Annotated in this window: 30 protein-coding genes; 25 read left to right on the plus strand and 5 right to left on the minus strand. The window is 42.1% G+C overall.

Features of this window, described 5'->3' with window-relative positions; genetic code table 11:
• Window positions 1–79 precede the first annotated feature (79 nt).
• The 5 genes from rpoB to AC5590_RS20405 form a co-directional block, all read right to left on the minus strand.
• A complete protein-coding gene (rpoB, locus tag AC5590_RS20385) occupies window positions 80–3,460 on the minus strand; it encodes a DNA-directed RNA polymerase subunit beta (protein WP_169265271.1) in 3,381 nt (1,126 codons plus the stop codon).
• A gap of 697 nt (window positions 3,461–4,157) precedes the next feature.
• Window positions 4,158–4,943, minus strand: coding sequence for a TatD family hydrolase (locus AC5590_RS20390; protein WP_169265272.1), 786 nt, complete (start codon window positions 4,941–4,943; stop codon window positions 4,158–4,160).
• Window positions 4,944–5,186: 243 nt separating this feature from the next.
• Window positions 5,187–5,492: a 30S ribosomal protein S20 gene (gene rpsT / locus AC5590_RS20395; RefSeq protein WP_169265273.1), complete on the minus strand. Its 306-nt coding sequence runs from the start codon at window positions 5,490–5,492 to the stop codon at window positions 5,187–5,189.
• A gap of 270 nt (window positions 5,493–5,762) precedes the next feature.
• Window positions 5,763–7,157 (minus strand): lamin tail domain-containing protein, encoded by a 1,395-nt coding sequence (locus AC5590_RS20400; RefSeq protein ID WP_169265274.1) that lies wholly within the window; start codon window positions 7,155–7,157, stop codon window positions 5,763–5,765.
• 474 nt (window positions 7,158–7,631) lie between these two features.
• Complete coding sequence (locus AC5590_RS20405; RefSeq protein WP_246163263.1) at window positions 7,632–8,306, minus strand: hypothetical protein; 675 nt, start codon at window positions 8,304–8,306, stop codon at window positions 7,632–7,634.
• A 295-nt stretch (window positions 8,307–8,601) separates the two neighbouring features.
• On the opposite strand from AC5590_RS20405, the gene AC5590_RS20410 reads away from it, so the two are divergent.
• The 25 genes from AC5590_RS20410 (at window position 8,602) to AC5590_RS20530 (ending at window position 50,132) form a co-directional block, all read left to right on the plus strand.
• Window positions 8,602–10,776 (plus strand): carbohydrate porin, encoded by a 2,175-nt coding sequence (locus AC5590_RS20410; RefSeq protein ID WP_169265276.1) that lies wholly within the window; start codon window positions 8,602–8,604, stop codon window positions 10,774–10,776.
• Window positions 10,773–13,154 carry a tetratricopeptide repeat protein gene (locus AC5590_RS20415; RefSeq protein ID WP_169265277.1) on the plus strand — a complete coding sequence of 794 codons (2,382 nt, stop codon included), beginning with the start codon at window positions 10,773–10,775 and terminating at the stop codon, window positions 13,152–13,154. Before AC5590_RS20410 ends, AC5590_RS20415 begins: the two co-directional genes overlap by 4 nt.
• Window positions 13,155–13,242: 88 nt before the next feature.
• Window positions 13,243–14,511, plus strand: a complete 1,269-nt coding sequence (locus tag AC5590_RS20420) for a family 8 glycosyl hydrolase (RefSeq protein WP_169265278.1) — start codon at window positions 13,243–13,245, stop codon at window positions 14,509–14,511.
• Between the two features lie 191 nt (window positions 14,512–14,702).
• A complete protein-coding gene (locus AC5590_RS20425) occupies window positions 14,703–17,129 on the plus strand; it encodes a cellulose biosynthesis cyclic di-GMP-binding regulatory protein BcsB (protein WP_169265279.1) in 2,427 nt (808 codons plus the stop codon).
• Between the two features lie 96 nt (window positions 17,130–17,225).
• Window positions 17,226–19,823 carry a glycosyltransferase family 2 protein gene (locus AC5590_RS20430; RefSeq protein WP_169265280.1) on the plus strand — a complete coding sequence of 866 codons (2,598 nt, stop codon included), beginning with the start codon at window positions 17,226–17,228 and terminating at the stop codon, window positions 19,821–19,823.
• Between the two features lie 302 nt (window positions 19,824–20,125).
• Window positions 20,126–20,671 (plus strand): GIY-YIG nuclease family protein, encoded by a 546-nt coding sequence (locus AC5590_RS20435; RefSeq protein ID WP_169265281.1) that lies wholly within the window; start codon window positions 20,126–20,128, stop codon window positions 20,669–20,671.
• 397 nt (window positions 20,672–21,068) lie between these two features.
• Window positions 21,069–21,476, plus strand: coding sequence for a hypothetical protein (locus AC5590_RS20440; RefSeq protein ID WP_169265282.1), 408 nt, complete (start codon window positions 21,069–21,071; stop codon window positions 21,474–21,476).
• 854 nt (window positions 21,477–22,330) lie between these two features.
• Window positions 22,331–22,528, plus strand: coding sequence for a hypothetical protein (locus AC5590_RS20445; protein WP_169265283.1), 198 nt, complete (start codon window positions 22,331–22,333; stop codon window positions 22,526–22,528).
• A 60-nt stretch (window positions 22,529–22,588) separates the two neighbouring features.
• Window positions 22,589–25,108 (plus strand): GH116 family glycosyl hydrolase, encoded by a 2,520-nt coding sequence (locus tag AC5590_RS20450; RefSeq protein WP_169265298.1) that lies wholly within the window; start codon window positions 22,589–22,591, stop codon window positions 25,106–25,108.
• A 1,983-nt stretch (window positions 25,109–27,091) separates the two neighbouring features.
• A complete protein-coding gene (locus tag AC5590_RS20455; protein ID WP_169265284.1) occupies window positions 27,092–27,904 on the plus strand; it encodes an HlyD family secretion protein in 813 nt (270 codons plus the stop codon).
• A 195-nt stretch (window positions 27,905–28,099) separates the two neighbouring features.
• A complete protein-coding gene (locus tag AC5590_RS20460; protein WP_169265285.1) occupies window positions 28,100–28,441 on the plus strand; it encodes a HetP family heterocyst commitment protein in 342 nt (113 codons plus the stop codon).
• Between the two features lie 2,928 nt (window positions 28,442–31,369).
• Window positions 31,370–31,591, plus strand: a complete 222-nt coding sequence (locus AC5590_RS20465; protein WP_169265286.1) for a hypothetical protein — start codon at window positions 31,370–31,372, stop codon at window positions 31,589–31,591.
• Between the two features lie 23 nt (window positions 31,592–31,614).
• Window positions 31,615–34,695 carry a peptidase domain-containing ABC transporter gene (locus AC5590_RS20470; protein ID WP_169265287.1) on the plus strand — a complete coding sequence of 1,027 codons (3,081 nt, stop codon included), beginning with the start codon at window positions 31,615–31,617 and terminating at the stop codon, window positions 34,693–34,695.
• 296 nt (window positions 34,696–34,991) lie between these two features.
• A complete protein-coding gene (locus tag AC5590_RS20475) occupies window positions 34,992–36,551 on the plus strand; it encodes a beta-barrel domain-containing protein (protein WP_169265288.1) in 1,560 nt (519 codons plus the stop codon).
• Window positions 36,552–36,678: 127 nt separating this feature from the next.
• Window positions 36,679–37,455, plus strand: coding sequence for a peptidylprolyl isomerase (locus AC5590_RS20480; RefSeq protein WP_169265289.1), 777 nt, complete (start codon window positions 36,679–36,681; stop codon window positions 37,453–37,455).
• Between the two features lie 478 nt (window positions 37,456–37,933).
• Window positions 37,934–38,251 carry a hypothetical protein gene (locus tag AC5590_RS20485; RefSeq protein WP_169265290.1) on the plus strand — a complete coding sequence of 106 codons (318 nt, stop codon included), beginning with the start codon at window positions 37,934–37,936 and terminating at the stop codon, window positions 38,249–38,251.
• A gap of 182 nt (window positions 38,252–38,433) precedes the next feature.
• Window positions 38,434–38,706, plus strand: coding sequence for a hypothetical protein (locus tag AC5590_RS20490; RefSeq protein WP_169265291.1), 273 nt, complete (start codon window positions 38,434–38,436; stop codon window positions 38,704–38,706).
• 66 nt (window positions 38,707–38,772) lie between these two features.
• Window positions 38,773–39,078 carry a hypothetical protein gene (locus AC5590_RS20495; protein WP_169265292.1) on the plus strand — a complete coding sequence of 102 codons (306 nt, stop codon included), beginning with the start codon at window positions 38,773–38,775 and terminating at the stop codon, window positions 39,076–39,078.
• A 96-nt stretch (window positions 39,079–39,174) separates the two neighbouring features.
• A complete protein-coding gene (locus AC5590_RS20500; protein ID WP_169265293.1) occupies window positions 39,175–39,375 on the plus strand; it encodes a hypothetical protein in 201 nt (66 codons plus the stop codon).
• A gap of 151 nt (window positions 39,376–39,526) precedes the next feature.
• Complete coding sequence (locus tag AC5590_RS20505; RefSeq protein WP_169265294.1) at window positions 39,527–40,906, plus strand: calcium-binding protein; 1,380 nt, start codon at window positions 39,527–39,529, stop codon at window positions 40,904–40,906.
• A gap of 472 nt (window positions 40,907–41,378) precedes the next feature.
• Window positions 41,379–43,565, plus strand: a complete 2,187-nt coding sequence (locus tag AC5590_RS20510; protein ID WP_169265295.1) for an O-linked N-acetylglucosamine transferase, SPINDLY family protein — start codon at window positions 41,379–41,381, stop codon at window positions 43,563–43,565.
• 35 nt (window positions 43,566–43,600) lie between these two features.
• Complete coding sequence (locus tag AC5590_RS20515; protein ID WP_248277235.1) at window positions 43,601–45,871, plus strand: tetratricopeptide repeat protein; 2,271 nt, start codon at window positions 43,601–43,603, stop codon at window positions 45,869–45,871.
• Between the two features lie 148 nt (window positions 45,872–46,019).
• Complete coding sequence (locus AC5590_RS20520) at window positions 46,020–48,785, plus strand: SDR family NAD(P)-dependent oxidoreductase (protein WP_169265296.1); 2,766 nt, start codon at window positions 46,020–46,022, stop codon at window positions 48,783–48,785.
• Window positions 48,786–49,473: 688 nt separating this feature from the next.
• On the plus strand, window positions 49,474–49,821 hold the full coding sequence (locus AC5590_RS20525; RefSeq protein ID WP_169265297.1) for a microviridin/marinostatin family tricyclic proteinase inhibitor: 348 nt from the start codon (window positions 49,474–49,476) through the stop codon (window positions 49,819–49,821).
• A 149-nt stretch (window positions 49,822–49,970) separates the two neighbouring features.
• Window positions 49,971–50,132, plus strand: coding sequence for an MvdC/MvdD family ATP grasp protein (locus AC5590_RS20530; protein WP_348982706.1), 162 nt, complete (start codon window positions 49,971–49,973; stop codon window positions 50,130–50,132).
• Window positions 50,133–50,316: the final 184 nt, after the last annotated feature.

Below are 50,316 nucleotides of genomic sequence, written 5' to 3' on the forward strand. Positions count from 1 at the left end.
CAGATGCCTGGCTGTCGGGAAACAAGGACCGCAGCCGGTTGTCGTCACCTCCTGCTGCACTGGACTCACTGTTCACTATTTATTCCTCATCTTCCATCGACTCGCGCGACAAGGATTCATAGGTTGGACGTGGAGGTGTACGGCGATTTCCTTGGTCCGTCATCAAATCGACTTCGACATCCAAAGAACTACCGTCTGTCTGCGTCTCTACCTTGTGTACGGCAATATCCAAGCCTAGTGATTGCAGTTCTCGCATCAACACTTTAAAGGATTCTGGTGTTCCAGGTCGAGGAATTGACTTCCCTTTGACGATCGCATTGAGGGCTTCATTTCGTCCTTGCATATCGTCTGATTTGACGGTGAGCAACTCCTGCAAGGTGTAAGCAGCACCGAAGGCTTCCAGTGCCCACACTTCCATTTCACCGAACCGCTGACCACCTTGTTGTGCTTTACCACCCAAGGGTTGCTGGGTCACGAGCGAGTATGGACCTGTTGAACGGGCGTGGATCTTGTCGTCCACCAAGTGAACCAGCTTCAACATATAAGCGACACCTACAGTCACTGCTCTGTCGAAGGGTTCACCGGTACGACCGTCATATACCAAGATTTTTCCAGGGTCATCTGGGTTAAAGACCCAGTTTCTGCCTGTTTCGTCCCGTGCTTCTTGCAATTTGCCATGTACTATGGTTCGAGATGATTCTTCGCCATACATTTCGTCAAAGGGGGTGAGTTTAAACCGCACTCCCAGGTTTTGACCAGCCCAACCCAACAGACATTCAAACACTTGTCCAACGTTCATCCGGCTTGGTACGCCCAAAGGATTAAGGACAATGTCTACTGGTGAGCCATCTGGCAAGTACGGCATGTCTTCGAGGGGCAAGATTTTGGAAATAATTCCTTTGTTACCGTGACGTCCTGCCATTTTGTCGCCGACTTGGATTTTACGCTTCTGCGCCACATAAACCCGAACGACCATGTTTGCCCCTGGTGGCAGTTCATCGCCTTGTTCGCGTGTAAACAAGCGTACGTCTACAACGCGTCCTTTTTCACCGTTGGGGACTCGCAGGGAATTGTCTCTGACATCCCGTGCTTTTTCACCGAAAATTGCCCGCAACAGTTTTTCTTCTGGTGGCTGGTCAGATTCACCTTTTGGTGTCACTTTTCCTACCAGAATGTCCCCGGATTCTACCCATGCCCCAATGCGAATGATCCCCTGTTCATCCAATTGACGCAAAGCATCTTCACCTACGTTGGGAATTTCTCTAGTTATTTCTTCTGGTCCCAACTTGGTTTGTCTTGCCTCAATTTCATATTTTTCAATGTGAATTGAGGTGTAGATATCATCCTGCACCAGACGTTCCGAAATCAAAATCGCGTCTTCGTAGTTATACCCTTCCCAAGGCATATAGGCGACGACAATATTTTGTCCTAGCGCCAGTTCGCCTCCTTCGGTAGAAGAACCATCCGCCAAAACTTGACCTGCTACAACGCGTTCACCCATGTAAACTAACGGTTTTTGGTTGAGACAGGTATCTTGGTTGGAGCGATGATATTTGGAAATGTGGTATCTAAGGTCTGAGGTATTAGATTTGGAAGAATGCTCGCGTGCGGATGAGCCAGTGCCCTGCTGACTCAGCGCGGCAGTTGGCTTTCCATCAGTTGAGGCAACCCGTGGACGCACACGAATTTCTGTTGCGTCTACATAGACTACTTCTCCGTCGGTACGCGATACAATCACCATACCAGAGTCTCTTGCTGCTTGAGCTTCTAAGCCTGTTCCTACTAAAGGACGCTCTGGTTTAAGTAGGGGGACTGCTTGCCGTTGCATATTCGATCCCATCAGGGCGCGGTTAGCGTCGTCATGCTCCAAAAATGGAATCATGCTAGTAGCAACAGACACGATTTGTACAGGCGATATTGCTACGTAGTCCACTTGCTCTGGCGTGGTTGAGGAGAATTCCTGACGATAACGTACTGTGACTTGCGGTCCGATGATGTCAGCATTTTCATCCACTGGCAAGTCGCCTGCAGCAACGCGCAGGTCGTCTTCTTCATCTGCAGTCATGTAAACAGGTGGTAAATCAAACCGCACCCGTCCATTTTCTACTGCTCGATAGGGTGTTTCTAGAAAACCATACTGGTTAACGCGAGCATGAGTTGCCAAGGAACCAATCAGACCTGCGTTGGGACCTTCTGGAGTTTCCACTGGGCAAATGCGTCCGTAGTGGGATGGGTGAATATCCCGTACCGCAAAACCTGCACGTTCGCGGGTTAGACCTCCAGGGCCTAGTGCGGATAAACGGCGTTTGTGGGTCAGTTCTGCCAGAGGATTTGTCTGATCCATGAACTGCGACAATTGGCTAGACCCAAAGAATTCTTTAATGGCTGCAACCAAGGGTTTCGGGTTCACTAAGGAAGCTGGAGTCAGTACTTCAGCATCAGATACGGTCATTCTTTCGCGAATGATACGTTCTAAGCGGTTTAAACCGACTCTTACCTGGTTTTGCAGCAATTCGCCCACGCTTCTGACTCGGCGGTTACCCAAGTGGTCAATATCGTCAGTGTTACCAATATCAAACTCAAGGTTGATCAGGTAATCCACTGCTGCCAAGATATCTTGGGGAGTTAAGACCCGCATCGGTTCTGGCACTTGCAAGCGCAGTTTCTTGTTCAGCTTGTAACGTCCAACGCGGCCAAGGTCGTAGCGTTTGGGATCAAAGAAGCGCGAGTCGAGAAGTTGTTGTCCTCCTAACACTGTGGGCGGTTCACCGGGACGCAGTTTACGATACAACTCCATCAGGGCTTCTTCTTCAGAGAATTGCCCTTCTTTCTCAATGGTTTTTTGGAAGTATTCTGGGTGGCGTAAGGCGTCGAAGATTTCGTTATCTGACAACCCAAGTGCCTTCAGAAGCACTTGCGCTGACAGTTTGCGAGTTTTGTCAATACGTACCCAGACTAAGTCGTTACGGTCTGTTTCAAATTTCAGCCAAGCTCCTCGGTTTGGGATTAAACTAGCTGAATAGGTACGCCGCCCGTTTTTGTCAATTTCTGATTTGTAGTACACTCCTGGCGATCGCACTATCTGGTTGACAATCACCCGCTCAGCACCGTTAATGATAAACGTGCCTCGGTCAGTCATCAGAGGCAGATCCCCAATAAAAACTTCTTGTTCTTTTATTTCTCCGGTTTCTTTATTGATCAAACGAGTCGGGACATACATTTGTACCGCGTAGGTACTATCCCGCCGTTTTGCCTCGTCTACACTGTATTTTGGCTGTTTTAGTCTGTAGTTTTGACCCAAAAAATGCAGTTCCAGTTTGCCAGTGTAGTCTGTGATCGGACTAAAGGAGTTGAGTTCTTCTATTAGCCCTTCTTCTAGAAACCAGCGGAAGCTGGAACGCTGAATTTCTATTAAGTCGGGCAACAAAAAGGCGGGTTCCATAATTGTTTCGTTTGTCATGCCTCTACCTTTGTCAACCTAAGTTTTTTTTAATGGTGTGTGGTAACTTCTCCTGACACCGCCTACTCACGAGCAGGTGTGGGCAAACGGAGCAATTAAAGCCGCGAATAGGAATTTTGGCAAGGGGATAATTACCCATTTTGCAGCCATTAGTTGCCAATTTCCATTAGCTATCAACTTTTTTACTGAATTCAAATGGTATAACTTTTTGTTACTTTGTCTTGTTTTCTTCACTTCCCCCCTCCAGAAAGCGCATTCTACCTAAGCAGCGTCACATTGTTTTAGCTTGTACGTAACTACCTGGGTTTCAACCCAGAGGGATAATATCCTTATGCTCAGAGGACAATATTCCCCTGAGCCTACTTTGTCTATGGATAGCTTGCCTTGGCGGGTGGTGGCCACACGGTAATTTGTTTAACAATTTTCTATAGGAAAAATATGGAACTACTGTTTAGAGAGCAGGTCTAGATGACCAATAATTGAAAGTTATAGTCGTCATGGAATTTGAGCATCCAGTTGTAGAGATTAAAAGGATGGTTAATAAGCTTAGCTTGACTTAAGTGTCAGATTCAATAGTTGCTTCCTTAACCATTATGGCTTATGCAAGTCTATTTTGGAGGAAATCATAATACCATATTTTAGTCCTCCTAAAGTTTGAGTTTTCCATTTTCTAACTTTCTGCACTATGGGAGATGTTCTATATTGTTAAGCCAAACAATTCACAGGCATTTCGGGTAGTCAGAGTTGCGATCGCATCAACAGTTTCTCCCCGCACTGCTGCGACTTGTTCTGCAACATAGCGGACGTACGCTGGTTCATTGCGCCGTTCACCTCGTTTTGGGACGGGTGAGAGAAAAGGACAATCTGTTTCTATCAACAGGCGATCGCTCCTAACCATAGCTGCTGATTGTTGAATTTGTTTGGCGTTTTTAAATGTCACTGTTCCGCTAAAGCTGATGTAGAAGTCCAAGTCAACAAACCATTGGGTTTCTTCTGGGCTTCCACCCCAGCAGTGCATGACACCCCGCACACTTTTTCCTTTGAGGTTTATCCATTTTTGCAGTATTTGCCTTACCTGTGCCGCTGCATCACGACAGTGGATAATGACGGGTTTATTGAGTTGGGCGGCGATCGCTAACTGTGTCTCAAAAACCTTCTGCTGTTGCTCTTCGTTATCTGCTTTATAGAAATCCAGCCCCGTTTCCCCAATTGCTACGACTTTAGAGTCAGAATTAGCAAAACTTATGATTTCATCTGCTGTTTGTTCCTTCCATTTTGCTGCATCTAAAGGATGTAACCCTACAGCAAAGCTCATTTCTGGAAAACGGTGAGCCAGATCTTGAATGCCTTGAAACTCAGAGGGTTCTACACAGGAGTGTACCAGATGTACGACGCCTGCTTGTTGCCATCGCGATCGCACTGCTTCTAAATCCGGCTGGAAAACGTCAAAGTTTATGTGAACGTGAGTGTCTATCAGCTGCATTGCTTATCCTTCGTCTTTTGCCTTTAGTCCTTGATACCGACTCCTACCACTTTGCACTCATTCTAATTTCAAAAAGCTTGCATCATAAGCTTTTCATTCATTATGTATAAGCGCTGCGCGCTCGCTTGTCCTGCGAACAGGTTCCCCAGCAGAAAGGAACTAGCGCTCTATGGCTTAGCCATAGGGTATAGGTGCTTTCTTTTCGCATTCCAAAACTCGGGACTCAAGACTACAGATTATTGACTACTGTGCGCTTGCTGCTGCTTGTGTGTGCACTTTTAGCCTCTGAGCCAATTGTGACTTTTTCCTGGCTCCATTGTTAGGATGAAGTACACCTTTTTTCACCGCTCTATCGATTTTGCTGTAAGCTTCCGACATTCGGGTCATGGCTTCTTGTTTTGATTCCGGGCTTTGATTTGTCCCATAGGCATCTACAGCAGCGAAGTATTTTTTCATCAGGGTTTTCACTGCCGATTTATATGCTTTGTTACGCAGTCGGTTACGTTCTGCGATTTGGGCGCGCTTGAGAGCAGACTTTGTATTCGCCACAGTCAGTTCCAGAAAGACTATTGATGTATAAACACACTACTAGGCTTACTAGTTTAACATTCTTTTTGCAACTTTTAGGGTAACAGAGAAAATTTTCATCAACAAATAATTCACAACTCAAAAACCAAGAGCCAGAATACGTCTGGTGCGACTGGTTGATTCATTCTTCGTTGGTCGGAGAACTTGTTCCAATTCTATTGCCCCTGCTTTATTAACCGCAGCGAAATCGAGCGATTTCTTCGGTTGCTCTGCTTTGTGAATGCCTATTTTTCAGGACAATTTACGACCGTAGTTGTACACTTCTTCTTCGCCCTCGCGGTCGATAATCGCCCAATGTACTGTGTTGAGTTCAGGAATTTGTAACATAAATATCCAGTTAGCTTCTATGCTTTCGCCTTCTGTTGGGAGCATCGGTGTCTGTTGCGTACACAGGGTAATTTTAGTGGTGGGTTTTTGCATATAGTGGTAAGACGAGGGTTCATGATCGCCATTAAAATAAGCGTATGGGACACCCACAGCAGCAGCATTAGCAGCAATCACCTCTGTAACCGAGCCTTCTTTTGTGTCGTCACCTGCAAAGCCTACAAAGCTATAGTATGCTTCGTGCAATGCTTCCTCAAAAGTTACCTGACCGCCTAAAGCTTTCTGTGTCTTAATCGCTTCTGGGTCTGCTTCTAGGATCAGATTGTCTAAGCCAAGGGATTTTGTCAGATCGGATAACTTCTGACTTTGCTCAGTATAAGCATAGCTAGACATCAAATTTCCCTTTTCATCATACAGTCGTCCTTCATCTGAAGAGTTATTCCAAACAGAGCGTTTGCTACCGAAAGAGAAGCCGCCTGACTCAGGATGTACCTCGTTAGTGTAAACTCGACACTCAGTTCCTCTTTTTAATACTGCCCCAGTCGGAAAACAGAATTCTTGATTGCGATTTATGCTTTGAATTTTCCAGCCCGATATATCTATATCAACCAGCCCCTCGTTGACAATAGCAATATATTCGTCCGCTTCAGTAGATTTAACACTTTCGTCCGAAAAAATCCTCGAAATCCTGACATGGGGTGTCGCATTTGAGAGATCGAGTATTGCATACAGCCCTTCTCCATCAGGACTTCTGACGAGAATTTGATTTGCCTGCTCGTCTGGTTGAAAATCTATAATCGAACTGCCATTGCGTTGATAGAGAGATTTAACTCCAGCAAAAATCGGATGATCGCTATTAATTGGTTGATTTCCTGAAATCCCGTTATAACGCTCATGAAACTGTAAACCAACTTCCCAAAGAAACCAGTTAAAGTTATATGCTTCAGCATAGTCTTCATTTTCCGTCTCAGCAGCTAAGTAAACGTTCCCTCCGGCTTCAAACAAATCTGTGAGTCTATCCCAAATACAAGTGTCATGTGAAAAAATCCCATCCACATCTTCTGGGATATCGTATCCAACAGTCCATCTATGACCAGCTTTAGTCATTGTCTGTGCTAAAGCCGATTCAGATTCGGCTAAATCCGGATCCAAGTAAGAATGAAACTTGCCTGGACGACCGCCCGTGAACCAATTAGCAATATTTGTTGCAAAAATTGCCGCGTCAGGAGATTTTTCAAATCCAAGGTTACTTAAAGTTGAAGCATCATTAGCGAGAAGTATTTTGCCTAATTTTTTGTTCATTTGAGCGGCTCCTAAGTTTCAAGTAATAAAGATTGACAAATGAACTGTTCTGTTGTTACGGAAAATATATGCTTTGAACCTCCCCTGCTTCCGAATTATCGTTTCCCGTCAGTTTCTTTATCTTAGCGATCGCATGATTGCGGGGACCTCGCGTCTTTCATCAAATTTCTCTTAAAAACTATATTGTGAGCATTTTGTCAATGCGTAATTTTTATGGTCTTGAGTCATCATTGTAATACTCAAGAAATAAGCATATTCATTGAGTATTATAAGTAAAAAAAGTACATATATTCCGAAATTTTGTAATCTCTACAAAACAATAATTGCTGAAGAAAAAGCGCCAGATAAATTTAGGATATACTATGGCTCTCAAAACACTTATAAATTCAAGTGAGTGAGAAACTGAGGCGCTTTTTTTCAGCATCGAACATGAGCAGGTTTCAAAGGTGCTTTGGTTTGTCTGAGTGTCGTTGGTTAGCGTAAAAATTCAGAAGATTTCAAGGGAGCGTTAGTTTGTCTGAATTTCGCTGATCGCAGAAAAGAAGCGTTTGAACTCAAAGTAGACGCTTGGAGGATTTCAGGTGGATTTCCCAAGGTATTATTCAAATCTTCTGGTTGTTCGAGAGGAGGTGTTGTTTTGCCTACAGGTAGAGATATCGGTAAAGTTTGATGTGCTTGTAAGTAGGGTTCGCCTTCGTTTGTAAAGCGAACCTGTTGAGCATCAAGTTGCAACTTTGATTTTTTTAACTGATCAGCAGGCTCAAAAGTCGCAACAAAGGTGACGTTGCTATCTGGACGTAATTTCATTTGTGTTTGATAAATTTGCCAAGGTTCCTGGAAACGACCGTCCGCTGCAACTTGCCAAAGATTAAGGTTTGTTTGCCACTGTCCCTGCTTAACTTCAACAACTTGGCGAGCGAGAATTGAACGATTATTGTTCGCATCATCATTCAAAACTCCTGCTTGTTGTCCTGCTATTGGAACTAAGTTGCGAACTGCGACGATTGCAATTTTGCTCGACTCAGGTAGATTTGTACTACCTGCCAGGTTGTATATCCCATTACTTCCTGCGGGTTCCACACTTTTGATTTCTAGTTGCACTTGTTCTTGTGCTTTTTTACTACAGCTAGAAATGCTCGTTAGTAACACCAAAAAAATACTTATTAGGGTGATATTCAACGATAAATTGGAATTATTTGGCGAATATACGCGTAAATGTGAATTTTGCATAGATAAATGAGGCTTTTTCCCAATTAAAAACAACATAGATTATATTTTCCCTTATTTTTTATACAAAAACTAAAACAAGTAAAGCTTTTACCACTTTTTTATCAAGTTAATTAACAGTTAAAAACTTGTAGAATTTCGTTAAAATACTCACACTTTCTGATAAAGTGGCGACATCTTGTAACAAATGAATCTTAGTTGTTTATCAGCTAGACCAATGAGACCCACAGTATTCGATTGTCATAAATGTACTCGACCAAAACAGTGGAATAGAGCTTATTTTCTGCTTCTGAGTGCCTCAATCTCCATTTTTTGGATAATGGCAGTGAAAGATGCGTGTTTGGCTCAACAAAATCCACACAATCAACAGTCGAGCAATGTCCAGTTTGGGGAATTATTACAAGTACCCAAACCACCTGTATCTAGCAAACGACAAAAATTAAAGCCCCAGACAGTGCCTCCACCACCTGGTATATCAAGCCAAGCAACGGACGTAGCTGTTGCATCAAGAGGAAAACCTTCGTCTGAAAGTGTAAAGACACCTACAGATGACATTAAGCAGTTGGAGAGTGGCTTTATCCAACAGCAAAGGCCTGTAAAAGTCCCAAAAGCACCAGTGAAGCCAGTTCCACCTCTCAAGAATGTAGTGGCACAAAATGCCCAAGAACAAATTCGTCAAATTTCTGGAGCTACCAGTCTAGGACAACCAAACATCCAAACTGCACCACTCCCACCACCCTTTGGTACAACAGTTACGCAAGAGTTCACTGCACCATCGGCACCATCGGCACCCACTTTCAACCAGGTACTACTCAACTCTCAACCACAACAAGCTCCTCTACCACCACTTCCAGGTACTCCGACACCTACGTTCAATCAACCCATAAATTCTCAAACAGCAACACCGTTTACTCCTGGTCTAACTCCTCAACTCCTCAACCCTTCGGCTCCGCTCAGGGTAAACCCTCAAGCAATAACACAGTCATCAGTTTCAACGACTCCTACAACACAAACTTCCAACCAACTTCTCAACTGCCAAGTCGTATCGTCACCAACAGTTTCAGGTACCGGTGCACCTACCTTTAATCAACTCTTAAACTGCCAAGCGACAACACAGTCAGCGATTCCTAACACTCCTGCATCTACCTTCAATCAACTCTTAAACTGCCAAGTCGCAACACCTTCATCAGGAATTTCTACATCAACTAATCAGTACTTGAATTGTCAAGTTGTCTCCTCGTTACCAGTTACCGAAACGGTACCACCGCCACAAACTCAAGCACAGACAACTCCCACAGTTCCAACACCGCCATCGATATTACCGCCATCTCCAACACCGCCATCTGCAACACCAAATACTCCACAACCAGTGGATAGAAGTCGCCCCTTACTAAGAAGTACAGCTTTGCAGGAACCTTCTTTACAGGTTCAAGGAGTGTACATAACTCAAGGAAGTGATTCTGCAGCACGGGGGCGACTCTCAGGAGTGTATCCAGTCACCCCTCAACTGTTGGTTGGGGCTACTTTGGATTTGGTGACTGGAGAAAACCTTCTTGTTGACTCCCGTGGAGAAGGGTTGAACATCAACGAGCTTTTTATTGCCACTTCCGTAGGAGGAGCGCCCAATCTACGTTTCGTCTTGGGACAGTTAGATTTAACGTCTTATTTTGACCGGAACAGCTTTGCTAAAGATGGGGCAAGTCAATTCTTTAATCCGATTTTCCAGACAAACCCGGCGTTGTCAGCAACGGGAATTGCTTCTCGGACTGGGTTACTTGTGAACTGGAGTGTGACTGATAATATCGAAGCCAAAGCAGCAGTTTTCTCGTCATCAAATAAAATAAGTGACTTTGCTTTGGATGGATTTGCTGGAGAAGTCGCAGTCCGTTACGGTAATGCGATTATTCGCGGGACTTATTCCACCGATCGCGATGCTGGTATTCGTGATACTTTCCCTGAAAGCTTTGGGCTTGCCAGGGATACACAACGCACAATATTTGGACCTCAAAAAAATGACCGCGAAGAAGCATACGGTTTGAATGCTGAAGTTTTTGTACCTGAGTTGAAACTAGGTATTTTTGGACGTTATGGGCGTTACGAAAACCGTGATTTGGGCAAAGGGGCAGATACTTACTCATTTGGACTCAGTGTTTTGGATTTGTTTACCCCAGATGACCGTTTGGGTTTGGCTTACGGACGTGCTTTATCAAACGACAGCTTACGCCGTGGAGATTATCCAGACGTGTTAGAGCTTTTCTACGATTTTGAATTGCTTCCTAGTCTGCGGTTAGGTTTTACACTTCAAGGACGAGATGGTTTTGAGGATACAGTGCTCGGTGTTAGGGTGCGTACAGAATTTGATGTGACTCCAAGAGGGAGAAAATCTCAATGAGTCAAAAACACAAACGCAAAACTAATCCCTGCTCAAATGTGGGAACGAGTGTCCAAGACATCAGAACAAAAAGTCTTTCTGGTTTGATCGTGATCACTGCTTCATTGTCTATTTTGAGCTATGTCTTCAATGTTCCATTGTTAAATAACATTGCTCCTGCTCAAGCGCAGAAGTCCTCGTCAGCAGTGCAACGAGGTTACAATCTGCTTAAAAAAGGGTGGGTTAATGATGCCATCAAAGCTTTTGGGCAAGCTATAAAGCAAAATCCACAATCTTCACAAGCCAAGATCGGGTTAGCAATTTCTTATAACCGCGCTGGACGTATTACTGAAGCTTGGGATGCTTATCAACAGGTGCTAGCGCAAGATCCGAACAACCAAAGTGCGCTCAAAATTGTTGGGATCATGGGCACTTATCGCCCAGAGTGGCAAGTACGAGGGATTGAAGCTCTCAATACTTTGTTAAATACCAATCCTAACGATGCACAAGCCCGTTCTTACCGCGCCTTGTTGTACACCTACCAAGGAAAGGTCAACGAGTCGCTGGCAGATTATCAAATAGTATTGGAAAAGAATCCCACCTCAGAAACTATCCTTGGTGCTGCTCAAGCTTACAGTTATAGCCGCAACTACCAAAAAGCTTTGGAGTTGTTAAACCGCTATCGAGTGGCTGGCAAACCGATCACTGGATTTGCTGCGGTAGCCTACGCTAGTACCTTGCGAGAAACTGGCAATCCAAAAGCAGCAGTACAAGTTTTGGAAGGACAGTTACAGAGTTCCAAAAGTCTCGACAAATTAGCGATTGAAACGCGTTCAGAACTTGCCAAGGCGTATGTTGCTAATCAACAGTCACAGCAAGCTTTTGCGGTATTGGAGCCAATAAAAAATAGACCAGAGGCGATTTTACCTTTAGCACGTTCTCTCAATGAGATTCGTTCCTCAAGCAATAACCCTGCCATAGCACAGCAAGTTGCAACTTTGTACCGTCAGGCGATCGCCAACTCTCCCAACCCCTCGCCCGCCTTGTTGCGAGAAACCGCTGATGTTTTCACCGGCTTACCTCAAGGAGAGCAAACAGCACTACAACTTTATCGCCAAGTGGCTCCACAGTTCCCGAATGATAAAAGTTTAGTGGTGCGGCAGTTAGTCCTAGAGAATAAATTGGGACAACTTGGCAAAAGTGACTTAAAAAGGCGTTTGGTCGCTGAAGTTAACCCCCTACCCTCAGATCCGGCGCAATTGCAACAGATCGCTCTTGCTCTATCAGACGTTGATGCCCCTGATCCAGAACTGTTGCCTTTATACCAAACTCTTTCACCAAGGGTAAACGTACCATTTTTAAATTTCCGCATCGCTCAGATTTATCTACAACAGAATGACACAAGTAACGCAAGACAAGCTTTGGCAGCTTATACAGCAACACCAGAAGGAGCCAAAAGCCTTGCACCCCAATTGCTAGCAGCAGAAATTGAGCGACGGGAGGGCAACTTAGAAGCCAGTGCTCAACGTTTCCAAGCTGTATTGACAACTAAGTCAGGAGGTGATGACATTACTGATGGAGCTTTACGTGGACTCGCAGGTGTACGAATACAACAAAAACGGTTTGATGAAGCTTTGACAGCTTATGACCAATTGATCATCCGTCAACCACAAAATTTGACAACTCAGTTTGGACGAACCAGTATCGCCTATCAAGCCAAGAAGATTTCTGAACAGGAGGCGAATGCTTTCCTCAATAATTGGTTAGCGACACAACCTGCAACGAATGCACCTCCAGAACTTTTTAGTTTAGTAGGAACATTGCCAGCTCAACCACAGCGTGAACCTCTGTATAATTATTTAGCTCAAGTTGACCCAAGTTACTTGCCAGTGCAACTGCGTCTGGTACAAGTTATAGCAAAACGCAATCCCACTCAAGCGCAAGCACGGGTGAAACAGTTGATTGCTCGTCTCCCTAAAGACGCGAACACGTATCAGTTACAAGGAGATTTGGCACGAGCGATTGGTGATTTGGATTTGGCTGGCAAGGCGTACGAAAATATCTTGGCACAGCAACCAGATAATATAGATGCCCTTGCTGCTTTAGGAGGAATTCGTTTTGAACAACGGCGCTTTGATTCTGCACGGCAAATTTACTCTCAAGTTGTAGCACAGAAGCCACAAGATAAGGATGCACGTCGCGCCCTTGCTGGCTTAAGTGCTATTGCTGATCAGCCCTTAACAGCGCTGACACAGCTTGAGCAACTCGAAGTAGAACAAATTTCCCAAGGCGCAAGCGATGCTGAAGTTTCTCGTCAAAGGCAGCAAATACAAGAAGATTTCTTGCAACGACGTGGCTTTCAACCCTCTTGGGAGAACTATGAGCGCAGAGGGAAATGAGAGAGGGTAAAACACGGAGATTTGCCCTTATTTCTACATCTGTTTGTGTTCCCTAAGTCTCCGTGTCCCCTTTGTTCTCTGTTAAAGAATGCGATACCTAGCAAATTCAGCAGTTATTGTTAGCATGATTGTTCTCAACTCCTGTAATTTAGGTTACTCAGTGATAAAGACGAAAGTATCGGATGACAAGACTCCGGTAGAGACAGTTCTGCCATTGAATGGTAGCGAAAGCGAAAGTAGCTCTAAGTATGTCGCTGCTTTACCGAAATCCATTCCTAACCGGGACTTACTGGCTCAAAGCTGGGAAGTCTATCGCCGGAGATTTATTCAGGGTGATGGTAGAGTTATCGATTATGAAGCGGGCGATCGCTCTACAAGTGAAGGTCAGGCATATGCCATGCTACGAGCAGTCCTGATTGATGATCCTGCCACTTTTGCTACTACCTTGAACTGGGGAGAAAATAACCTCCAACGACAAACGAATGGCAAACGGACAGACAACTTGTGGGCTTGGCAATGGGGACGAAATGCAGATGGAAAGTGGGGTGCGATCGATGGTAACTTTGCCAGTGATGGCGATATTGATGCGATTACCGCTTTGATTCTTGCCTCCAGGCGTTGGAATCGTCCTGAATATCTCAATTTGGCAAAAGCAAAACTGCAAGATTTGTGGAATCTTTCCATTGTAGTAGGACACCAAGGAAAGCTCTATTTGCTGCCTGGTCCTGCACCAGCATTTGTTCCGAATGCTTCTACCCTTTATCTCAACCCCTCTTATTTCGCTTCCTATGCTTTTCGGCTATTTGCTCAAGTTGATCCAGAACACGATTGGTTGAGTTTAGTCAATACAAGTTACGAAGTTTTAGAAAAATCAGCGCCACTTTCTGCTGTCGGGTTACCGAGTGATTGGGTGGCTCAATATACCAAAATAGGAAAATACCAACCCTTGCCGCAGACAAGCCAACTTCAGAGTTTGTATGGCTTTGATGCTTATCGAATTTGGTGGCGCTTGTCGCTGGATGTGGCATGGTTCAATTCACCCCAAGCGCGGCGTTATCTCCAGACAAATAGTAAGTATCTGCAACAGCAGTGGCGTGAGCGATCGCGTTTACCAGCACGCATCGATCTACAAGGCAAAGGATTGGTGGATTATGAAGCGACAGCACAATACGCGATGCTTTACGCAGCTTGGCAGTTCGTAGAACCACAACTAGCGAAGGAGTTACTTGAGAAAAAAGTGCTACTTCAATACAAACAAGGCATTTGGGATGATAAATCCGCTTACTATACGCAGAATTTGGCTTGGTTAGGTCTGTTGTCTCCTTCTGTAGTTCCCCAGCAACTACTCAAGAAGTAGCAAAAGATTTTTCTTGATTGATTTTCTTATTAAAAATAGTGTTCCCTTTTATAGTGTTCTTTTTTATAGTGTTCCCTTTTGAGTTCAATAAATAACAAGTTTTAAGTGGGTACATCTCGCCAACCAAACTCACACAAATCACAACCACAAAACCAGAAAAAATCCTACTATCCCTGAAGTGACACCGTCATATGAAGTCGTTGTTTCATCCTTCCAAAATCAGCACAAAAGCAATTATTTTGACTTTTTGCTTGTTACTGTTTCCTACTTCATTACCAAACGCTCAAGCTCGTAGCGAAGAAGGTTTACTAGAGGATAACTCACAAAAAAATAGTGAAATTTATCAGCGGCAAAAGTCTTCTGAAAAAAAGCAAACTATTTTGTTGGCTCAAGCAAAAAAACCCAAAGTCGATAGCCTAGAAGAAGAAGAAAAAGAAGACACAAGCGAAAACAAAAAAGAGGCTGATGATCCAAAGAATTTGATAACGTACAACCTGGAATTTAACCGCAGTCCGATTGTCGGCAACCGTATGCGTCTACGAGGACTGAATGCGGAAGCCCGCCTTGGCTTTAACCGTCCTCGTGGCTGGAAAATCGGAAAGCTTCAAGCTTTAATTAAATTCCAGCACTCACCATCACTGTATGCCAACCGTTCTAATCTAACGGTATTTATCAATGACACTGCCGTAGGCAGCATATCGCTCAACCGTAAACAGTCCCAAGTTGGTCAGGTGCTGATCAATAATATTGATCCTAAGCTGCTTCAGGACTACAACGAAATCAAGTTTGTTGCTCAGCAAAATACATCACAACAATGTACTGACCCTCATGATCCTAATTTGTGGACGGATATTCTGCCAGATTCCAAATTAATTTTCGGTTTCAAAAGGCAGCCAATTCCTCTCAACTTTACCCGCTATCCCTATCCTTTCTTTGATCAACTCGGCTTAGAAACTAACAATATTGTTTACGTCCAACCAAATCAAGTCAATCAATATTGGTTGACAACAAGCGCTCGTTTGCAAGCGGCATTTGGTAGATTTGCAGATTTTCGCCCCATAAAAACGAGCTTGGTATCTGATATAAAGAGTGTAAAACCTGAACAGCGGTTAGTGATCATTGGCACTCCGAGTGAGCAGCCAGCTTTAACCTCTTTGAAATTACCTCTTTCTATAGCTGGTACTCAAATTCTCGATATCAATCAAAAACCTATACCAGAAGATACAGGAGTGCTGATCGCAGCGACGACAAAAGAAAAAGATGGTACACCTATCTTAATTGCGACTGGTAATGGACCAAAGGGTGTGGCAAACGCAGTACAGTTTTTGGTGCAGCCAGACTTGCGAAAAACGGGAACAGGTTCAATCATTTTTGTCAATAAAGTTAAAGAAGCGACAACACCTGAACCTCGACAATGGCCTCGTTATATTCCAGAAGAAAATAATTTTAGACTCAGCGACATAAGAACTCCACTCAATAATGAAGGTTTTGGTGATGTGACTGTGCGTGGTTCAGCAACAGCGCCTGTTACAATTGATTTCCGCACTTTACCTGATGACAGATTTTTGCGTGGCAGTTCCATGAACCTAGTTTACAGCTATGGTCCACAGATGAACCCGAGAACCTCTGCGCTCGAAGTGTTACTCGACGGCAGATACATTGGCGGGACACGTCTGACTTCAGATTCTGGAGAAACCCGCCAAACCTTGAAAGTTGATTTACCAGCAAGCTTGTTGCAGTCCAACTCTCAACTCCAAGTGTTCTTCCGGATGAATCCCAAAGAACCATTTGACAAGCAAAAATGTCTGAGCGCAGCAGATCAACAGTTAATAGGTACACTTCATGCTGATACAAGCTTCGAGTTAAAACGGGAACCTTCTGTACAACTTCCAGATTTAAAGTTGTTGCAATTTGGTTTTCCGTTTGCTGCACCTCAGGATTTATCTAGAACGGCGATCGTCTTGCCACAAAACCCATCTAATACAGATATACTCACCTTGCTAGCATTGAGCGAACGTTTGGGACGGCTGAGTCAAGCAGAGTCTATCAAATTCCAGGTTTATACGCCAGAATCAATTCCTGACTCAGTTCGCAAGAATGACCATCTTGTGGGAATTGGTACGCGGGATAAATTTCCTTTTCCGGAAGTCTTTAGATCCACTGGCTTTAACTTGAGTCAAGGATTCTCTCGCGTATTAGCTCAAGGTACGATTCAAACTCCACAGGATTCACAAGGTTTGATTAAGCAAATTGTTTCCCCTTGGAGTAACGAGCACGTCATTCTGGCTTTAACAGCTCAGACAGAAACTGGTTTACAGCGAGTACGACAAGTGGTTGAGCAAGACCCGTTGTTCTTCCAATTAAAGCAGGATACAGTGCTAGTTGGTAGCGATAATAACAATCCATCTCCCTACGATACAGGCGATTATCAACTACAGTTTATCCGTAGTGCTCCCTCAAAAACTCGTGTAGAAAATACCAATTTACTCAGTAAGACATCGCGCTTGCTGCAAGAAAATTGGCTCCTGCTACCTATCGGTATTGTAGGTGTCTCGCTTTTACTTTATGGAATTATTCAGTTGTATCTCAAGCGCCTTGCTGGTGCTGATAGGAATTAATTGTCACGGCCGATACACGCGGATCTAACAGACAATTCTCTGCATTTATCTGCGGTTGAAATCCCAATTTGAAAATCTAAAATCCAAAACCGAAAAATGTCTTCTTCATCAAATTCCCCTAATCGAGGGCGTTTTAACTTAAGTCGATGGCTCATTGATCTCACGCCCCGATTTTTTGACCGCGCTTTAGAAAATGTGGGTGCCAAACAGTTTAAGTGGCTTGTTTTGCTGCTTCTGGTTCTTTCAGTTCCACTGATGATTGCCCCCCTACGAATCTGGCAACAAGCAGTCATTGGCTTGTTTTTGGTAATACTTGGTCAATTGATCATGCGAGCTGAGGATCAAGAGTCTTCTGCGGAAACTAGCCAGTATTATCACTTATTTATGGTGTGGCTGAGTTTGGTAACAACGTTGCGTTATTTGTTTTACCGCACAAGTTACACTCTTAACTTTGATGGCTTGCTTAACAGCATTGTTTGCTTATTTCTGTATGCTGCTGAACTGTACGCTGTTCTCACCTTGGTACTGGCTTATTTTCAAACCCTAAGAATCAAAGAACGTCAGCCGGTTAGTCTTTCTAACATCCCTCAAGAAGAATGGTTCAATGTCGATATTTACATTCCCACCTTCAACGAAGATGTTGAAATTGTTCGCAAGACTGCTTTATCAGCAATAGCTTGCGATTATGCCCCTGGTAAAAAAATGATTTATGTCTTAGATGATGGTCGTCCAGAAAGGTACCAAGAAAACGACCCACGTCGAGAGAAGTTCCGGGCAAGACGAGAACAGATCCGGCTAATGTGTGAAGAAATTGGTTGCACCCACATGACGCGGGACAACAACAAGCATGCTAAGGCAGGTAATATCAACAATGCCTTTAACAAAACTGATGGTGACTTAGTTTTGATTTTAGACTGCGACCATATCCCCTCGCGTCAATTTCTGCTGAATGCAGTAGGCTTTTTCTACGATCCAAAGGTATCGTTTGTCCAAACCCCCCACTGGTTCTATAATCCCGACCCCTTTGAGCGCAATTTGCTCACTCGTGGTAGCATCCCTGTAGGTAATGAACTGTTTTATAAAGTGCTGCAAAAAGGCAATGATTTTTGGAATGCTGCCTTTTTCTGCGGTTCAGCAGCTATAATTCGCAAGTCCCACGCCTTGGAAGTTGGGGGAATTGCGGTTGAAACTGTGACAGAGGATTGTCACACAGCACTACGGTTGCACTCTCGCGGTTACAAGTCTGTTTATTACGACAAAATCATGGTAGCTGGCTTAGCACCAGATACGTTCTCTTCCTATGTCGGTCAACAAGTGCGCTGGGCTAGGGGTATGGCGCAGATTCTGCGACTGGAAAACCCTCTGTTTAATCCCTGGCTGAAATTAACGATTCCTCAACGGATTTGTTATTTCAGTGCGACTTCGCACTTCTTATATGGATATCCCCGACTGGTGTATGCAGTTGTTCCCACCTTGTTCTTATTGTTTGGTATCAATCCCATCCGAGGTCTAGGTTTGGAAACTCTGGCATACGCCGTACCACACATTCTTCTGGCTTTATTCACCAACCATCTCATTTACAAAAACGTCCGGTTTTCTTTTTGGAACGAAATTTTTGAATTTGTTATGGCTTTCCAAGCGGGGTGGGTGACGATGTTGGCGCTGATCAACCCCAAACTTGGTTCATTTAACGTGACTGACAAAGGAGTGAGTATTAGCAAACGTACCTTTGACTGGCAGTCAATGCGTGGTCTAATAGTCGTGAGTGTGTTTGTTAGCGCTTCCTTATTTGCTGTTCCCTACTGGTTGCTACTTCGTCCAGAGGATTGGCAAGCAGTTTTAGTCAATACCTTGTGGTCAGGTTTTAATTTGATTCTGCTGATCGCAGCATTACTGGTTGGCTTTGAACAGCCGCAAGTGCGTGCTTCTCACCGTTTGCAGCGACGCCTTAATGTGGTTATTACTAGTGGTAACTACACATTTAGGGGCGAAACAGTCAATATCTCAGAAACTGGAGCGTTGATTTCTTTAGAATCTTGGCCTAATTTACCAGATGAAGTTGATGTTGAGATCATGGGAGATTTTACTGCTCGTGTCTCCCTCACAGCAAGGGTTGTGCGAGTTTCTCCTGTAAGTGATGAAAAGACGCTTTTGGCAATTGACTTTGTCAGTCCTAACCGCGCCCAAATGGATAATTTAATCCTGATTTTGTATTCTGATGTACGAGAGTGGTATTCTCAGAAGCGGGAGTCTGTAGATCAACCAATGACTTCTCTTGGCTTCCTTGCTACCAGTCTGACTCGCTCTTTTCGGGATCTCAAACCCATCATCCGTAACCAGGTACGCAAACGGGTGAGTGCCGTTGGTGAACTTTACTGGGATGGTCATTTCTTCCCTGGAATTGCCACAGAACTAGGGGTAACAGGTTTACGGCTGGAAATGCGGAGTAAAAAATCCAAATCCGGTAATAGACTGCTTGGACAAGAAGACTTGCACAAGATGCGAAATCTCAAACCACTCGTTGGTTTGCTGTTGAGTCGAGAGGAGGGGAATCCCTCACCTAGTAAGTTGGTTGCTGAAATTTTTGTGGTGAAAGAAGAGATAGATGACAGGATTGTCATTGATTTAAATTTTCCGACAGAATTCAAGCAACGCCAAGGTACTAAAATTAAACAGCTTTTGCAAGTGTTGTAGAAGAGGTTATTGTCAAGTGCCTACACTGCATACTTTATGTAGAGTGTAGGCTTCCAGTTTCGCCCACCCTCCGGGCGTTGGAAACCCAACCAAGAGCGCTGGTCTCACGGTTGCTGCCTTTAAATAATTTTGTGGCAAGAAGGGAGTAGAATATCTCCAATACTTCATCTTTTTTCAGTTCTTAACAAATCATTGCAAATCAAATGCGTTTATGCAATTTGTAGAAAAGTTATTATTACTTATGAGTTTTGTCAGCAAGCATGACTACTAAACCTAACTAATAACCGTTTTCAACTTTCTTTATGACAACAGAAATAAATATTCCTTCTTTAGCCAATATTGAGTACATTCCATATATTGACGATAATGGTCAATTGCCAGAACAATTGCAAGGTAAAATTGGAGTATACGCAATTTTTGATCAAGAAAAAGTGTTGCAGTTTGTAGGATATTCCCGTGATGTTTATCTCAGCTTGAAGCAGCACTTAGTACGTCAACCCAAAAATTGTTATTGGGTGAAAGCTGAAACAATTGAACGTCCTAATCGTACGATTTTAGAAAAGATAGAGCAAACTTGGATTGCTGAAAATGGCACTGTCCCTACTGGAAATCAAGATAATAAAGACAAGTGGACGCAAGCGATAGATGCCAAAGCAACCATGACGCCTGAAGAACAGGCAAATTATAACAATCCTGCCAATGATGAAATAGCGCAAACTAAAATCATTAAAAATGTGGCACGTCGCGTAGAAGCTGAAATCATAGCAGTTTTAGAATTACGTGGTTTACAAACACAAATTCGCTTTCATCCTAAGTTGAAAGAAAACGGCTTGTTGGATTTGAAATAAGACCGTTGCATATTTACTGTAACTGACTGTAGAGGTATCAGGTATAGGGGGTCATTACCCACATTTACTAAGATGTATGGTCTGATGTTTCCGTCGCCTAATGTGGCATTTTGGCAACCAGATTGATTTTGTGAGCAGTATTGTAGCTGTTAATAGGTGATTGCACCAAAAAGCAATCAGAAAGCTAAAACTCCTCTTTTCGGTTAATGACGAGCCTCGTACTGTACGATACTAAATCAGTATTAATCGTTATGCTTTCATGGTTTGCATCCTCCCCAGGCTTGTCACCTGGGGATTTCTTTGGTCAATTTAACTTGTACGAGATTTAACTAGTAATGATGTTAAATTTTTTCATCTAGTTTCTTTTTTCCTGTTCTTCTTTTTTAGGGATGTAAATGTGAACAAGAAAATTCAGATCATCGGGGAGCATCATGTGAATATGGACGATGAACGCGGTAGTGGTAGATTTTGCTTAGAGGTGTTGAGATTAGCTAATCTGTACTTCACCAACAAAGTATCTGTGTGGGATTCCAGTTTTGCTGTAAAGGGCAGTGCTCTTTCTGGTAACTTGCAAACATCATCCTCTCAACCGACAAACAAGCAAATTTCTCTCTCAAGTGCTTTGGAACTCAAACAACCAGGAATCTTATTCTGTGCTTGGCAAAGGATTCAACAAAATTTTGCAGCAATTCCCGTTCTGTTTACAAATAATTTCGGGATTTCGGCATTGGTTGCGGAGTTTTTCCAAAAAAGGGTTCAAACCCCTCTCTCTGATATGAGCAATATGGGTCTAATATCAATTTAGAGAGTTTATTGGAGAGTTTGTTTTTGCAGTAGTTACAAAATCTATAATCTATCACTAGCCATGAAGTACCTTTGGCGGTGGGTTTCCAGTTCGGTTTGGTTTGATGCAAGTATACTAGTTTGTCGCAAGACACCATGTTGATAGTGGCTTGTAGAAAATGCTCTTAATATTTAGTTGAGAAGCTCTAATAAGGGTTTTTAAAGAAACTCTAACTCACGAGCCACATAGTTGCGTTATCAAATCGTGGACTTTTTTCCAGTTAGCAATAGTTAATAACAAGAAAATTTAGATTCAACCAATGCCTCTAGTTTTTCTAGACTAGATTGCTGTTTTTGTCTGAAGTTTTTAAGGTTGATTCTGGTTACTTGTTGACGTACATATTAGCACGTTCAAAGACAAAACGATCAACACTTTTTGGTGTGAGTTGGAAAATAATTATCAGGCAAGCACTACCAACTAGCGCCTTGCATAAATATTTGCCTTTTCCTTAAATCAGTGCCACCTGTCAGCCACACTCGCTGTATGCGTATGGTGAGACAAGCTGCTGCTTTGAGGGAAACCTTAAAAGTAGGCTAGTGGCTTAGAACTGCTACCACTGAGCGAAACCTTACGTGATAACTGGTAAAGTGACATGTTCATCGCTTCATTCATGCAAGTATGAATTGTGTGAATAGAGGTAAGCTTTTGTCTGGCACTACCTTTTGTCAGTGCGAAGTCCAGAAATTATGCTTGTAAAAAATCTGAACATCTGCTGATTACAACGACAGTATCTATCGATTACAAAAGAAGCAGACATGAATCAGTTGATGACAACTGTATCAATTCGTGTCTTATGGATGTCATAGGAGGTTTTCTTGTTAAAGCGACAAACTAAAACATACCGCACAGCACTTGCACCGTGGGCTGTTGTTCAGTTGGTTTCACCAACCGAGCGAATTGTGATGAATCGATTCCGCAGCCGCAGTGATGCCGATGGTCATCTTACAATTTTGCAGCGGCTGATGCCACAAGCTGATTTACGAGTGATTGTTGACGTAGAGCAAGACAATTAAAAAATTTCGACATTACTTACAGATCTAGGAACGGATACCTAAACGCTGTATAATCCAATGATGAGAAAACTGCCATCTTCCGTAATTCCCTCTTGCACTTGGAGTCGTCCCATCGGTTTAGGTTGGGACGAACCTTACACAGTCCGTTATGCCAGCAATATTGATGATGGTTCTTGGCACGGTATGCCTTTGGGCGGTTTTGGTGCAGGTTGTATTGGTCGTTCCTCACGGGGAGATTTTAATTTGTGGCACATTGACGGCGGTGAACATGTATTCAAAAACATCCCCGCGTGTCAATTCAGTGTATTTGAATCTTTTGGCTCATCCTCGCAAGCCTGCGCTTTGTGTACTGAACCTCCTGAAGACGCAAGCCTTAGAACATGGCAGTGGTATCCGGGAAGTAAGAAAGTAGGGAGAGAAGAAAACAGTGAGGAAGTGAAACAAACTTCTGTGACTCCCTCATCACCCCAATCCCAAACGGGAACTTATCACGCTCTATACCCTCGTAGCTGGTTTGTTTATCAAGGGGTGTTTCAAGCAGAGTTAACCTGTGAGCAATTCTCTCCTATTTGGGCAGGAAATTATCAACAAGCAAGCTATCCAGTCGCGGTGTTTCTGTGGACTGCACACAACCCAACTCATGCACCTATTAGTCTTAGTATCATGCTGACTTGGGAAAATATGGTTGGCTGGTTTACTAATGCTGTGAAATCTCCTCTGGTTCGGGTGCGGGATGATGGAAGCCCAGTTTATGAGTATCAGCCACGTTTAGGCGAAAGTCAAGGTAATTTTAACCGGATAGTTGAAAACAACGAAAGTATTGGATTGTTGTTGGAGCCGGTTAATATGACTGAACCCCCTCAAGAAGGAGAGGGACAGTGGTGTATTGCTACTCGCAAACAACCAAATGTTGAAGTCCAGTACCACACGCGTTGGAATCCAGTTGGGACTGGGGAAGAAGTCTGGCAAAGCTTCGCCCAAGATGGCTCTTTGCCTAATCACGTCGATAATACTCCAGCAGCAGAAGGTGAACAGATAGGGGTGGCTCTTGCTGTACGTTTCACTCTTCAACCAGGCGAAACTCTCGAAATTCCCTTCGCACTGACTTGGGATTTGCCGATCACAGAATTTGCCGCCGGGACTACATATTATCGCAGATATACCGACTTTTTTGGTAAAAGTGGAAAGAATGCTTGGACAATAGCATCCACCACTTTAGCAGAATATCATGTTTGGCAACAACAGATTCAATCTTGGCAACAGCCAATTATTGAGCGCCAAGACTTGCCAGACTGGTTCAAAATGGCTCTGTTTAATGAGCTTTATGATCTGACCAGTGGTGGAACTCTCTGGAGTGCGGCAAGCGATCGCGACCCTGTTGGTCAGTTTGCCGTATTAGAGTGCTTAGATTACCGCTGGTATGAAAGTTTGGATGTGCGGCTTTATGGTTCTTTCGCCCTCTTGATGCTGTTTCCAGAACTAGAGAAGGCGGTGATACGTGCCTTTGCACGAGCAATTCCCAGTTGTGACGAGACACACCGTATTATTGGCTACTATTACGTGATTGGTGCGGAAAGTCCGATGGCAGTTCGTAAAACCGCAGGCGCTACACCTCACGATTTAGGTGCACCAAACGAACATGTCTGGGAGAAAACAAATTATACAAGTTATCAAGATTGCAATCTTTGGAAAGATTTAGGTTGTGATTTTGTATTGCAAGTGTACCGAGACTTCCTGCTGACAGGTGCTGACGATGTGGAATTCCTGGCAGAGTGTTGGAATCCTGTTGTGCAAACTCTAGACTACCTGAAAAGGTTTGATAAAGATGAAGATGGTATTCCGGAAAATTCTGGCGCGCCTGACCAAACTTTTGATGACTGGCGCTTGGTAGGAGTCAGCGCTTATTGTGGTGGGTTGTGGTTGGCGGCAATGGAAGCGGCGATCGCCATTTGCGATATTTTATTAAACTCCATAGATCAAAAGGAAAACACCTCTACACAGGAGTGCGATCGCCCTTGGAAAGCATCCATTGACATAGAGGAATTGGTTCAACAAAAGTCTATCTACGAAACTTGGCTGACACAATCTCGCCCTATTTACCAAGAAAAACTCTGGAATGGGCAATACTATCGACTGGATAGTGAGAGTGGATCTGATGTGGTTATGGCAGACCAGTTATGTGGGCAATTCTATGCTCGTTTGTTGGGTCTACCGGATATTGTACCTGTTGAGTGCATCCTCTCTGCTTTAAAAACTGTTTACGATGCTTGTTTCCTCAAGTTTTACGATGGGAAGTTCGGTGCTGCTAACGGTGTTCGTCCTGATGGTTCCCCAGAGAACCCCAACGCAACTCATCCCTTGGAGATTTGGACGGGAATAAATTTTGGATTGGCGGCTTTTCTTGTGCAAATGGAAATGAAGGATGAAGCTTTTAGGATTGTATACGCTGTCGTGCAGCAAATTTATGAGAATGGGCTACAATTCCGCACACCTGAAGCTATCACTGTTGTTGGTACTTTCCGTGCTAGTACTTATCTTCGTGCTATGGCAATTTGGGCAATTTATTTGCTCATTGATTAGCCATAGGTTACAGGTTAGGGATTTTTACCTGCTGCCTATTTTCTATGCGAAATTAACATTTTATACCTAACAATTCAAGTCGTTTTTATCTGTCAGACAATATTTTTTCACCTCTTTCCGGACTTGAGCTACTAACTCCAGAAGTATTATTTAGGACTGCTCTTATAATATATCGATTCACACCGAGTTTTAAGGGCTTATAAGTAGGGAGTTACTGTTGAACAATCTAAAAACTAGTAGCTTGAAATACATGAAAAACTAGTAATGTAGAGAAATGTTTACAGATGACAAGTTTCCGGGTAGGGAGTTTCTTTCAATTCAAAATTGCTGTAAATCTTTTTTGAAAGGCTTCTCAATCTTTTCGCTTCAACACAAAACAACATTGTCCAGTTTATTTAAACACACAGACGAAACGATGAATATATTTTCGTCGTGAACAGTTCACTGAGAACAGAAATTTATAGGTAAAGAGCAGTTCTTTCCAAGGTTCAGAGTTCAAAAGCTGCTGAAACCATAGCAAATATTGATTTTTACCAACAAGCAATTCATCTGTGCCCTTGAATGATCCGGTTATGGCGTCGCTATCTTTTTATTCAACAACAGAGTTCATCAGATTGTGGTGCAGATTATCTGGCGATGATTAGCTGTTGTAGTGGTAAATGTTAGTCGCGATCGTTGCTTGAAACGCCACTTGCTAGCCAGCGCCAGTACGTCTGTGTAATTCCTACAGACAGACTACACCAAAGTGTAGCCTGTCATAAACATACTTCAAGGGTTTTAAGGATAGCAAATGGCGTGTGATTAGTGTGAAATATTTTCCCTTCTACACGGCTTCTTTACATCCTACTCAGTACTAAGAAACAACTGAACTGTGTAGCGTCAAAATTTCAAATAAATACAAGTATTTTTTAAATTTAGCGAGCAGCATATTGTACGACTTCTCCTTTTTGACTGAAAAATTCAAGAAATCTACACAGTCGCACTATGCTACTTTTGCTTTCTCAAATACCTTAGACAGTGTTTGGTTGTAATTAAGACAGTCTATCTCTAAGAAGTCTTAAAATTTTACCATGAATATGTCATGTCATCAGAATATATCAGCATTATTTTAAGATTTTTTGTGCCAAGTCCATAACAAACTCATCGTAGATTTGGATTTGCCTGTGAAAATGAAAATTTAACTATGTGGTGGATCTTAAGTGAGATAACGATAACAATATGTTTTCCGGCAATTGTAAAAAATATTCTCACGAATTCTCTCTAGTAAAGATTGTCTAAATGCTACTTTTGCTGATATATTTTGAAAGTATTAGAACATTTACTCACATCTCAAATCTAGATACTTCTTGAGGAGATAAAAGCCTTACATTCAGTGTGTATGAGGGGTATTACCCCCTAATATCTAACACTTTAGACAGAAAACGTAAAGTTGATAAAAATTGAGTTAATCTAGAAAGATAATCGAAATAACGTTGAAAAAAAATAATTTAGGAGATGACATTTACGGCAAAAAATAGTATAAATACGAATATGGGGATTAAGGATTAGGGATGCTTAATTTTTCTCATCAACCCTAAAAAGTATGCTATTTTACTTAATGACTCCTAATTATTTGGTATAAAAATGGAAGTTAGTTGTAACAGAAACAAATAACTTAATTAGGGGAGAGTAAAATTTTAAAAAGATAAAATTGCATCTACGGAAAGCCACTAGAAAATTTTTCAGAGCAGATATATAACATGGATAAGGTAAATTAAGTTCTCTGGTAAAGTAAGCAAAAGTTACAGTCGATAACTCACCAGCAACTGAGTGGTCTGGAAATCAAAATTGTAAGTTTAATAACCCTCTATTGTATTGTGTCCGTCTGTAGAAATTGCTTTTCTAAAAACTAGCTGCTGAATTTCATCGAAACATAACATCATTCCGGCTTAGCAGCAAAAAGACTTGAATAGAAAGTCAGGTTTGGGATCATCAGGACAGATCATGAACAGTATCATCAGGTCAAATGCAGTGGAAACCTTAAGCACAACAGAGAATACAGGGATAAATTTTCATAAGTTGTATCCCTGCTGTGATTCGGTTTCACAAACAGCATTCATCTACGCAAATCATTTAACTTCAATAAAAGAGGCTTTACCAAAAGCACCTATAGAGACACGCTTCCCGAGGGTTACAAAGCCTCAAATAGCAAATAAAAATGCAGGATATTGCTCTACATCCTTAGAGACATTGCTTGATCAACTACCTTTAACCGTTGCTCATTTAGTCACGTTGAGGAGCATAACTTTTTTTACAACGGTTGTTGTTTGGGCGTGGACAGGAAAGATTCAACAGGTCAGTCATGTTCGAGAAAAATTTGTAGCACTAGATTCGCCTCACAAACTTCAGCTACAAGATCTGAGCAAAGTCCTTAAGACTGGAGTTAAAGAAGTTCAAGAGTTCAAAACAGGTCAGGTTGTTGCAGAATTTGACACAGAGCCTTTGCTTTCAAAAGTTGAAGTGCAAAACCAAGATTTAGCACCCGACCAAACACACTTCAACCACATCAAAGATTTGATGGCTCGAACTCGAACACTTGCTCAAACTCGTGCATTAGCCAGAGCAGAAGAGAGCAAAGCTGGCTTAGGAGCATCAGATAAACTCGAACCACAAAACGCAGAAATGCCAACACAGCCTACAGAACGACTAAACCAAAGGCAGATTCAGCAATTGGTTATGGGAATGACTAACTTGCAAAATAAAAAAGTGCAAATCAATCTTGATGCATTTAGAAAGGTCGATTTCAGTACTAGTTAAAAAAGCTACATCTATTCTCTCAACACCAAAACTCCCAGCCGCTGCAAAATAGTTCCCTATCGCCCTATCACTGATATTTCCTTTAAAGCAATGCAATATCTGCAAACAGGCAAGAACAGTTGATATACCTTCAATTGAACACAAATAACCAAAGAAACTGATCAGCTAATTTACTTTCACAACAACACAAATACCATGAACCAAAATATGTCTTGCAGTCATCAGTTAGATAAAAAACTTCCTCCAGAACAATTCGACCAAGTCGTTGAGGCTATTCTTGCTGGTAAGTATTCCTGGGCTTGTGTTCTTATGCTACGTTTTGCAGGCTACAATCCTCTACATTACATTCCCTACCGTACTTACAACCGACTGCTTAAAGAAAATTCTCATGTTAGTAGGTCAAATCAACAGGAAAACGAAAATCTCAAAGTTACTAATATCTCTTCTGACAAAAGGTCCCAAAGCCATCTCACATCAACTAACTGCCTCAGCAAAATTAAAGATAGACCATTACTTGAGGTGGTTGGTAAGAAATAAACAAAAACCCGTGGTGGGAATTTGGAACAGTGGTTAACAACACAAGTGGACGAATATGAATCCACCAGTCCTGAAATGGCTTCAGAACAAGTTAATCTTTTCTCTTAAATTCTGTAAATTCAATTACACACTTGCTGGAGTCAATAGATTCACAAAAGACACATCTTTGGGTTGTTTAGTATCTGCCATGCTGATTTACAGCGATTTTCATCTATTTGAACCACTATTTTTTATAGGGGTACAAGGCATTGCGCCCCGGAGAGTGTGGTTTATTTACCCGAAAACTGCTGTAATATCTATAGCATGGCGGTTTTGAAGTTAAAAACCGAAGTTGTGGAGCAAAAATCTCACCCCTGTCCCCTTATGCCCAATGCCCTATGCCTTAAAGGCAAGCTACTTTGCGAACGTGGGAACTCGGAGTACCCGTCTTTTTGCCTAACAGAGGGTGTCCGTGAGGGCGGAGTAAGCTGATACGTACTTGGTTAAAAATCTAGAGTTTCTCTAAGTTTTAAACTTTAACTGATCCATATTCTGCTATGGATAACTTGATAAGTAACTACGCAATTTAGATAACTGACAGCTTTTTATTTTAAATATGCCAAAGTGGCATATTGATACAACCTATTTTGTATAAATTATAAATAACATCAAAGAAATCGATTGATGCCTAAAATTTATTCTAAAGGAGAGAAGAAATGATTATATATAATTTTTCTTAACTGTTAAATATGTCGAATCTGTTGCCGAAATCGTCAGCATCTTGTAGAGTATATAACTTCTACACGTAGACCAACAGATCCAAAGTTGCAAATGGTGGTTCTTTTTCACAAAAAGTCTCAGCAAAGAGAAATTGGAGTGGTATCTTCCCCCAATCCAAAGATGTAAGGCTGCTACCTAATCTATTCTAGGTTGTAGCAAAGCTGACAGAACTTTTAGTGTGAAAAACGAAATAGCAACACCAGACTGTTGTCAAGGCTTGTAGAACTTATAGTTTTTTCTTACTTGTGTGTGAATAAGTGTCATCCTACTCCTCCCAAAATAGGACTGTCACTGCGCAAGTTTACTTGTAATTTATGTAGAAATCACTGGAAGCTCAAACGATAAGTTAGCTTCCAGTTTTTGTTTTAATACGGTTCGCTTAAAGCTAAAAACACTGAAACAATCTAGATTGAGCAGGACACTTGTGTGCCAAAAGTTGTCTGTTGCTTACGTTTCCTCCCAAGCGCACAACCCCATAAGTCTTATCAAAAAGAACTCAGAACTCAGAACTGAGGAATCAGAATAAGAAAGAAAGAAAGACAAGCGCATAAATTGTAGAGTTCAGCGAACGGAAGTCTTTGAGTTTAAAACCCCACCGTCTATACGGTCGCCAGTACTGCGGGAGGGCTTTAATGAGCTTTGTCGAAGGGTAACCCTGGTGCAGGATAAGAGCGTTGTATTCAATTGGTTGGGTGCTGCACCGATCCAATCATATTGCTGGGTTCTGCCTTCTGACAACTGAATTCTTCTTCAAGTATCTGGGCTTTAGGCAGTCGCAAAGGCGCGGGAAACTCATCATTCGCACGCTCCGTTTCTTCCAGAGGGAAAATGCCTAATGCTATCGTCTGGGAAGCGGCTCAAAGGGTGTCTACAAGCCGGGACATGCACCGCAGGTGTATTCAACGAGGGTTTAGTCAAGGAGATAGGCTACCAGCCCTTCCTCGGAACTGCTCACTGTCTCACCACTACGTACGTACCGCTACATACGTAGGCATCTAGAAAGAAGCCAGGCTGAGAGCAGATTCACTTGAGGCAACCTGTGCTAGTAAAGATATTACTTTTTCGAATTATGTTTTGTTAATACTGTCAATACTACTAAAGTATGAAATTCTTATGCTTTAGTTAGTTACATGAAAATCACTTGTGTAGTTGACGTTTAAAGATACAACTTTTTACTTTTGACTTTTTCTCAAAATGTATTATTGGTTACTCAATGCCAACTTTTATTTCAAATTATTAAAAAATAATATGAATTTAGATTTTTATACACAAAATTTTTTTTTTACACAAACATTAATATAAAATAATGATAAAGTTAATATATTTTTTTTCAAAAGTAAAGATGAAGAATAAAGACTTTATAAAGACCTCTTGACAAGAGGTACGAAAATTTACTAATAAATTGTTTGGTAGTTTCATTGAAGGAGTGTGCTAGATTAATTCCTGGAGTTGTTTTTTTATCACTCCCAAGTCTCATAACCCATATTCCTGATTGAAGAGCAACCTAGTAGGTGCTCCATTGGTAGGTAAAAATTATATTCTTGCCTGCGGTCACCAATTTCTCGCTGCAGGCGCGAAAATAACGAATTTATACTGTTTCGACAGCAAAGTTAACTGTTTTTCTTTTCTGAAGTTACCTGGAAGTTCCTTGTAAACAGAATTCACCCTGAGCCAGACAGACTCAGATCTTTGCTCTGCCAAATTCTGATTAGTTCTTAGGTTTCGGTTGGATTTTGATTCAATTTCAGATACAGTGGCTATCTTGCAGGATACTTAGAAGGAGTCCTTCGACTCATGATCAAGTAACTGCTTGTATACTCTCTAACATCATATTAACAACATAGTGTTGTATGTAAAGGATCTAACAGCCATGTTTTTCAGTTTGTTGACTCAGGGATGCTTACTGCCATTTACTAATAAAATTTATTCTTACTTTGTTAGTCGGTGCGTCTTTATAGCTTTCTCTTTAAATTCAAATAAATTTGATGTGTTTGCAACTCTTTGATTACTCTATTCGTTGCGGTTACCCCAGAAACCGGAAGATAGAAGAATCAAAGTATATAAACCTGGGATAGCCCCCCTAAACCCCATAACAGTAGGGGAGCGGTTCCCAAGGTTAGCTATACGTCAAACACACAATTAATTAGCTTCCCAGGACTAATTAAGTATGTGGCTGTCAACCCTTTGCGCGGGAACTTGCAACAGCTACAGCGGATTCATGTGCCCACTTTTTTGACGTTAACTAATATTATGTTACACCAGATAACTCAACGGCAAGCTTTTGCAAGCTTAAATAGCACTATTGATAGATGGGTGTATGCTACTCTGCAACTGCTGGCTCAACGAGAGTGTAGTTTACGGTCAACCAGTTTAGTTGAGAGTAAAGACTGAATTGTTGTGGAGGAAGAAACGAAATGTCATCAGAATTTTTGCAGCAACTGTGTCAACAACTTGCTGATGCTTTTGAGCAGGTTGTTTCACAACAGGAACTAGCAGGGTGTATTGCACAGGCAGAAATCCTGGAACCAACACCCACAAAGCAGTTTTTGCAAACAACAGACAGTATTGCCGGAATTTATATAGTTCTTCGTGGCAAAGTCAGACTCTTAGATAGCGCAGAGAACTTAATCACAACCCTAGGTACAGGTTCTTGCTTCGCAGAAGCCACCTTGTTTCCAGAACAAGACTTTTTACCATATATTGCCAAAGCTTCAACTAACCTCAAGCTTTGCTATCTCAAACTAGAGATATTAAAAGCTTTGATAGATAATAATCCCAAGTTTCGCGATCGCCTACTGCAACGCGCTCAATTATGGGACTTACTACTGCGATGTCGGCAAAATTCGCAAATCGAGTGCCCGCCACCAGATGTACCAGAAATACTAAAAGGTTTATCTTATTTCTCTCAACACTTTTTGGATAGCAACCAAAAAATATCGCTACCCAAAGATAGTAAATTGTGGCTGGTGTACAAAGGAGAACTGCGACATACAAATGGTCAAAGTTTGACACCAGGACAAATTATTACACACTCAGATCAGGGAGATTGGCAAACAACTGAGCCAACGATCGCCTACGATCTCAAAGAAACACAATGGCAAACGGTAATTGAACACGCTCAGCAATTAGCACAGTTGGTAGAACCCGAACAAGGTTCACCCGCACCTCAAGAACAGAAGTCACGTCCTCGCAAATCAAAATCAGAACAAATTACTCCTTCTGGAAACGTCATCCCTTTTCGCCACCGGGAGTCAGCGACAACAAGACAAGAGCCACCAAAAAAATCACGCCCTTACTTTCCAACTCCCAAAGTCAAAGTCGGGCAAGCGTGGGGACAACTAACCAAAAGCTACCCATTTTTTGCACAGCAAAGTGCTGCTGATTGTGGTGCCGCGTGCCTGGTAATGATAGCACGCTATTGGGGCAAACGCCTAAATCTGAATCGACTGCGGGAGTCAGCTAACGTCAACAAGTCTGGTGCATCACTCAGTGCTTTAGCCGCCACCGCCGAAAATGTTGGCTTTGCAACCCGTCCCGTCAAAGCCAGCTTTGATAAACTAGCACAACAATCCCTACCAGCGATTGTCCATTGGGAAGGCAAACACTACATCGTCCTCTATGAAATTACCTCAAAACGAGTGATTGTGGGTGACCCTGGGATTGGTCAACGCATTCTCAGCCCAAAGGAATTTCAGGCAGGTTGGACTGGATACGCCTTATTGCTGCAACCCACATCTGTACTCAAAGAAACAGAAGATGACAGCACAGGCATTTGGAGGTTTTTTGAGCTACTCAAACCCCACACTTGGGTACTACTGGAAGTTTTCTTTGCTTCAATACTGATTCAGGCGTTTGGGCTAATCACGCCCCTATTTACCCAACTACTTTTTGATAGAGTCATTGTTCAGGGTAGCACCTCTACATTAAACGCTGTCTGTGTTGGGTTGATCATATTTGGTTTGTTCAGCATCGCTGTGAATGGCTTAAGGCAATATCTTTTAGCGCATACAGCAAACCGTGTCAGCATTGCACTGTTGGTAGGTTTCATCAAACATACCCTACGCTTACCTTTATCGTTCTTCGAGTCCCGCTACGTCGGAGATATTGTCTCTCGCATCCAAGAAAACCAAAAAATTCAACAATTCCTGACTGGCGAAACGCTGTCAATCATTCTGGATTTGTTGACGGTGATTATTTATGCAGGATTGATGTTTTGGTATAACTGGCGGATGGCACTTCTAGGGTTAATGACTGTACCGCCATTTTTTATCCTGACACTAGCTTCTACAAACATCTTGCGTCGGATGTCCAGAGAGATTTTCAATGCAGGCGCGGAACAAAGCAGTTATCTGATTCAAGCCCTCACAGGTATTCGTTCTGTGCGTTCAATGTCAATTGAACATACCGTGCGTTGGCGTTGGGAAGAACTGCTGAATACTTTGACCAAAAAATCTTTTAGCGCACAGATTATTGGCAATAACCTGCAAATTATTAGTGGTGTCATCGACACTGTGATGCATACGGCATTGCTATGGTACGGGGCCTCGCTAGTGATTAATCAAGAACTCACCATAGGACAACTGATTGCTTTTAATATGTTATTGGGCAATGTCCTTAGCCCTTTCAAACGACTTAGCGTGGTGTGGAATCAATTCCAAGAAATTGTGATTTCTGTGGAACGCATCAACGATGTCCTGGATGCAGAACCAGAAGAAGACTTGCAAACTAAACCCCGCAAGCCTTTGCGTCAGATGCGCGGTCACATTCGCTTTGATAATGTCACTTTCCGCTATCACTCAGAAAGCCAGACGAACGTCCTGGAAAATCTCAGCTTTGAAATTAAGCCGGAACAAACAGTTGCGGTGGTGGGACGCAGTGGTTCAGGAAAGACAACCTTGTCAAAGTTAATGTTGGGTCTATATCCTGCAAGCGAAGGCAAGGTCTTAGTCGATGGTCACGATGTCAGTAGTATCACTCTTAAATCCCTGCGACAACAAATGGGTGTGGTAGACCAAGATACTTTCTTGTTTGGTGGTACAATTCGAGAAAACATTGGTATCGCCCATCCAGAAGCCTCTTTAGAAGAAATTATAGAAGCAGCACGTTTGGCTGGAGCAGATGAATTTATTCAGCAGATGGCAATGGGTTACGACACCGAAATTGGTGAAGGTGGTGGGATGCTTTCTGGCGGACAACGCCAACGTCTGGCGATCGCCCGCGCCTTGCTAGGTAATCCCCGATTTATAATTTTCGATGAAGCCACCAGTAGCCTGGATGCAGAATCCGAACGAATCATTCAGAACAACCTAAAAACTATTCTTCAAGGACGCACGAGTCTGATTATTGCTCATCGCCTTTCCACTGTCCGCAACGCTGATTTAATTCTGGTGTTAGACCGAGGTGTCTTGATCGAAAGCGGGACACACGACGAATTAATCGTTAAAAAAGGACATTATTACTACCTGAATCAACAACAACTTGCTCATGTAGGTTAAGTTTCTACAGTTAGCAGTGATCACCTAAATGATCATTGATTTCGCGAACCATTAGCCGAAAACTATTAGGACTTACGCACTGTACAAAGAAAAATGTGGATTAACTAAACTGCAACCGTTAATGACGTTTTTCTTGAAAACCATGTACAAAATACTCACCAAATCCTCATATTTCATGTGTATGTTGCAAATGACAATTATCATTGAGCCGAAATAATGCGTCTTAAAAAAAGTTCAAACCTAAGATTTGACTCAATTCACATAATCAATTTTTTGACAATGCGTAAGTCTTAACTATGCCAAACACATCTCGTGATCCCTCATCTGGAGTTCCGCCCCAGTCAGATCCGCAGAAAAACTACATTCCTTCAGCAAAAAGTGCGGAATCTACTGAGTCATCTAAGCATACAGAAGCAACAGATGATACACAAAATTGGTTTTCTGGAACCGAAGAACTGTTAGATGCTTTACCTAAAGTTTGGACGCGTTCTTCGCTGTACTTGTTGACAGCTTTTGCCCTGATTGTCTTACCTTGGGCGATGTTCTCAAAGGTTGATGAGACAGAGAGTGCTAGAGGACGTCTTGAACCTAAAGGTGCAACCCAAAAATTAGATAGTCCAGTGGGTGGAAGTGTGACTGCTGTCAAGGTCAAAGAAGGCGAAACTGTAAAAGCAGGTCAAGTTTTATTGGAATTGGACTCACAGGTTGTCAAAACTGAACTTAACCAGGTTCAAACAAAGTTGGACGGACTCCAAAATCGGCGAAAGAGCTCAGAGCTACTCAAAAATCAATTAACGCTTTCTGTGCGTACTCAGCAACAACAAAACCAAGCTCAACTCTTAGCAAAGCAGTCTCAAGTGGACCAGGCGCGACGGAATTTAGATACTCTCAAATCCGTTTATAACTTACAGAAAGAGGAAAAACTGGCGAAAGTAGACCAGGTGCAACAAGCTCTCGATTCTAGTAAGGCAGCTTATAAATTAGCAGAAGTTCGTTTTCAAGCCTCTCAACAAAAAGTCCCACGCTATAAAAAAGCCTATCAAGATGGTGTCATGCCACAAGAGCGTTTTGAGGAAATCCAACAGTCTGCAAAGGAAAACTACGAATACCTTCTGCGAGCGAAATCTGATATTGCTCAGACTCAGTCGAGCTTAAAAGAACAACAAAGCAGTTATCAAAGAACCATTCAGCAAGCTCAGTCTGAAATCCAGCAAGCACAACTCAAAGCGGAGGAAGAACAACGCAATTATCAAAGCCTGGTTCATACAGGTGAACTTGCACAACTCAAAGCAGAGGAACAACTCAAAGAACTGCAAGCACAAATTGATTCTGTTCAATCGGAAATTTCCCAAACTCAAAGTCAATTAACAGCCTCAAATATTCAGTTGCAGCAACGAGTAGTGCGATCGCCTATTGATGGTGTGATTTTTGAATTTCCCACTACCAAACCGGGAGCCGTACTACAACCAGGTCAAAGAGTTGCTCAAATTGCACCATTACAAGTTGGTGTAGTACTCAAGGCTGTGATACCAAACCAGCACAGTGGCTTCTTAAAAGCGGGTATGCCTGCCAAAGTCAAGTTTGATGCTTATCCTTTCCAGGAGTATGGCATTGTGTCAGCAAAAGTTAATTGGATTTCTCCAGACTCCAAAGTTACCCAAACGCCTCAAGGGAATGTAGAAAACTTTGAGTTAGAAATTACTTTGGATAAACAGTATATCGAGAATGGCAACAAACGTCTTCAATTCATTCCTGGACAGACTGCAACCGCTGAGGTGGTTATCCGCCAGCGGCGTATCATAGACTTCATCCTAGATCCATTTAAGAAATTGCACAAAGGTGGCTTAAACGTTTAGTCAAAAGTCAACTTCAACAGTGAACAGTACCAGCTGCAATGAACAAGGGGTGGATGAGTCCGTTTCCTACCTGATAACTGGTAACTGATAACTGATAACTGTTTTAAATTCCCAGGAGAATCGTCTCGTGTCAGAACCTTTGACCATTTCGTCCTCAGACCTGATTCAGAGTCTAAAGCTTTGTTGTCAAATCCCTGATGTTGTGCAAGCGATCGCAACCCAAAAAATTATTGCATCAGCTGCCCAAGAAGCAGGTATTCAAGTCTTAGAACAAGAAGTTCAACAGGAAGGAGATAGATTACGCTTTGCCAAAAAACTAGTCAAAGCTCAAGACACTTGGAACTGGCTCAAAAAACATCATCTCTCTCTGCCTGAGTTTGAACAATTGATCCATAACAAGGTACTAGCCACTAAGTTAGCTCATCACCTCTTTGCTGGGCATATAGAACGCTTCTTTTATGAAAACCAACTCAATTACGTTGGTGCTGCCACATATGAAGTCATCTTGGATGACACAGACTTAGCTCTAGAACTGTTTTATTCTCTGCAATCAAACGAAATCATTTTCCAAGAAATAGCTCGTGAATATATTCAACAGCCTGAACTTCGACGTGCTGGAGGATATAAAGGAATACGACGTCGTAAAGATTTTCGACCAGAGATTGCAGCGGCTGTGTTTGCTGCTACTCCACCGTCCCCTCTCAAGCCGATTTCAACCTCCAAGGGAGTTTATTTGATTTGGGTAGAGGAAATTGTTCAACCTATCTTGGATGAGCAGTTGCGTGAGCAAATTCAGCAGGAATTGTTTGATCATTGGTTGAAGGAACAAGTTACATCGATGGAAATCGTTACTGATTTAGATGTAGGTTTTCAAGCATCAACAGAACTGCCTAAGCAAGCTTGATTTCCTTATTCAGTAAAAAAATTTTAACTTTCTAACCAATTTGCTAGCGACTTATCCTACTTTTATGCAGCAGGATATAGGGGTTTCTTTTTTCTAAAAAAGAGCTAACAGTCTTTTCTGAGCATAAGAAACAAGAGCATGAGCAATTAAAAACATTACACAAGGGGAAAAACTTAACATTACTTACTTTCAATTTGACTGACACATTAACTTTATAAAAAGCCAAATATATTTCATTAAAGTCGATACAATTAGCTTTGTATTGGCTAATTTGTTGTTTTTAGCTATATAAAAAAAGATAACTTTAATAAGTCAAAAATATTGTTTTTTTTATTTATATAAGTGAAAATTATAAACATTTTTTCGAAAAATAGTTGACTTATAAATTGAATGTTGTATATTTATAAATGTAAGCAAAAAACGCTTACACAAATTCCCAGAACAAAAACACAAAACATAATTTCCCAGGAGAAACCCCATGATTATTTCTGATTTGAATCTTTTGGAAACCGTTGAAGGCGCTGAAATTGTTGGTGGTATCGGCCTCACCAAAAATGTTAACCTGACCACAGGTTCAACACAAAATTTTAACGTTAATATTGCTCTGTTGGCTAACAAGAGCATCACCTCTTCCCTGACTAGCACTGTAAACGCTGTAGGTAACTCATCTATCAACATTTACGACAACACTGCTTCAGGTAACAACTCATATACTGAATCTAATGTCACCAATACTGTGATTGCGGGTGTAGGTTCTGAATCTGCTGGTGTCTTAACAGCTGGTGCTAGATTATAGTATATACTCCATAAGGGGTATAAAATGTTGACATTTTTTTGTCAATAAAATTATGAAAATGCTGAATATTTTATCTTTTTTTAGATGAAATATTTCAGCATATTTCTATTTGACAGGAAAACTGTCCAACTGCTCTTTATTGATGAACTCAGTCAAAAGTGAATTAAAAACATAGAAAAGCAATGTTGATCTTGGATCTCGATTATTTAGACTCTGTTTCTGAAGAAAATACCATGCATTTACATGGTGGTGGGAAGGCTTTAGCATTTACTGCATATTTGGCACGTGCTTTTGGTCCTTCAACCTACACTGGTACTCTTGCTGTAAATCAAGCAGTTGCTGGCACTAGTAGTCCTTCGGCTAGCAGTTATGCTGAAGCGATTGCAATTTCTGGAGGTAGTTCTGCGAGTAGCTCTGCTACTAGCGTTTTTTCTCTTTCCTCTGTTTCAAATTAACTCAACTTGTCATTAATCTGGCTTACCAAGAATATCTAAACTTAAATCATTTGGATGAAGTGTAACATGGATCAATTAGAAATCATTGACTTAGATTTTTGTGAAGTCGTAACTGAAGAAGATCTTCACGTAACAGGTGGATTACGGCTCGCTGATTTATTTAATCTGTTACCACAATTAGAAGGTTACGAAGTAACAGACGTAAGTTCCGATGACAAATCTGTTATAAAAAAATTAAGTAAACCTGGAGTTGTCGGATATGAAGTCTTAACAGATGATGGCAAGTTTAAATCTCGTTCCGTTACGTTATTTGCAAACAATTCTAATGGAACAATTGCTGGATCTTTTATAAGGAGTGTTTCATCAACATAACATAATAAAGTGAGTTGTCAGAAACGCTAAGGGTGTATCGCTAACTAAAAGCACATTTGCAATAAGTCTATAAAACAACAAACGGTTGGTATAATTATGGAAGAGCATGAGAAAGTTGTCGTTAAACGGATAGTCTCACCAGATGGCAAAGTTGTTGCGGAAGTAAAAGATTTTGTTAAAGCATCTGGTGATGGTAAAACTAAGATTATTCAAAGCGTTTCAGTAAAAGTTTCATCTGATAACAATTCCAGCAGTTCTTCACAATCTGGGTATAGTTCTATTTCTTGTGGTAATTAACAGGGAATAAGAACAGTTAGCACTTTAACTTCGTGCAATTTTGAGCTATTAACAATATCTTTACGTAAACCCAAGTGCATGCAATCATGCTTACGCTGTAAGGCGTGCTGTAGCCATACAAAGGAGCGTCTGGGCAGCAGATACACTTAGCATGCCCGTAGCGGCTCAGGATTTAGGACTGCTATTTTCTGGAACTTTTACAGCAAAATTCGCCAGGGAGCATCTGCACTCAGCTATCGCTGTTATTTTGCAGACAAACTTTACAATTGGAGAAAAGTTGAAGTTCATGGCATCAGAAACTGTATTTTTACAACCAACCAATACAACTCCTAATCCCAACCCTAATTTTGCTAACGCTACAGGGCTTTTTACTCTGTTCAACTATAGTCAACCTTCAGCATCTTTTTTGACTGCTTCCCAAGCGGACACATTGGTTCGCGGTGGGGTAGCTACTGCTATTGGTGACGCTAGAGCTATTTTCAACAATGACCCAACTTTCTCTGTGCTCTTCAATGACAGTACTGGGATTGGTTTAGATGGTCCGTATGCAGGAAGTTCCAACAGTCAAACTAAAGTTGTTGCTAATTTTGCAGTTAAGGCGAATCTTGCTTTCCGTTTCGATTTTTTAGCAGATGTCGCACTGACAGCTAAAGAAATTGAAAATCCGAATGCTGAATATAACGAGGCTAAATCGAAAACTGCTTTCGTGGTGTTAGACACCAAAGATCCCAATAAACCCAAGGTCTTAGATTATTTTGGCATCACTGGTAACTTAATTTCCTCTAAAAAAGTTGGCGAACTGAAGATTGGTGGTAGTAAGAATGTCAACATTGCCACTCCCAATCAAACTCGTGATGTTGATGGCAACAATGGGCAAGACTCCGTCACAGGCAAGTATAGTGGAACTTACCAGCAGACGTTTAAGCAAGATACCAATATAACTGTAGTGGAAATTCAAGCCACTGCAGTTACCTTTTTGGGGGATACTTTAATCGGCAATCTGGGAAAAGATGTCACATATGGCACGATAGGAGATGATAAACTGAGTGGCAGCGATGGTGCTAGTAAAATATATGGCAGCCTAGGAAATGATACTCTGGATGGAAACAAAGGTGATGATATCCTCGAAGGAGGTCCAGGCAATGATCGGCTATATGGAGATGCAGGTAATGATAAACTCAGTGGTGGTTCCGGCGATGACATCCTGACTGGTGGTCGTGGTAGTGATGTGTTGGTTGGTGGCGACGGCTATGACCAATTTGTATTTAAAGGTGGCGATAATTCAAGTAGTGACTACGACATCATCAAAGACTTCCAGGTTGGTACCGATAAGCTAGTATTCCAAAACTGGACTCTTCTGAGTCCTGATAAATGGTTAAAAGAGATGTTTTCTCAAGGTAACATAACCGATACCAAGGATGGTGTTCTCTTCGATTTTGAGCGTGGATGGACTGAAGGAAAATTACTGCTTGCGGGTGTAAATTCCAGTCAGATTAACTCTCAATCAATAGTGTTTACTTGGGGTTTTTAGCGGCTAATTGCCCTCTAAAACATCGACTTAGTATTTAAAATTGCTGTAGTGAATTGCCATTATCGGAAAATTTTTGAGCCAATAAGCCAATAGAGTTCAGTTAAGGCAAATATAGAACTTGTAGGTTGGTTGAAAAACGAACGCGACTGCGTGTCCGCAGGACAGAAACCAGCACTTACCTTTGTTCTGTTGGGTTGGGTGATCGTTGATCCAACCTACTGTTTTCTTAATTAGGAAATTTGAGGCTATAAGCGCGATCTGCCGTTCGCGTAGCGTGCGCTTTGCGCTTAGGGAGCAGCGTTTGCGCAGCGCCAAAGTCTGCCGGGGGGAGTATCCCCCCGGCGAGCTTTGCCCCTTAGGGGCTAGCTATCGCCCTTATTTACCCAAAGGGTTTTCTTCCAGAAAACCCTCTGGGCATAGGGGAGGCGAAGCGATCGCTTATTAAATAGCTCGATCTCATCTGGGTACAGCCATGAATACTGAAAATATTTTAGAATCTAACATTAAGTCTTTGATCGTAATCGCGACGCAGAAGCATCAGTCAGGTCAATTGGATGAAGCTGAATCGCTATATAAACAAATATTACAATTCCAACCCCAATTAGAAAACCAATATTACGCGATCGCAAGTTGCAATTTAGGAAGTTTATTTGAGCAGCAGGGTAAGTTAGACGCAGCGTTGAAGTCCTATCAAGAAGCATTAAGACTCAAACCTGACTATGCTGATGTTCATTACAATTTAGGAAATGTCTTCCTGCAACAAGGCAAGTTAGAAACAGCGTCGAAGTCTTACCAGCAAGCGTTAAACGTTAAACCTGACTATGCTGAAGCTCATAATAATTTGGGAAGTGTCTTCCTACAACAGGACAATTTAGACGCAGCATTAAAGTCCTATCAACAAGCATTGAACATTAAATCTGACTATGCTGAGGCTCATTACAATTTAGGAAATGTCTTGCTGCAACAAGGCGAGTTAGAAAGAGCGTTGAAGTCTTATCAGCAAGCATTAAGCCTTAAACCCAACTATGCTCAAGCAAAATTTGGCATTTGTACGGTTCAGCTACCAATTATTTATTCCAATTTTGACGACATTCAGTTGAGGCGAAATAATTATCAGCAATGTCTCCAAAATCTGGCTTACCATTATCAAGCCGCTACTCCCGAAGAAAGGACAGAGGGGGCTAAAGCGGTCGGTTTCGTACAGCCTTTTTATCTGGCTTATCAAGGTTTAAATAATCGTCCTTTACAGCAAATATATGGGGAAATGATTGCTGGGCTGATGTCGAATCGCTGTCCCCAATACAGCCAAGCTATTCCCCTACCAGATTTGCAACCGAACGAAAAAATTCGCATCGGTTTTGTTTCCAGATTTTTTTACAATCATTCTAATTGGAAAATCCCGATTAAGGGTTGGGTAGAAAACCTGGATAGAAGTGAGTTTGAATTATTTGGATATCATACTGGTTCCAAACAAGATCAGGAAACTCTAATAGCAGCGAAAGTTTTTGATAAATTTACTCAAAAACGATTGTTGTTAGAACAATGGTGTGAAACCATTCAAAAAGACAAGTTACACATCCTAATTTTTCCAGAATTTGGGATGGATCCGCTGACAGTGAAGTTGGGTTGCTTAAGACTAGCTCCCATTCAAATCACATCTTGGGGACATCCGGATACAAGTGGGTTACCAACGATAGACTACTACTTGAGCAGTGAGTTAATGGAACCAGAAAACGCTCAAGAACACTATACAGAAAAGTTAGTTAGGTTGCCCAATCTATCGATTCATTACACGCCATTGGCGATTAAACCTCAAGTCATAAACAAAAAAGAAATAGGCATCAAAAATGACGAATTAATGTTCTGGTGCTGTCAAGCATTATTCAAGTATTTACCGCAACATGATGATGTCTTTCCTCGAATTGCTAAAGATTTAGGTAGTTGCAAGTTTGTATTTATTCAAAATAACAGAGGTGAATGTGTGACCGAAGTCTTTGAGCAGCGGTTAAGCCGTGCTTTTAAGGAATTCGGACTCAATTATCAAGACTACTGCATCTTTTTGCCTTATATGGATAGCAGGAGGTTTGCTGGAATGGCAGCTATCGCCGATGTCTTCCTAGATAGCATTGGTTGGTCGGGATGTAATTCGACTATGGACGCGATCGCTCATAATATTCCCGTCGTCACCTTGCCAGGAGATTTGATGCGGGGACGCCATACCCTAGCAATACTCAAAATGATGGGCATAGAAGAAACCATTGCTGCGACTAAAGAAGATTATGTGAAAATTGCAGTTCGTCTTGGGCAAGATTCTGAATATCGTCAATACATTAAGAAGCAAGTTGCTGACCAAAAATATAAGTTATATCATGATTTAAAACCAGTTAGAGCACTTGAAAATTTTCTTTTAAATGTAGTTGGTAAAAAAACCAGAATCCATCAATTTAATCGGGATAGTGATTCAGATTCAAATGTTCAATATCTCATCAACCGAGCTATTGATAAACATGAGTGTAAAGATTTTTATGAAGCGGAATCTCTCTACAAGCAGATATTAAAAATTCAGCCCACTTATGTTCTCGCTCAAATATCCTTAGCACAAGTATTGCAAGCGCAAATAAATTATGTGAGGCGACCGAAGCTTACCAAAAAGTTTTAAATCTCTACCCAAATCCGCTAATAGCCTCTATTGCGCTGAACAACTTAGGAAATATCCTTAAGGAACAAGGTAACTTAGAAGTAGCGATCGAGTCTTACCAGAAAGCTTTACAAATTAACCATAACGATGCCTCATTTTATTATAACTTGGCAACAGCACTCTGCGACCAGGGTCTTTTAGAAAAAGCCGTAGAGTATTACCAGCAAGCCTTAAACATCCAACCTGATTTTGCTGCAGCCAAACTTGGCATTTGTATGGCTCAGCTACCGATTATTTATTCCAATTTTGACGACATTCAGTTGAAGCGAAAGAATTATCAGCAATATCTTCAAAATTTAGCTGAGCACTATCAAGTAGCAACTCCCGAACAAAGAATAGAGGCGGCTAAATCTGTCGGTTTTCTACAGCCTTTTTATCTGGCTTATCAAGGCTTAAATGACCGTTGTTTGCAGCAAGTCTATGGTGAAATGATTGCTGGGCTGATGTCGAGTCGCTATCCCCAAGGTCGCCAAGCTATTCCTCTACCAGATTTGCAACCGAACGAAAAAATTCGCATCGGTTTTGTTTCCGCATTTTTTTACAATCATTCTAATTGGAAAATTCCAATCAAAGGGTGGGTAGAAAATCTGGATAGAAGTGAGTTTGAATTATTTGGATATCACACGAGTCCCAAACAAGATCAGCAGACTCAAATAGCAGCGAAAGTTTTTGACAAATTTACTCAAAAACCATTGTTGTTAGAACAATGGTGTGAAACCATTCAAAAAGACAAGTTACACATTCTGATTTTTCCAGAATTTGGGATGCACCCAATGACAGTTCAGTTGGGTTGTTTAAGACTAGCTCCCATTCAAATGACATCTTGGGGACACCCGAATACGAGTGGGTTACCAACAATTGACTACTACTTGAGCAGTGAGTTAATGGAACCAGAAAATGCTCATGAACACTACACAGAAAAGCTGGTCAAATTACCCAATTTATCGATTCATTACACGCCTTTGGCAATTGAATCGCAAGCAATCACTAAAGGGCAAATTGGTATTGCTGAGGACGAAATCATGTTCTGGTGCTGCCAATCATTGTATAAGTATTTACCCCAACATGATGATGTCTTTCCTAAAATTGCCAAAGACTTATCTAAGTGTAAGTTTGTCTTTCTTGAAGCACTACAAGGTGAATATCTTACCGAAGTCTTTCGTCAACGCTTACGACGAGCTTTTGAGGAATTACGCCTGAATTATCAAGACTACTGCATCTTTTTGCCTCGCTTAGATGTCACAGAGTTTGCAAGCACGAGCGCGATCGCCGATGTCTTCTTAGATAGCATCGGTTGGTCGGGATGCAACTCGACCTTAGAAGCGATCGCCCATAATATACCAGTCGTCACGTTACCAGGAGATTTAATGCGGGGACGGCATACCCTAGCTATACTCAAAATGATGGGCATAGAAGAAACTATTGCTGCAACTAAAGAAGATTATGTGAAAATTGCAGTTCGTCTTGGGCTAGATCCTGAATATCGTCAATATATTAAAAAGCAAGTTGCTCAAAATAAGCACAAGTTATATGGCGACTTAAAACCAGTTAGAGCACTGGAGGATTTTCTCCTCAAGGTGGTCAATAAGCCAAGACGATTTGGCGCGCAAGAAGTGGCTCAAACGCTTCAACTCGCAGTTCAACACCATCGAGCTAATCGCTTAGACGACGCACAAAAGCTATATCATCAAGTTCTGGAAAAACAACCTAACCACCCAGAAGCTTTATACAGTTTGGGTATGCTGGCGATTCAGTTGGGGCAGCCTCAAAGCGCCGAACAGTGGCTGAGTGCTGCTTCCCAAGCTCAGCCTGATTCTGTCAAGACGTGGTTTAGTTTAGGTAATTTGCGTTTAGGTCACGGGCAGTTTGCCGAGGCAGCGATCGCCTACCATCAAGCTCTCACCCTACGACCAGACTCATTACCAATTTACAACAACTTGGGCTATGCTCTGCAACAACAAGGATTATTTGAGCAAGCAATTAACTGCTACCAAAAAGCCTTAGAATTAAAACGGGACTTTACAGAAGCAGAAGTGAATTTGGGCAATGCACTTCATGCCCAAGGTAAGCTCTCAACCGAAAAGCAGATCTACTACGCACAATTAAATCACAAATTGGGTATTGCCCGGGAGAAAGCCGGAGATTTAAAAACTGCTGTTGCTTATTACAAGCAAGCTCTCACCCTACAACCCGATTTGCTAGAAGCTCATTACAATTTGGGGATTGTACTGCATGAACTTGGGGAGTTAGAAGAGGCTAGAGCTTAGTATCAAAAAGTTCCAGAACTTAATCCTAACTACCCGGAAGTTTATCCAAACTTAGACAAGATTTCCCAAAAGCAGAACCAACTCAAAAACGCGATTTCTACTTAACAGCCTCCCAGATTCCAACCTTCATATCAACAGGAGATTTAATATGAAGATTAATCCAGCAGGACTTGTTGACGTTACAAATCAGGTGGCGATCATCACTGGCGGTGGTCGAGGTTTGGGTCAAGCATATGCCATTGCTCTGGCTGCAGCTGGGGCGTCAGTGGCTGTGATCGCGCGTTCTGCGGATCAGCTTGAAGAGACAGTATCATATATTACAAAAGCTGGTGGCAGAGCGATCGCACTGACAGTGGATGTGACTGATCAAGCAGCAGTAGAGAAGGTTGTAAGCCAAATCGAAGACCAACTCGGACCTGTTGATTTGCTGATCAATAATGCAGGCGTTTTGTCCCCACTTGGACCAGTCTGGGAGATTGATCCTCAAGAGTGGTGGCGAAATATGGAAGTGAATTTACACGGACCATTGCTGTGCACAAGATATGTTTTGCCGAGCATGATCGCCCAAAGACGAGGGAGGATCATTAATATAGCAAGTGAAGCTGCCTTAGTAGGTTGCGCTTATCTCTCGCCTTATGTGGTCAGCAAAACCGCCTTAATCCGGTTTAGTGAAAACTTGGCTCTTGAGACAAAACAGTATGGGGTGAGTGTGTTTGCTATCTGCCCTGGGGCGGTTCGGACTCAGATGATAGACGTGGCGTTCTCGGCCGAAGGACAGAAGTGGATTCCCTGGTCTAGTAAAATATTTGAAAAAGGTCTAGATGTACCGCCGGAGTTAGCGGTGGATCTTGTTCTGCGATTGGCATCTGGTAAGTATGACGAGTTGTCCGGGCAATACATGCAGGTCAGCGACGACCTGAATGAGAGGCAAAAATGGAGTCGGGAACTCAGAGAAAAAAGCTTGTATGCACTCAGATTGAACCGATTGCAGAGCGTTCCTGAAGTTGATATGAGCAGAATTTCTGCAATCCTGCAACTTGCTGTTGAACATCATCGAGCCAATCGCTTAACCCAGGCTGAGGAAAGTTACCATCAGGTGCTGGGAGAACACCCCAACCACCCGGAGGCATTATACGGGTTAGGTATGCTAGCGCAGCAAAGCGGTCACCTCCAGTCGGCGGAACAGTTTCTGAGTGCTGCTGTTGGTGTGCAGCCAGATTCTGTCAAGAGTTGGTTCAGTTTAGGGAATTTGCGTTTAGCTCAAGAGCAATTTCCAGAAGCAGCGATCGCCTACCATCAAGCTCTTGCCCTACGACCAGATTCACTACCAATTTACAACAACTTGGGCTACGCTCTGCAACAACAAGGACTGTTTGAGGAAGCAATTAACTACTATCAAAAAGCCCTAGAATTAAAGCCGGACTTTACAGAAGCAGAAGCAAATTTAGGCAATGCACTTCACGCCCAAGGCAAGCTCTCAACCGAAAAACAACTCTACTATGCACAATTAAATCACGAATTGGGTATTGTCCGGAAAAAAGCAGGCGATTTAAAAACTGCTGTTGCTTATTACAAGCAGGCGATCATCCTACAACCCAATTTAGTTGAAGCTCATTTCAATTTGGGGGTTGTGCTGCATGAACTTGGGGAGTTAGAAGAGGCGATCGCCTGCTATCAAAAAGTTCTGGAACTCAATCCCAACTACCCGGAAGTTTACCAAAACTTAGGCAAGATTTATCAACAGCAAAACCAGTTACAAAAGGCAGCTGCTGCTTACCGACAATGGTTAAAGCTGATTAATCCCCACTACGCCAAAGCTGTAGAAGCTTATCAGGATACTGAAACGACTCCGGAAAGTTCAGTTACACCACCGATTCCCCAAACAGAGGTCACTGTCGGAGCTTATCAGTTTCCAGCGATTCCACCCGTTTGTGACAGTGAGAAACCGCGACCTTTTTGGAGTGTGGTTATTCCAGTATATAACCGCACTGACTATCTTCTCGAATGTCTCGCTAGCGTACTAGCACAATGGCCAGGAGAAGAGGAGATGGAAATTCTGGTTATGGAGAATGCTAGTCAGACACCTCTGTTTGAAATGGTAAACAGTATCGGCAAAGGAGTCGTGCGCTACTACCGCAATCCAGAGAATATTGGCGCCATCAAAAATATGAACGCAGGTATTGCTCTGGCTCGCGGTCAGTGGATTCATGTTATTCCCGACGATGACTATGTCCTCCCTGGTTTTTATTCCCAGTTAAAGCAGAGTCTAGAAGGGTGTTCAGAGTCTATTGGAGCAGCTTTTACAGGTTATGAAAATATTAATGACAAAGAAAAAGTGATTCGCTTCCAGCAAGTGTGTGGAGAATATAAAGGCGTAACTCAAGATTGGCTGTGGAAAATTGGAGTGGCTAATCCATTAAATATGTCGGCAGTTGTGATTCGTCGGTTAGCTCATGAACGGCTAGGAGGCTATCTTCCTGAGTTGAGCTTCACTTCTGACTGGGAACTTTATAAACGCATTGCTACTTCTTATGATTGGTGGTGTGAGCCTAGTATTTTGGCGCGTTTCCGTGAGCATTCTAACAGTATAACTAGCGATCTTTTATTATCTGGGACTCAGATTATATCCATCCGCCGTGCGATCGACATCTCGGAAAGTTATCTGCCATCTGAACTGTGTACCGAGATTACGGCAAAATCCCGTAGCCATTACTTTAACTATTGCCTGCAATCCACAATAATTCCACTGCAAGCTGGGAATGTAGCCCAAGCCTGGCAGATGCTTGAGGAAGTTCTCAAAATTGATCGCTCTTCTATTGCGATGGCTAAGTTATTTACCTGGCTAACCCAAGATAAAGTGTCTTTGCTGCGGGATGAGATTGCCCAAAGGTGTAATCTCACTCCCCCTAAATGACAGTGTGGCAAAAGTTTCAATGTGTTTATCACTAAAACAAACTTGATATCCCAACCATCACCAAGGCCCCAATTCCGGAAGTTAACATTTACGCTTAACTAAGATACGCTCACTGATTTTTCAATTGTGTTAAAAACGGTATGTCGTGAAGTTCTAAAGAGAAAAATAAACTCTTATGAACGAAAATATTGATGTTATTTTTGTTAAACAATGTTGATTCTTTTGAGCCATTCCGATATAGTATCAAAGTGAACAAAAAAGGCTAGAAAGAAAATAACTAAAGAAAAGTGAGCATGTTCTTGGAACAAAGTACCATGAGCATTTCTGCTTGATACTACATTCATAAAAAGCAAGTTATTTGACAAAATTTTGCTTGTTTCTCTTGACTATAATTCTACAAGAATTATCAGGATAATCGGTGGTACTATTAAGAACTACAAACAACTTGTAGTCAGACGGAAAATCTAAACTAATAGCAAGATTCTTGTCGGATGAAAAAGTTTTTCCAAGACATCTACCCAGAGTCAAAGTCAGATTAGTCAAAAGTTTAAATCAGGGTTGCATATAAATAACAAATCCAGCAGTTCCTCACAATCTGGTTATGATTCGATTTCTTGTGATAATTAGCAAGAAATAAGAATGTATAGATTTTCTAAAACTCACATCTACCAATCCAAAGGAGCAACATATGTCTGACAATGATCAGCAAGCTTTAAATGACAAAGCAGTACCTTTTTTCGCCCGCTATTTAGAAGGACAATTCTGTGAAGACTTGTCTGAAGAAGAAATGGAAACCGTTCATGGCGGTTTGACAGCAGTTTCTGCTCCTGCCAAAGATGAAATAGCCACCACTTTGAAATATCCATCTGATAATGAAGACGGTGGAGGATTCACTAAGAAGTATCCCTCAGATAAAGACGACGTGGGTGGTGGAGGATTCACTAAGAAGTATCCATCAGATAGTGATGAAGCTATGACGCAAAAATATCCATCAGATGGTGATGATCAAATAATTGCTATAGATACCGTAAAATAAAGCCTTGAGGCTGTCTTTGTATGTACCTACCGCGTGAGATTGTTTTATTAATCACTCATAGTGGTGATTTTTAACAATAGCATAGAGTTGAACAAGCCCTATGAAAAAAGGGGTGCAACCGTTCCACCTCGACACAGATCAATTTCTACTTGCTGTGGAACTCAAAGTTCAACTCAGCAATTCTGGGAGTTGATTATAGGCTGGAATATGGTAACAACTCTATCAGCACAAAGCAGGTGCAAGCTGTTTGGATGCGTCGCATTTGGCAACCTTATTTAGGTGAAGAATTGGCTCCAATACGGTTCAGTTAGTGGTGTTTAGTTTTGTTAAGATCCCCCAACCGACGCCAGGTGCGACAACGGGGGGAACCCCAACGCCAGATACCTCTGTCGGGAAACCCTCATCAAGTACTGGCTCACGCCACATCCCTCAACGCGCTTAACCCGCGCACGGTGAGACAGCGCTGCAGGAGGGTCTCCCTCCGTAGGCGACTGC

The sequence above is a fragment of the Brasilonema octagenarum UFV-OR1 genome (genome assembly GCF_963888615.1).
GTDB classification, from domain to species: Bacteria; Cyanobacteriota; Cyanobacteriia; order Cyanobacteriales; family Nostocaceae; genus Brasilonema; species Brasilonema sennae.

What these genes read in the sequence shown, in the direction of transcription:
- AC5590_RS20390 (WP_169265272.1), bottom strand. Translation starts at nt 4,943, where the DNA reads ATGCAGCTGATAGACACTCACGTTCACATAAACTTTGACGTTTTCCAG.
- AC5590_RS20520 (WP_169265296.1), top strand. Translation starts at nt 46,020, where the DNA reads ATGAAGATTAATCCAGCAGGACTTGTTGACGTTACAAATCAGGTGGCG.
- AC5590_RS20525 (WP_169265297.1), top strand. Translation starts at nt 49,474, where the DNA reads ATGTCTGACAATGATCAGCAAGCTTTAAATGACAAAGCAGTACCTTTT.
- AC5590_RS20510 (WP_169265295.1), top strand. Translation starts at nt 41,379, where the DNA reads ATGAATACTGAAAATATTTTAGAATCTAACATTAAGTCTTTGATCGTA.
- AC5590_RS20490 (WP_169265291.1), top strand. Translation starts at nt 38,434, where the DNA reads ATGTTGATCTTGGATCTCGATTATTTAGACTCTGTTTCTGAAGAAAAT.
- AC5590_RS20500 (WP_169265293.1), top strand. Translation starts at nt 39,175, where the DNA reads ATGGAAGAGCATGAGAAAGTTGTCGTTAAACGGATAGTCTCACCAGAT.
- AC5590_RS20495 (WP_169265292.1), top strand. Translation starts at nt 38,773, where the DNA reads ATGGATCAATTAGAAATCATTGACTTAGATTTTTGTGAAGTCGTAACT.
- AC5590_RS20430 (WP_169265280.1), top strand. Translation starts at nt 17,226, where the DNA reads ATGTCTTCTTCATCAAATTCCCCTAATCGAGGGCGTTTTAACTTAAGT.
- AC5590_RS20435 (WP_169265281.1), top strand. Translation starts at nt 20,126, where the DNA reads ATGACAACAGAAATAAATATTCCTTCTTTAGCCAATATTGAGTACATT.
- rpoB (WP_169265271.1), bottom strand. Translation starts at nt 3,460, where the DNA reads ATGACAAACGAAACAATTATGGAACCCGCCTTTTTGTTGCCCGACTTA.
- AC5590_RS20425 (WP_169265279.1), top strand. Translation starts at nt 14,703, where the DNA reads ATGAAGTCGTTGTTTCATCCTTCCAAAATCAGCACAAAAGCAATTATT.
- AC5590_RS20470 (WP_169265287.1), top strand. Translation starts at nt 31,615, where the DNA reads ATGTCATCAGAATTTTTGCAGCAACTGTGTCAACAACTTGCTGATGCT.
- AC5590_RS20505 (WP_169265294.1), top strand. Translation starts at nt 39,527, where the DNA reads ATGCCCGTAGCGGCTCAGGATTTAGGACTGCTATTTTCTGGAACTTTT.
- AC5590_RS20420 (WP_169265278.1), top strand. Translation starts at nt 13,243, where the DNA reads ATGCGATACCTAGCAAATTCAGCAGTTATTGTTAGCATGATTGTTCTC.
- AC5590_RS20460 (WP_169265285.1), top strand. Translation starts at nt 28,100, where the DNA reads ATGAACCAAAATATGTCTTGCAGTCATCAGTTAGATAAAAAACTTCCT.
- AC5590_RS20400 (WP_169265274.1), bottom strand. Translation starts at nt 7,157, where the DNA reads ATGAACAAAAAATTAGGCAAAATACTTCTCGCTAATGATGCTTCAACT.
- AC5590_RS20450 (WP_169265298.1), top strand. Translation starts at nt 22,589, where the DNA reads ATGAGAAAACTGCCATCTTCCGTAATTCCCTCTTGCACTTGGAGTCGT.
- AC5590_RS20475 (WP_169265288.1), top strand. Translation starts at nt 34,992, where the DNA reads ATGCCAAACACATCTCGTGATCCCTCATCTGGAGTTCCGCCCCAGTCA.
- AC5590_RS20410 (WP_169265276.1), top strand. Translation starts at nt 8,602, where the DNA reads ATGAGACCCACAGTATTCGATTGTCATAAATGTACTCGACCAAAACAG.
- AC5590_RS20455 (WP_169265284.1), top strand. Translation starts at nt 27,092, where the DNA reads ATGAACAGTATCATCAGGTCAAATGCAGTGGAAACCTTAAGCACAACA.
- AC5590_RS20485 (WP_169265290.1), top strand. Translation starts at nt 37,934, where the DNA reads ATGATTATTTCTGATTTGAATCTTTTGGAAACCGTTGAAGGCGCTGAA.
- AC5590_RS20415 (WP_169265277.1), top strand. Translation starts at nt 10,773, where the DNA reads ATGAGTCAAAAACACAAACGCAAAACTAATCCCTGCTCAAATGTGGGA.